The organism is Flavobacteriales bacterium (assembly GCA_016124845.1).
Classification (GTDB): Bacteria; Bacteroidota; Bacteroidia; order UBA10329; family UBA10329; genus UBA10329.
Map to the genome: position 1 here is coordinate 57,672 of WGMW01000049.1, position 42,857 is coordinate 100,528.

The window sequence follows — 42,857 nt, forward strand, 5'->3', positions numbered from 1 at the left end:
TCGGCATAGAATTCCTTCAGCCCACCCAAGCGGTTCAGTTTGCTTGGTTTGATGGACTCTTCCTTTTGTTCGATGATGAGACGAACGCGACTCTGAGCTACGGCACTGGCCGTGTTCAGAAAGAACAGCGCAAGAAGCATTATGCGGTAAAGTCGCTTCACGATGGCTAAACGCGGAACGCGCGGATCATTGTGTGTTCAAGTTCCAATCGATGGGCGAGATGCCTTTCGATTCAAGAAACTGGTTGGTTTTTGAGAAATGTCTGCACCCGAAAAAACCACCATGTGCAGAAAGGGGAGAAGGATGTACGGATTTCAGAATAAGGTGGCCGTTCTCCATATTGATGAGCGATTCCTTGTTCTGGGCATAACGTCCCCAAAGCAGAAAAACCAGATTCTCTCGTTTGTCAGATAGCTTTTTGATGGCGGCATCCGTGAACTGCTCCCAACCTCGCTTTTGGTGCGAGCCTGCCTGACCCGCGCGCACCGTCAGTGTTGCGTTAAGCAACAACACTCCTTGGTCTGCCCATTTGGTCAGATTACCAGAGCGAGGCGTTTCCATTCCAACATCTGTTTTCAACTCCTTGAAAATGTTCTGTAGTGAAGGTGGAAACTGCACGCCATCGTTCACCGAAAAGCAAAGTCCGTGTGCCTGATTTGGACCATGATAAGGATCTTGCCCCAAAATGACAGCTTTCACCTTATCAACTGGTGTGTGATCGAAAGCGTTGAAAATGAGTGAACCTGGCGGAAAGACCGTTTGCGTTTGTTTTTCCTTCACCAGAAAATCGCGCAACTGCGAAAAATACTCCGCGTTGAATTCATCCTGTAACAACTTCAACCAGCTTGGTTCTATCTTGGGTTTCATCTTTTTCTTAACAATTATGTCCGCTTTTCCATCATTTGTGTTGAAAACTAATCGCAAACCTTTTCAGGCAATCTGCGTAATCGGTTTTCAAAGAATAAATTTGCAACTCATTCGAGCAACAAAACGATTCATAGTCGCGTTTTAAGTTCACGTTCAACAAATAAACCAATAGAAATTTTGAAAAAGTCAGCCATCTTCTTTGCAGTTGTTGCGGTTACTGTGATGATCTTTTCTTCATGCAGAACAACGGAGCACTGCCCAGCTTACGGTAAGGCAGACGTCCCTGTTGAAAAGGGCGTGAACAGCTGATCGGACTTTCAAACGCTGTATGTGAATGAAACGGTCTGTTTGAGCGCTTCGCTCAGACTCAAGGCCACAGGACAAGTGGAAGCCGCTTTTTCGAGCACGGTCTTCTGAGCAGCGGTCAGGCCGCGGTCCTTGATCTCAATTACAACTTGAATTTCTGAAACCCTGCGTGGGTTCGAGGCCATTATTTTGGTCACGGTTGCGTTGGTGCCCTCAATATTCATTTTTCCTTCGTTCGCCCTTATTCCCATGATGGTGAGCATGCAGCTTGCCAATGATGTTGCCAATAAATCAGTTGGCGAGAACGTTCTGCCCAAACCGTTGTTGTCTGTTGGAGCATCGGTTGTGATCTTGGTGGAACTTTTCAGATGCGTTGCCTCGGTACTCAGTTCGCCAAGATAGATAACGTGTGATGTGGCCATGATGCAAGTGGTAGCGTTGACTTAATTGTAACTTTGCACGAATGTACAGGAAGCTTGTTTATGCTGTATTCTGCGTTGGCCTGATGGTGTGCTCCATCAGACCTGCTCAGGCACAGGATGATGATGAATTGAAGCTTCCCACCGTTCCAAAAGGATCGGTTGCAGACAAGATAAAAGACCGCAGTTTTGATGACACGGAAGTGTTGATGAAGCAGGAATTCACAGGCGGTGCCATGATTCATACCCAAGGTTGGGGTCTGCTGCTAAGGCGCGCCAAGAACAAGACCTTTCTACACAAACGTTTGTTCGAGTTGGAAGCTGTGAGCATGGAGCATCCGAAGGAAATAAAGACCGTGAACCAAGGAGTGAACAATGCAAGCGGCTACGTGTATGGTGAACTGAACCAATTGGCGGTAACCCGTTTGGGCTACGGAAGGCATAATGTGTTGTATGCCAAGTTTGACAAGGGCGTGGAAATCCGTTATCTCTACATCGGTGGTTTTTCCATGGCGTGGGCAAAGCCTATCTATTTGGATATCGCCCATTGGTCCAACGGAACGTTGCAATATGTCAGCACCGAACGGTACGACCCGAAGAATCCGGATCACAATCAGAACAATATCCTCGGAAGATCGTCTCCATTCAGGGGAATTGATAAGATGCAGTTTTACCCTGGGATCTATGGAAAGGCTGGGTTCAGTTTTGAATATGGAAGAAGACAAAAAGCGGTCAGAAGTTTGGAAGCAGGCGTGATCATCGACTATTACATCAGAGATGTGCCAATGATGGCAAACATCCAAAACGCCCCCTATTTTCTGACGTTCTATTTAGGTTTCAATTTTGGTGCGAAGTGGTATAGATAATGAGTGAGGTTCAGACAGAGCAACAAGAAGAAAAGAGAACTCCCAAGCCGAAATGGTTGCGGGTAAAATTGCCAACAGGCAAAGAATACCAGAAGGTGCGCGGATTGGTGGAGGAGCATCAACTCCACACCATCTGCCAAAGTGGTAATTGCCCCAATATGGGTGAATGTTGGGGAGCGGGAACAGCCACGTTCATGATCCTGGGAAACGTGTGCACGCGTTCGTGCGGGTTCTGTTCGGTGAGCACGGGTCGCCCCGAGGATGTGGACATTACCGAACCATACAAAGTTGCACAGAGCATCAAACTGATGGAGGTGAAACATGCGGTCATCACCTCTGTTGACCGCGATGATCTTGCAGATGGTGGTTCTGAGATCTGGGCTGCAACGGTTCGTGCAGTTCGCAAGCACAGCCCAGGAACGACCATGGAGACACTGATTCCCGATTTCCGTGGGGAATGGCAGAATCTCCAACGCATTATTGATGTGGCACCAGAAATCGTTTCGCACAATCTTGAAACGGTGAGAAGACTCACCAAGCAAGTTCGTATTCAAGCAAAATATGATCGAAGTTTGGAAGTATTGAAACGCTTAAAAGACGCAGGGCTGAAAACCAAATCGGGCGTCATGCTCGGATTGGGTGAGTCGCGCGATGAGGTGATCGAGACCATGGAAGACCTCCGTAGCGTGGGAGTGGACATACTAACGCTTGGGCAATATCTTCAACCAACCAAAAAGCATCTGCCTGTTGTGGAATTCATAACTCCAGAACAGTTCAAAGAGTACGAAACCGTTGGTTTGGAGATGGGATTCCGCTTTGTGGAAAGTGGTCCGTTGGTACGTTCCTCGTATCACGCGGAAAAGCACATTTTTTGAATCACTTGAATTTCAACTCGTTAGAACTGTAATTTATTGCCTCATTTTTGGCTCAATTAAGCACGGAAAAGGCACGTTCGCCCCTTGTTCTTTTTCTATATTTGCCCACCGATGGTTTAACAAAACTTAACGTTGAGACCATTCATTCAATACATTATGATGATGAAAAAATATCTACTGATCACCACACTTCTTTTTTCCGCAATCGGTGTTTTTGCACAGAGCTATGAAAAGTGTGGTTCAAATATCGTTTTGCAAAAGCAGTTGCAAGACCCTGAGGTGCGCGCTCGCTACGAGGCTTTCAATGAAGCAGTGAACAGATACGTGGCCGACCCTAATGTCCGAGTTGAAAGAAATGAGCAGGGCGTACGGATCATTCCGGTGGTGTTTCACATCCTTCACGGAGGAGGTCCTGAGAACATCAGTCTCACCAAGGTTCAACAGCAGATGGACGTGTTGAATGAGGATTACAGAAGATTGAATCCTGATACGGTGAACACGCCAGAACGTTTTTACGGTGATACCGAGTACACGCATTTTACCTTCAATTCCGACTCCATTGCCGCGTTCGTTACCGATTCATCTTACATCAGACTATATAATAGGTACGATGAGGATTTCGTCTTCCATTTTAATGATGGTTCTGGAGGTCTTTCAGATTCGTTGGCCCAGGATTTTGCTAACGTTATCGAGGTGAACATTTCGAGTAATGCAGATACTGCTGCTTTGGCAACAGCATTGGCAAATGCAGTGAACGCGCAGAATGGACTCAGCGCGGTTTATTCACGAGACAGCACCTTTATCCAAGCACCTAACTTTACGGTTGATGGAAGTGAGGTTGCATCGTTGGATTATACCTCAGAGCATACTTTCACTACTTCATGGAATGGTACTGACACAGATACTACATGGTCTGATACATTGGTTGTGGTGCTGTTTGAAAATTCTCAGGATCCGTTATTGGCCACAGATACGCTCTATGTTTTTCCAGCAAATGTTACATACGATGTGTTTGACGGAAGCGGCAATGTGGTAAGTACGCAAGGCTTTACAGCTGAAGGGTCACTTACCCTGACTCACACGGAGATCGTGATGGTGAGCGGGCCTCACCGAGTTGATGTTTGGACAGATGGTCTTGGATATGTCACCGATGTTTTCACATCTCGTCTGCTCGAAATGAGCCCAGGAATAGACCAGCAGGGTAGTTACATTCCGGCTGATTGTAATATCGAATTCCGATTGGCCACCAAAGACCCCTTGGGAAACTGTACTGACGGGGTTGTGAGAGTGTTCACATCAAAGACGAATGATGCCAATGACGGAACAGGTTTCAAGAGTGTAAGCTATTGGAATGCGTACAGCTACTTGAACATTTGGGTTGTAACGAATATTGATATGGATTTGCAAGGGGGGTACGTACTCGGTTATGCTCAATTTCCGAATTCAGGTCTTCTGTCAACAGATGGTATTACTGTCATTGCATCAAACATAAATACGCGTAATAATGGTGGTCGTACAGCTACACACGAAGCTGGGCACTGGTTCAACCTCAAGCATGTTTGGGGAGATGCAGATTGTGGTTCTGATGATGTTCTCGATACTCCGACCGCTCAGAATCCAAACTTTGGTATTTGTGGCAACAATCCTGCTTACATCGGGCAGTTCGGTGGTTCTTCAACCTATTATAGTACCCCTTATAACGTAGGGGTTTGTGATCCCGATAATCCTGATGGAGAGATGTTCGACAATTACATGGATTATTCTGATGATGTATGCATGAATATTTTTACACTTGGGCAGAAAGCGCGAATGGATTACACACTGGAAGGTGATGCAACGAACGCAGGGTTTCGCTCATACTTGATTTCTCAGGAGAATTTGGTGAATACTGGGGTTGCAGACCCATATACACAGCCCGATTGCGCACCAATAAGCTTGTTTTACTTCCAGCAGTCAAATGATTTTACAACTCAAAAGATGATCTGTGAAGGCGAGAACGTTCGGTTCTTTGAAGGTGCCTACAATGGAAATGTCGACAATTATGATTGGACCTTTGATGGTGGTACACCAGCCACATCTACAGATGATAACCCGATAATCGATTATAACACACCTGGTGTTTACGATGTTTCTTTGACGGTTTCAAATGCGGTTGGTTCTGACACAAGAACGGAACAGGATATGGTCATCGTAAGTTCAGCGACTGCTCAATACCAAAACTCTTGGGGTTATGTTGATAGCTATTGGTCTGAGCAGGGATTCTTGGATAACTATGTTGTGTTCAACCAAGATGGTTCGGACAATAAATGGGAATGGTTTGAAGGGCCGAAAGGAGGATTCAATAGTGATCAATCGGTTAGAATGTTCAATGTGGATAATCTTGTGGGAGAGATAGACGAATTGATATCGCCTTCTTATGATCTTTCTACGTTGGATAATCCAACGTTGCAGTTCCGATATTCAGGAGCGGCCATTGATAATACTCCGAATGATGAGTTGCGCATCATGGCCTCAGACAACTGTGGTGCAACTTGGTCCACAAGACAGTCGTTCTCTGGGTTTGAACTTACAAACGCGGGTCTTGTGTCTCAAAGTTACCGTCCCAATACAGCAAGTACTTGGTCAGATGTAAGCGTTGGACTTGGTTCATTTGCCAACAAGTCAAATGTTCGTATCAAGTTCCGCTGGATCTCTGGAGGAAGAAGCAATAACTTCTACATTGATGACCTGACACTCTCAGGAAGTCCGTTGGGAATGGAAGACCTTGAACGTCAGATTGATCTGAGTTTGGCTCCAAATCCAACTACAGATATGACAACTGTTACCATGAGTTTGCCAGAGGCAGCCACGATTAACTTGGAGATCATGGACGTTCTTGGTCGTGATGCAAAGACAATTTTCACACGTGAAATGTCGAACGGAACACACCGTTTCGATGTCAATCTTTCCGGTTATGCGGTAGGTGTTTACTACCTGCGCATCATGGTTGATAATGACATGGTGGTGAAAAAAATAGTTAAGAATTGATATTGAACGGTCTCAGTTGACCGAAGCCTCCCGATATTCGGGAGGCTTTTTTATTTAAAGGAAATGGATATGATTCGAGTAGCCATAAATGGATTTGGGAGAATAGGCCGCGTGACCATGCGAGCATTACTTGCTAAGAAGAATGTGGAGGTGGTTGCCATCAACGACCTTACTGATGTTCGCACGCTGACACATTTGTTCAAGTACGACTCGGTCCATCGCCAATTTTTAGGAACGGTAGAAGCTTTGGAAAACGGGATTCGCTTCAATGGAAGCGAAGTAAAGGTGTTCGCGGAACGTGACCCGTCCAAGCTTCCTTGGAAAGAGATGGAAGTGGATGTGGTGATCGAGTCAACAGGCTTGTTCCGTTCGCGTGATACAGCTTCAGCTCATCTGAAGGCAGGGGCGAAGCAAGTGGTCATTTCGGCACCTGCAAAGGACAAAGACATCCCTTTTGTGGTGCTTGGTGTGAATGATGCGGATGTGGATCTGAAAGCGGAGATCATCAGCAATGCGTCATGTACGACCAATTGTGCGGCACCAATGGTCAAGGTTTTGGAGGATGCCGTACACGTTGAAAGCATTTTCGTGTCAACGGTGCATTCCTATACGGGAGACCAGCGTTTGCACGATTCACCGCATTCGGATCTGAGAAGAGCACGAGCAGCGGCCAATTCCATCATTCCAACATCAACGGGAGCAGCAAAAGCCCTCGGACGCATATTCCCACACTTGGAAGGACATCTGGGTGGTGCCGGAATCCGAGTTCCTGTCATCAACGGTTCGTTGACCGACCTTACGTGCATCGTGCGTTCGGACATTGATGCTGAAGGCGTGAATGAACTTTTCAGGAATGCGGCAACTTCGGGATTGAAAGGAATTCTTCAGTACAACGAAGACCCGATCGTGTCATGCGATATCATCGGCAACCCGCACAGTTGCATCTTTGATGCGGAGCTTACCTCCGTGATCGGTAAAATGGTGAAAGTGGTAGGCTGGTACGATAATGAGGCAGGTTACAGCAACCGCTTGGCCGACCTTATTGAACGAATAGGTCAATGAACGGCTACATTGCCGATCACTTTCTCGTATAGGTTTTCGTAAATTGGAATGATGGCGGATTTTCGGAATGTTTTCGCCTTTTCGAACGCACCTTTTTTCAGGTTCTTCATGCGCGTTTCATCTTGAAGCAGTTTCAACGTGTTTCGGGTCATGTCGGCTACATCTCCGACATTGCTCAAGAAGCCAGTTTCTCCATGAACGTTGATCTCTGGAATTCCTCCCGTATTTGAGGAAATGACAGGAACTCGCGAAGCCATTGCTTCCAATGCGGCCAGTCCGAAACTTTCCGTTTCTGAGGGAAGCAAGAATACATCGGCCACGGAATACACTTCTTCTATGTTCTTGAGCTTGCCGAGGAAATGAACGTCTTTACACGTTCCGAGTTCTCTGCAAAGTGCTTCAATTTTGGGGCGGTCAGGGCCATCGCCAGCTAAGAGAAGTTTACTCGGAATCTCCTTTCGAACAGCTGAGAATACTCGGATTACATCTTCCACTCGCTTGACCGGACGGAAATTGGAAGCATGCATCAATATCCGCTCACCGTTGGGTGCAAAGGCCTTTTTCACGCCATCCGCCACGCAGCCCTCATACCTCGAAATATCGATGAAGTTGGGAATGACCTCGATCTCGCGGTTCACACCAAAGTGTCGATACGTGTCTTGTTTCAGGCTTTCAGAAACAGCAGTAACCGCATCCGATTGGTTGATGGCAAACGTAATGACGGGTTCGAAGGAAGCATCTTTTCCGACCAACGTGATATCGGTTCCATGCAATGTGGTAACGAACGGAATGTGAATGCCCTGCGACCGAAGGATCTCTCGTGCCATGTAAGCGGCCGAGGCATGCGGAATGGCGTAATGCACATGCAGCAGATCGAGACCTTCGTGCTTGACCACATCCACCATTCTGCTGGCAAGTACCAATTCGTAAGGCTGGTAATCGAACAGCGGATAATCGCTTACGCGAACTTCATGGTAGTGCAGATTGGAAATGAAATGATCGAACCGAACGGGAAGGTCGTACGTGATGAAATGCACTTCGTGCCCTTCGAGCGCGAGCTCTTTTCCCAGTTCTGTGGCAACTACGCCACTTCCACCGAAGGTGGGATAACAGACAATTCCTATTCGCATCGCTTATGTCAATCTTTCAACCAGAAATCCGATGAGTTGTTCAACCGATAGGTCGTGATTCTTACTGTACTCTTTTCGGAACCGATTGGCAATGATGGCGCATACCGTGGCACATTCGTGGCCGAGTGCTTTTCCCAGACCGAACAGGGCAGAGGTCTCCATTTCGAAATTGGTGATGCGGTTTCCCTGAAATTCGAATTGGTTCAGCCGCTCATTCAGGTCAGGTACGGTCGGTTTTAACCGAAGCTGTCTGCCTTGTGGGCCGTAAAATCCGTTGGCGGTTGCGGTCATTCCATGGTAAGTTCCATCTCTTAAAAGCTCGAACAGTTTGCTGGATCCCGAAACGATATATGGCCGAGGGAACTTCGGATGCCAATCGGTCTGACGGATGAATTCATCGGTCAGTTCCGTTTCTTCCACCGCATCACTTTTTGCGTAGTAGTTGAACACGCCATCAAAACCGATTCCGTGTGTGGAGAGTAGGAAACTATCGACTGGAATATCCTCCTGAAGTGAACCGCTGGTTCCCAGCCGTATCAGGTTCAGGCTTTTCTGTTCAGGTCGGATGGTTCGGGAATCGAGGTCGATATTGACCAGCGCGTCCAGTTCATTCACCACAATATCGATGTTATCGGTTCCAATTCCAGTTGAAAGTACGGTCAGCCGTTTGGAACCGATTCTTCCTGTGTGCGTCACAAATTCGCGTTTCTGACCACTGAATTCCAATGCATCGAAATACTTGGAGATCTTACCGACACGGCCTTGGTCGCCAACAAGAATAATGGTGTCTGCAATGTTTTCGGGATGCAGATCGAGATGGTAAATGGTTCCACTTTCGTTCAAAACCAATTCAGAATCTGCAATACGTTCCATACCCTCTTATTTTTACCTTTGCGGCCGCAAACTCAAAACTATGAATAATCAAGACAAACCTGGGACTATCCTTGTTCCGATAGATTACTCGGAACAGTCCATTATCGCGCTTGAACAAGCAGTAAACCTGTCGCGGGTTTTTGTGAGTGAGATTCATGTGTTGAACGTGGTGAGTGAGGAATTTTCGCTCAGCAAACTGTTTGATGATAGCGACAAGGCTGAGTTTGAAAAGCGTGCGAAAGCCAAATTGGACGCGTTCATCAAAGAAAAAAGCGCACATTTTGGTGTTGAATTGCATCCGATTCAGGTTCATGGGAAGATCTATGAGCAGATCGTGAATTCGGCTGATGTCATTGATGCACAGTTCATTGTAATGGGAACTTCGGGTTCATCAACCCTGAAGAAACGATTCATCGGTTCCAACGCGTTGCGGGTGGTGCGCGAGTCGCACAAACCTGTTATCACCATCAAGGGAAAGCATCATCGAAAAGGTTGTCAGAATATTGTACTGCCTCTTGATCTTACGAAAGAAACGAAGGAGAAAGTGGCCAAGGCCATTGAGTTCGCCAAGCGCTTCGGTGCCATTATCCGTGTAGTTTCTGTGCTGATGACCAATGACGAGTTTGTGGTGAACCGATTGACACGGCAGTTGGATCAGGTGAAAAAATACATTTCTGAACAAGGGGTGGATTGCACAGCCGAGATCGTGCGCGATACAAAAGGTGCCAATTCACTTGACGAGAGCATTATCGATTACGCCAATAAGTGCAAAGGCGATATTATTATGATAATGACCCAGCAGGAGCAGGATTTTACCGATTATTTCATCGGTTCCTCTGCCCAAGGAATTATCAATAACTCAGATATTCCCGTGCTGAGTATCATTCCTTCACTTAAAAAGGACACTTCTGTGTTCACGCCCTACTGATTCTAACCATTTAACCTTAAAATTCCAGATATGGAAACTGAATTCAAGATCTCTAAAATTGCTGTACCTGTTGACTTTTCAGACACGTCAAACGTGGCGGTGAATCACGCTATCGACATTGCGAAACGCTTTGAAGCAGAATTGATTTTGATCCATGTGCTGGAAGAAGGTGCCTATCAGGGGATTTTTGCACCAAGCAAGAAAACAGAGTACGGTGAGTTGGAATCCGCACAGTTGAAACTTCAGGATGACAGTCGCGAACTGGAGCAGAAAACGGGTCTCCGCGTGGCGCATTTTGTAATGAGTGGTCGAATCTATGAAGAGATCGTGAACGTTGCAAAGAACCAGGGAGCAGACCTGATCGTAATGGGAACGCACGGAACCTCTGGGTGGGAAGAGTTCTTTGTAGGAAGCAATGCGTTCCGTGTGGTCACGCAGGCTTCGTGTCCTGTGCTTACCATTCAGGAAAATGCATCCAAAGAAGAATTGAAGAACATCATTCTCCCGATCGATAGCACGCCAGAATCTCGCCAAAAGGTGAAGCATGCTGTGGCGTTGGCCAAGAAGTTCAGTTCAACTATTCACATCGTAAGTCTACTTACTGAAGACACTCCAGAGTGGCGTTTTGATTTTGAGAAGAAGGTGAAGCAGGTGACCGATTATTTGGAGCGTGAAGGGATTCCGCATACCGAAACGGTGGAAACGGGAAGTAACCTGGCCACAATGACAATGAATTTTGCAGAGGCCAAGGAAGGCAACCTGATCGTGATGATGACAGAGCAGGAACCGAACGTAACAGGTTTCTTGGTCGGTCCGTTCGCGCAGCAGATCGTCAACCATTCAAAGATTCCCGTTCTGAGCGTTTCTCCCGAAAATCTTTACGACACCGATGATTCGTTTCACGCCCTTGGGTGAAACTGAATGATATTGGACCGTAGATAATCGCGGTCCAAATGCGTGTAAATTTCTGTGGTGGTTATGGATTCGTGTCCGAGCATGTCCTGCACGGCACGTAGGTCGGCTCCGCGCTGGATCAGTTCTGTGGCAAAGCTGTGTCGTAGCGTGTGCGGACTGATGTTTTTCTTGATGCCTGCATTTCGTGCTGCTTCCTTCACAATATTGAACACCATGACACGCGAAAGCGGTGCGCCTCTTCGGTTGAGAAAAACATGATCCTCAGCTCCTTTTTTTATCAGTAGGTGAATACGCACTTCGTTCAAGTAGGTTGAGATACGTTTGCTTGCCATTCCGCCAAGCGGCACCAGTCGTTCTTTGCTTCCCTTCCCGAAGATTCGCATAAAACCCTCATTGAAGTAGATGTTGCTGATCTTCAGGTCGGTGAGCTCGGAAACGCGCAGTCCAGAGCCGTAAAGGGTTTCGAGAATGGCACGGTTGCGTTCTCCTTCGGGTTTGCTCAGGTCGATGCTGTCGATCATGCCGATCACTTCCTCGTTGGAAAGTGTATCGGGCAATTTCCGACCGATCTTCGGTGTTTCCAGCAGTTCGCTTGGGTCGGCCTCAATTTTATCTTCAAGCAAAAGATATTTGTAGAAGGATCGTATTCCGCTCACCATGCGGCTTTGTGTGGTGGCGCTCAATCCGATCTCAGAGATCTGCTGAATGAATTTTCGAAGCGATTCGGTACTCAGCCCCACGGGGGAATCGGCTGCCAGTTCGGCTTCGGCAAATGCTTGCAGGTGATGAATGTCGCGTAAGTATGCTTCCACCGTATTGGCCGAAAGTGACCGTTCCAGTTGCAGATAAGTTTTGAATCCTTGAATTGCCCGTTGCCAAAGCATATCCGAAGTTATATCTTGCCCAAGCATTTGCTTGTCTATGAGAATCTTAGTTATCAACGGTCCGAATTTGAATCTATTGGGAAAGCGTGAGCCTTCGGTTTATGGTTCGCAGACGCTTGCGGATATTCTGCTGGGATTGCGGGACACTTTTCCCGAAGTGGAAATAGCTGATTACCAGAGCAATGTGGAAGGAGAACTCATTGACCGACTACAGCAAGCTGATGGTTCGGTGGATGGAATTGTATTCAACGCGGGAGGCTACACGCACACATCGGTGGCTATTCGCGATGCGATCAATGCCATTTCAACTCCTGTGGTGGAAGTACACATGTCGAATATTGCGGCCAGAGAGGAATTCAGGCATATTTCCCTGATCGCAGGTGTCTGTGTAGGAACCATCAGTGGTTTTGGAGCCGATTCTTATCGACTTGCAGTAGATGCGCTTAGAACTTATCTGAAAGCTCGCTGAATTTCTTTTTCCCTTTCAGGAAGTGTTCTACAACAATACTTCCGTGGTAGATTCCCGTCAATGTTTCATACTTGCCAGAACGTTTTCCAAGCGTCTTCCTCAAACGAGAATACACGGCCATGTGAGCCCGGAAAATCGCCCAGAAATCCTTTGGGTTGCCTGAAACGAGGAACTTAAAAGCCGCTGCGCCATCCAGTACCATCCGAACAAGAACAACAGGCAGCAATTGGCCTTTCGGTAGATTTTTCAGTAGAAGTTCCAGTCCATTTCTGAAATTGAGGAATGTCTTGAACGGGTTGGATTTTTGAAGCGTTCCGCCACCAACATGGTAAACCACGGATTGAGGTTCTACCATCACCTTGTACCCAGCACGTTTGATGCGCCAGCAAAGGTCTATTTCTTCCATGTGTGCGAAGAAATCGTCATCCAACCCGCCTAATTCTTTGTAGACCGAGCCACGCACAAACATGCAGGCGCCCGTTGCCCAAAAAACTTCGCGGGCGTCATTGTATTGGCCATGATCTTCCTCTGTGGTTTCGAATATCCTGCCTCGGCAGAACGGATATCCGAAACGATCAATAAATCCGCCAGCGGCACCTGCGTATTCAAAGTAGGTTTTGTGGTCGTACTGTAGAATCTTGGGTTGACACGCGGCAATGTTCCGATCTTTATCCATCAGGTCAATGATGGGTTGAAGCCAGTTTTCAGTCACTTCAACATCCGAATTTAGAAGCACGAAATACGCTTCGTTGAGGTTTTCCAACGCTTTATTGTAGCCTCCGGCAAATCCGAGATTGCCTCCCGTTTCAATGAGTTTTACTTCGGGATGATGTTCTTGGATAAATGAGACAGAATCATCCGTGCTTGCGTTATCGGCCACATAAACCGTTGCCTGCTGTGAGTATTTCACAACAATTGGAAGGAACTTCTCAAGAAATGACTTCCCGTTCCAATTGAGGATGACGACCGCGATTCGCATGGGCGACTAAAGTCAACAAACGGTTGCGAATTGCAAAATCAATACGGGTTGTCGAAAAACTGACGCGAGCGGTTGCCGTAGCTCGCTGGTGCATCCTCCACATCCAAGTTGATGGTCTGCGAACTTCGCTTATGCAGATCGTAATTCCAGCGCACATTGGTGATCTCATTCTTAGCATCGGAATGGATCAAAATGAAATCATTGGTCCCTTCATTTATCTGCGCAAAAATGAACTTCTTGTTGCTTTGGTTGGCGTATAGATGATCGCGCAGCACATAGTAATGCCAGATCTCATAAGGATAGGTGTCAGGCTCAAAGTAATTGGGCGAAATTGTATTGGGCGGCCCGTACTGTAGATAAACACGACCGCGGTCCGTATCGTAGCCTTTCTTTTGGTTGGTGGAGTAATTGGCATTCACCTTCTCCACCTGTTCCCAATATTTCATCCAAGCACCTTCCGGATCGGCCTGATTTCTTTTCAGCCAGAAATAGTAAAGGTATTTTCTCATCATCGTCAGATCATTGTAATTGATCCGCTGATCGATGTATGTTTTCTCTTCCTGGTTGGAAATGGGGTGGAGGCATCGTATGTATTCCTTCAGTTCTTCGGGACGGTTGTACTTGCCAACAAACGTCAGCTCGATATTGTCAAGATTCACAACTCCAGAATCAAGGTTCACATAGTCGGGTTCCATTATGGGGTTGGTGCGCTGGAACCCCATGATCTGACGTTGCAGAAGCTCGTTTTCCGAGTCTTTCAGTTCTATCACCAGATTGTAGCTGCCAGTAGGAACTTTTTCGAGCGAGAAGGAGTGAAGCACGGGAATCACTTCGGTTCCATCGTGCTTAATGAAACTTCTGAGTCCTTCCATCACCTTACCGGTTTCCTGATTCTCAACGAACATGTCGATCAGATACTTGTCTATGTTCGCTTTATCTTTGAAAAGGCTGCCGAGCGCACGCTTTTTCTGAGTGGTACGCAGATCTGTATTGTAAATCTCTGCATAGAAGGAGATGCTGTTTCTTGATTGTGGAAAATAGTTGGATGTATACGGAACGAGGTCATATCCATTTTTGGAAAGAATGTTCTCCGTAGTTGTTTTACCATAAGAGTCCACCAATTCCACATCGGAGATGAAGAAGTTGATGGCTTCGGTCAGACCTCCAGATGCCTTATCGATGGTTGCTGAAAAATCGATCGGCTTCTCCATTTTCACATCCTGTTTCACTTCCACCGTAAGTTCTTCCGGGTCTTGTGCGTCACGCAATTTCACCACCAATTGGTAATCACCTTTTTCCAGTGGTATTCGCTGCACGGAGATAAAGTCTTGCAAAAGTGAATCGGATTTTTGCATTGGACCTTCCATTTTGAAGAGGTCATCATATACAGACCGTCCTTCTTTCAGTACTTGGTAATGCAAAACAACTTCCGAATGAAAACCATTTTCGGTTTCATAGACTTTCAGTGTATTGCCGCTGAACTTGAGGTAGGTTTCGAGATAAGGGCCGTCTGCAGGCGAATTGAAACGCGCCATGGCCAACTCTGCTCTCAATTGCTGTGCATGTGACCGTGTGGTTGCAAAAACGATTAGAAGCAGGAATAGAATCCTTGTTTTCATACTTGCAAAGTTACCAATACGTGTGTTCGAATGGAAATTCCACCTGCACGATCTTGCCGATAAATAACGGTTCTAACGGAAGAAAATTCTATTACTTTTGCGCTCGGAGAGATGGCAGAGTGGTCGATTGCGGTGGTCTTGAAAACCATTGAGGGTAACACCTCCGGGGGTTCGAATCCCTCTCTCTCCGCAAACCAAGCAGATTCCTCAGCCTTTTAGGCTGGGGAATTTTTGTTTTGGGATGTTTTCTATCACTAAACAGGAAAATGAAAAAGAAAACCCTCGTTGTTGGAGCCAGTCCTAATTCAGCCAGATACGGCTACAAGGCGGTCAGTCGCTTACGGCAATATGGGCACCCTGTTTATGCCTTCGGTATCCGAAAAGGAGTAATTGGCGACACGGAAATCACCGATCAATGGCCGAATGAAGCGTTCGATACTGTGACGCTTTATCTCAATCCTCAAATTCAAAAGGAATATTACGATCGTATTTTAAGCTTAAAACCCAAGCGCGTCATCTTCAACCCGGGAACGGAGAATCCTGAGTTCTACAAGAAACTGGAAGCGGCAGGCATTGAAGTGGAAGTGGCCTGTACACTCGTGCTTTTGAGTGTTGGGAGTTACTGAATTGTTCAACTTGATATGTCAACAGACCTTATCTTCGGGTATGACCAAAAGCGGTATTCTTGTTCTTACGGTCATCTGCGTTGTCTGGCTTCCCTTGAACAGGGCCTCAAAGAATCCTGCCTTATGCGAGACCATTACAAGGAGATCGGCCGGAAATCGCTTCAGACCTTGAATAATACCATCATCAACCCTTGGGCTGCTGACGTACTGGTAGGAGTGTTCCACATTTTTAAGGATCTTTTCCATTAACAACTCCAGTTTTTCTTTGCTCTCTTTTTCCCTCTCATTTGTCAAAACATGTAGAAGTTGCAATTCGGCATTGAATGCAGATACGAATTCCTTGAGAACTCCTAACCCGCAGTCTTCTCTGAGATAAGACGACTCGCAGGCATACATGATTCTTTGGATACCCTGGAAAGTGATGTCGTTGGGAACTACCAACAGAGGAAATTGCATAAGTTGAATGGCAGCAGTGGTGGTGTTTCCGAACCATTTATATTCCACCAAGTTACTCTCAATGCCCATCACAACCAGATTCACCGCGTGTGTTTTGATGTATTTACTGAGACTTTCAACCGTGTCATCCTTTCCAAGTTCGTAATCGACCTTGATTTTAAAGCGACCCTCGGTTTCCAAGGCCAGTTCAATCAACTTGGTTTCGCTTCGTTTCACCAGATGGTCTATGTCGGAGGCGGAAGCAAGCGAGTTGCTGGAATGAATGTTCAGTTTATAAACGTTAAGCAATATGAGTCTTGCATTGGTCTTCTGAGCCAATTGAGCAGCATACTCCAAAGCGTTATTTGCCGGGACAGAATAATCGGTAGCAACAAGAATTGTCTTCATGGTTAGGACTGTTGAAGCGTCAAATTTCCGTCAAAGATGAATGCAAGTCCCATGATGAAGATCAGAAGCGCGAATGATGATGGCCAAGTTTAGAAATAGACTGGTTTGAATCCTATTCAACTGGGTTCCCAAAGTTCTATCTTATTTCCCTCAGGATCCATTACATGTATAAACTTGCCATATTCATAATGCTCTAAGCTATCTACTATGGTCACACCGTTTTGTAAAAGTCTGTCAATTAGGGTTTCAATGTTCTGAACTCTGTAGTTGATCATGAACGCTTTTTCAGAAGGTGCGAAGTAGAGATTTCCACTTTTGAAAGGGGTCCACTGCAATGAATTTATCACTTCTGGATTACTCATATCCCTTGATTCAAAACTTGAACTTCCCCAATCGTTCATCTGCATACCCAGATTCTTAGCATACCACTCTCTGGTCTGCTTCGGGTTGTCACAAAAGAAGAAGATACCACCGATGCCTGTGACCTTTGGTGTGGTGTCAGCCACTACCACGGCTTTCGATGCCGCTTCATTGTTTCGAACTGATGGTTCAGTAGGAGTATTGCATGCTACCACAAGCATCAGGAAGAGTACAGGTGTCAAACGGTACATTGAGTTCATTTTCAGGTCGGATTTCGTAGTTTGGAACAGGCTGTGCCAGCCTTGAAAATTGGCTTCAAGGTAGGAAGAACATCTATGTTCTGGCAACTAATTTTGGGGCGATCCAATCATCAATTGACCAAATCGTACTCAGGTCATTTCCAGCCTCATAACACTTGCCTTATGCAATTGGAAGAGGTCCGCACAATTGAACAGGAAAACGCTTGGTTGGTATTTTCATCTGTACTTTACGGTAGCGATCCGATGTAAATCCGCCCCCCATCGATCAAGAGATACGCGATGAGTTCGATCCGGGTGTCAACCGTGTATTCAACGAACAGGCGGTTATGGCTGCTCGATCGCATAGATGATCAAATTGCTGCCAACATGCTTTTAGATACCGCTAAGTATTGGCTGGCAGCATGCGGCAAGGAGGCCATGGACGGTCCCGTGAATTTTGGCTAACGCGATAAGTTCTGAGTCGTGCTCATCAAGACCCACGCCACCTACCGTTACCTGTTCGATAGGAAAAAACCATTTGAAAGGTGTCCCATCATTGGGGAGTATTGATGTAATGTCTACGTTGGAAAAGCTTAGGACGCCTGACGCAACGGTTATTTTTAAAACAAGTTACTCCCAGATCCTCTTCCAAGGTTTAGCTGCCTCCAACTGGTAGGCAATGTCCAATAGGATGGCCTCCTGCCCGAGATTGGCAGAGAGCATCATGCCCATGGGTATGTCCTCTTGATTGTAATGTTGTACAGGTAGCGAAATGGAAGGGCCACCTGTGGCATTATGGTAAGGCGTAAAGCAGGCCCATTTTTGGATGCGCTCGAACAGTTCTTCGTATGGTAGCGACATGCTCAGGTAGCCGATGGCAGGCGGAACATGCGCAGTAGTAGGAGTGAGGATCATATCCAACTGAGAGCGCTTGAACATTCTGCGGTACTGGCGGAATGAGTTGCGAAGCCTTACGATAGAAGCAGCGGTCTTGGCCTTGTTCTGACGAAAGTGTTCGGCCAATCCAAGCGTGAGACCTGAAAGCTCGCTGGGTTCATATTCCTCACCGAAGACCTTTTTTCCGTAGCGTTCGAAGTAGAAGCCACCAACACTCCACAGGTTGGCAAAATCGTCAATGAAACGGTCTTTCAACGGTAGTTCGAACGGAACCACTTCATGTCCCAACGATTCCAACAGCTTGGCCGTTTCCTGCAGGCCTTTCATGGTATCGGCATCCGCACCCAAACCTTTCAGAGAATCTCCTGTAAAACCAATGCGATACTTACGGTTGGATGGACCTTCTATCAGACCGATCTCGGGCAACCGCCTGTTCTTGTAATACTTTTCTGCTTCCGCATAGAAGTAGGCGGTATCACGAACCGATCGGGAAACAACGCCATCAATGGCAATTTCCACAGGCTGTCGCTTGAACTTGCTTGCCTTGAGCAGTCGTCCACGGCTTGCTTTGAGACCGACAAGTCCGCACGCTCCCGCAGGAATACGGATGGAACCGCCACCATCTGCCGCATGGGCAATGGGCACAACTCCTGCAGCCACCAATGCGGCCGAACCACCAGAAGAACCTCCTGCTGAATGATCGGTGTTCCACGGGTTGCGGGTGGCCTCACCATTGGTGAATTCTGTGGAGGCCGTAAACCCGAATTCAGGCATGGTGCTCATACCCAGATTCACAAAACCCTGTGCAAAGATCTGCTTGACGATCGGGTCGGTATCTGTAGCTGCTTTGGGAGGACTTGAATAGGCTGAAGTTCCGTGATGCACGGCAACGCCTTTTAAATGCACCATGTCTTTGAAGAACATAGGCACACCCGCAAACGGGCCTTGTACGTTCTTGGCCTCTTGCTTTGCGCGGTCATACAGTTCCGTTACAATGGCATTGATCTGCGGGTTTACCGACTGTGCACGTGCAATGGCCGCTGCCACACTTTCTTCGGCACTTATCTCTTTTTTCTTGATGCGATCTGCGAGTGCTGTCGCATCGTCTTTTCCGAGGGCATCGTCCGTAAAGGCGTGCACCTTCTTTCCTTCTTCACTCATCTCTCAAATCGGGGTTGGGAGCGCTATGATAGCACAACGCAGACTTAATAGCAATAGGCTCAAAAGAACCTTAAAGAATTTGAAACAATTGCGTACGAAAATCTACAGGCTGCTCAGTCTTTCACCACTTTTTTACGAATGACCTTCTCGCCATCGGTGATGGAAATGAAATAGATGCCGCTGTCCCAATTACTCATATCAAGCGTTTGTCGGGTGGAAGTGATGGCTGATGAATACAGCCGCTGCCCTGCCACGTTATGGATCTCGCAGAAACCGTTGCCGTCAGTTGTTTCCAAGGTGATGGTTCCAACGGTCGGATTCGGATAGAGGTTGATGTCGGTTTCGTTCAATTCTTGCACCACATCTGTCGGTGTTTGCGCCCACACATCGGTGATGGGAGTGACATTGGCGCTGTTTCCGCAGTACGAAAGTCCGTACACGTCCTGCATGGTTCGGAGGATATTGTAATGCGTGATGTTCTCATCGTAATCTCCACCGATCACATTCTCGCCAATAAAAAGCGTCATGATGCGGTTTGAGTGGAGCAGGTCGTCTTCATCGAATGTAAGGATGAAAAGGCTGTTATGCGTCTTTGCCCATTGGATGTACGCATCCAGGTGATCCTGAAGCCACGTGTCGCCATTGCTGATGGCGTTCGGAAGCAGCACAGGATTGTGCATGTCGTGTGCCAGGTTGGGCATCACAAAACTCACGGTCGGGAGGTTATTGAAATCGGTCGGGAAACTGGTCAACGGCTGATTGAGCGCAGCAGGAATACCATTGCCTGGAGAATCCTGCCAATTGACCCACGGGTTATGCTTTCTGGCGTAATCTCCGCTTGTCTCTACATCCGATCCAACCGCAGGAAGATCTTCCGAATAGCCGATGAACGTATAGTTGCTGTCGAGCAACTCAGCACCGAGATTGGGCGTGGTGAATGGAAGACCGCTCGGAAGATTGTCGTCCGTTACGCCTTGGTCGGCTCCAGAAAAAAGCATGATGTAATTGGGCTGACTTGGATGCGCCAATCCGTGTGAAGAAGTGAAATTGGCCGTGTGTGGGTCTGAAAGCAATGAGTTGACATACGGAGCGAAGAATGAACCTTCGATATTCGTGTAGGCGTGATTTTCCATCACCACAATGACCACATGGTCGTGTTGCGGAATGGTTTGGGCATGGACCGCGTAGTGGGTGCCAAGTCCCATGGCGAGATAAAGAACAGCGGAAAGATGTTTCATGGCCGAAGTTTTAACAGATGTAACAAATGTAAGGGCATTCGAGCAATCCGTTCATTGCTTCAGCATGCCTTAGGATTGTGTCCGTGTGCCAAACAAGAAATACAGGGTAACGCACGCAGTGGCAATGCCCGTCACCAGCATGGTGGTCGAAGCTCCGAATTGATACCAGAGCAGACCGGCCATGGAACTGGCCGCCATGGTACAAAGGCTTTGAAAAGCGGTGAAGGTGCCAATGGCCGTAGCCACATCCTTCTTAGCCGAAATGTTGCTGATCCATGCTTTGGAGACGCCCTCCGTGGCAGCCGCATAGATACCGTATAAAAAGAACAGCAAGCCGATGAGGTAGTTGTTGGCGGCCACGCTCATACCAACATATACTGCTGTAAAACACATCAGTCCAAAAACCACCATGCGTTTAAGACCGATGCGATCGGCCACCATGCCGAGCGGAAAGGAGGCCAAGGCGTAGATGAGGTTGTAGAATATGTAGGTACCAATGACCCACGTGTCGGTCAGTCCTGCTTCTTTCGCTTTCAGCAGCAGAAAAACATCCGAGCTGTTGAAGAGCGTGAAGATCAGAAAGCCGGTCACCACCTTCCGATAGTCCGAAGGACTTGTTCGCCAGTAGGCCAGAAAACTGAAAAAGGACGGTCGGGCCAAGTTTACTGCTTTGGGCTGCTTCCTTTCTTGTAGGAGGAAGGATGCCAGCACGGCCAATAGCCCGGGAAAAAAGGCCAGAAAGAACAGCATGGCGTAGTGCTGCGGGTAGAAGTGCAGATACACCAGCGCAAGGATCGGACCGATGACAGCCCCTAAGGTGTCCATGGAACGGTGGAACCCGAAAACACGGCCCTTGGTCTGTTGTGTGGCCTCTTCAGAAAGGATGGCATCGCGTGCTCCTGTTCGGATGCCTTTTCCAAAGCGGTCGGTGGTGCGTGCAAAAAAGATCCATAGTGGGTGCGCCAACGCGGCCATCAAGGGTTTGGAAATGGCACTCAATGCGTAGCCCAGTTGCACAAAAGGCACGCGTTTGCCCATGTTGTCTGATAGCTTTCCGAAATACCCTTTGCTCAGCCCTGCCGTGGCCTCGGCCATTCCTTCAAGCACTCCGATAAGCACCACCGAGAATCCGATCGACTGCAGGTAGATGGGCATGATGGGATAGAGCATTTCGCTGGCCATGTCGGTAAAAAGGCTCACCAGCGAGAGAATCCAAACGGTTCGGGTAATGTGTTTCAAACTACGTGATCGTTGGCGGCATCATTTTCTCCAAAATACAGCTGGCGTGCCGATAGGTGCATAAACCTCGTTCCATCTGCCGCCCATAAATTCGGTTCCAGTAAGATAATGCACCCATGTTCCTTCGGGGAAATAGCCGCGGACCTTGGTCTGTCCGCGTTCCGTGATGGGAAGCACCAATAGGTCATCGCCTACAAAGAATTGCTTGTCCGTGTTGAGGCAATTCGTGTCTTCGGGGCATACCAACCACGGATGTCGGATAACGGGAATTCCCGTTTCGGATGCTTCTTTGATGAGTTTCTTGAAGTACGGTTCCAGTTCCTTATGGATCTTGCCGAAGCGGGCAAAGAACTCCTGCGTTTCATCATCGGTGTAATACTGAACCATGTCGTTGGGAAGCAACCCTTCGTGCGTTCGGAAAATGGGGGTGAAGGCTTCAAACTCGATCCAGCGGAACAGCACTTCCTTATCACGCAGATAGTTTTTAAAGAATGGGAACTTGAGCGCGGTGTAACCGCCAACATCCGAATGGTTGATGGCCATGCCGCTCAAACCCGATGAGATCATGGCATTGACGGCCGATCCCAATCCATCGTTCTCGCCAAAATCGACCATCTGATCGCCAGCCCAAAAGAGCGTGGAACTACCTGAGGAACCTGTAAACCCCGAACGGGAGAAGAAAACCACTTCGCCCAGTTTACCCGCCTCTTCAATGGCTTCTCGGTTCACTTTGGCCCAATCGGCTGCAAAACGGTTGTGGTAATCTTTCGGGTCTTGGCCAGAATGGAGTTTGCAGTCAAACGGCAGCCACTCGGCAAAATCGGCCATCCAACCGCTCAAACCGTTTCCGATCATGTTGGTTTTGATGATGTCTTTGATCCACTCACGCGTAGCGGAATTGCTCAGGTCGATGATGTAGCCTTTGAAACCTCCGAACGGAATCAGGTAGGGCGAACCGTCTGTGCGGTGAACGATGTAGCCGTTCTTCAAGGCGTCATCGGTCATGTCGGTTCCTTCCAATAGAAACGGATTGATGTAACCCAAAACCTTCACATTCTGCGCATCCATATCCGCGCAGAACTGCTTAAAATCGGGATAGGTGATGGTGTCAGGTTTCCATTCCCAGCGCAAGCGCGAACCAATGTTGGTCTTTTTCTTTCCCACCCAATCCTGAATCCAAATGGCAGAAACGGGATTGCCGTAACTCTTGGCATCCTTTACCAATTGTTTTACACGTTCCGCGCCTCCTTGAATGCCCAGAATTGTTCCATACGTCCAATCGGGCAATTCGGGCATACGGCCCAAATGGGCGGTCACTTTTTGAATGAGTTCCTTCGGTGAATTCGCCTCCCAGCTTCGAATTTTTATTTCATCATCATGCACACGGAAGGTGATCTTTCCATTTTCTGTCAGATCGATCTCTGAGTAGCAATCGTTCTCAATGAGAAAAGCGGAATTGTTTGAAGAAAGAACTAACGGGACAGGGCAATAGGTGCTCCATTCATGGCCGCCAGCGCCAATCAAATTGGCGGTTCTGGTTGCGGGTTGGTCACCACGACCAATGCCATTCTCTTCTACAATAAACGGAACGTTCTTGCCTGTCAGTTCCACGTGGCTGAACTGCTCGCCACCCCCGAAAAAATGCGCGGAACTATCTACGGAAAGGGTCAGTTCCGTGATATTGGTCAGAACGAAAGTGTTTTTCGTAAACACATGGATCCGACCATTATTCTGCTCAATAATCGGCTCAGCGGTCAATGCCTCAAGATGTTTCTCTTTTACCTTGTACGACCCGAGTTTTCCTTCGTAAAGGAGCTCACCACGGTAGAAAACCGCCTTGGCAGATCGGTCTGTGGCTTGCTGCGCCCAGACAGCAATCGGCAAAAGCGTCAGTAGCAAGAATGTCAGCCGCATGTAAACAGCTTGGTCAATCGAGTTCCTCGATTGGCGAATTGGCTGCAACCTTCTTAATGGCCTCAATGCCTGTAATGCAACTTTGCTTGGTGGTGTAGCCTTGGCTGGCGCAGATGATCTCGCCATTGGCAGCTTTCAGTCTGAAATAATAGTGGTCGTCATGACCTTTGAATACTTGAAATTTTGGGTTTTCCATGATGAAATGATTTTTGGATTGTGTTTTCCCGCTGACCAAAAATTATATTGCCGTATTGCGAAGTGGCACGAGCTGCGTTTAATCGGTTTATTGTTTAAGCACTTTCATATTACGGATAGTACCATTTGAACTGACCCACTGGAGAAGGTACAGTCCATTACTCTTCGGTAGCTCAAGGTCGAGAAATTTACCTCGGCCTTTTCGGGCGACCAGTAAAAGGGATCCGAGAGGGTTGTACACATTTACCTGTCCTGTTTCGTTAAGTGTTTCAAAGGCAATACGCACGTGGCCATTAGTTGGATTTGGGAACACCGACAGCATTTTGTCCATCTTTTTCGTTTCCTGTATTCCGCTGATGGTGTTGTGGTCTAATCTCTGCAAGAATATGTCCTCTATGGTTCCAGCAGTAAGATTGAATATGGCCTGACCAGGGTCGAAGTCACCCGTTCCTTGGAAATAACCTGAGGAAAGCACATTTCCCATTGGATCTACATTCATCGAAATGCCTTGGGTGGTGGAACTGGAATCATTTGAAAAATTCAATGCCCATTGAAGTGCCCCATCTCCGCTGTACTTGACGATGAAAACATTTCCATCTACTACCGAAAGGCTGTCGGTTCCGATGTTAGGATTGAAATCTCCAGAAGTGATAATGCTTCCAGCCACATAGATGTTGCCTTCCGTATATAGTTCCATATCTCTGTAATTCCCATTTCCAGGGTCACCAAATTGGTCGACCCACACGAAATTGCCTAAAGCATCCAACTTCAGCAAATAAGTAGCTCCTCCTGCGGTGAGGGTGTTCTCAAGCTCATGCACACCCGCATTGGGGTCGAAGTCTACCGTATTGTTGAACCAACCGATGGTGTAACAACTGCCTGCGTCATCAACTTGTATGGCTCTATCGCCTCCGGTCTGTTGAATGCTCCCATTGATCACTTTGGCCCATTCAAAACTACCCGATGGGTTCAATTTAAGTATGAATTGGCCACCGAAGATAGATGGTGCGGTCAGTTCTTCGAGTCCGCTTCCAGGGTCAAAATCCACCGTTCCCAAAAGCAGTCCGGTCAGATAGATATTGTCATCGGCATCGGTGGCTATTGAGTAGCTTCGGGTTGATGTAGTGGTTACATCGATTCGTTCGGCCCAAACGAAACCACCTGAAGTATCAAGCTTGGTGATGTATATGTCGTCCGAGCCACCTGTGATTACTGAGCTGTTTGAACTTGGGTCAAAATCTACAGTACCACCAAAGACTCCAGTTATTAGGAGGTTACTCGATGCATCCAAAGTAAGAGAGCTAGGGCTATTGTTGCTTGGACCGAATTCCTTTGCCCAAATGAATTGACCGTCTGCGTTCAATTTCAGTATAAACGTCAACGCTCCTCCAGAAGTATTGAGAAGATAAGCGGTTCCATTTCCAGGGTCGAAATCAGTTGAATCCATGCTGAAGAAGCCCGTAACATATACATTTCCTGAACCATCGGTTACAATGGAGGAGCCTTGGTCATACGAGTCGCGTCCAATTCGGCCAGCCCAAGCAAAATTACCAGCAGAGTCAATCTTGGAAATGAACATATCACCGAACCCGCTATCAGTAAAAGGGGAAGTGTTTGGTCCTGGATCCAGGTCGACCGTTCCGGTAATGGCTCCTGTCAAGTAAAGGTTACCCAGCGCGTCCGTTGTAGAGGATAGGATGAAAATGTTGCCGTTCTCATTGCTCAATTGCTCTGCCCAGCTCAGTACGGGAGTTTGGGCAATGGTTGATACGGTAGTAAGCAGCCAAATTGATACGAGGAGGCATCTTGTGGTCATCAATAGATTCGTTTGCAATTGGTAAGAAACACGGCTTTAAGATTAAAACAATACAGTTGAGGCATCTGTATTCATTGTCTAAAGTTATGGATGTCTCCTCACTTTTCTCAGCTTTGCCGTTGAAGATCTGATATGCTGCGCCTCGTTTTCTCATTTTTCCTTTTCTCCTTTTTTCTGACATCTCAGGCGCAGGACATGCCTGAAATTGAAAACTTCGGCAAGAATCCCGGTAAACTTCGGCTGTTCGTCCATGTTCCAGAGAAACTTCCCGAAGGGGATGTTCCGCTGGTGGTGGTGCTGCATGGCTGCAACCAGGATGCGCACGGCATGATGCGACTGAGCGGTTGGAACAAACTGGCGGACGAGAACGGTTTCATCATCGCGTATCCCGAACAGAAAGGCACCAATAACATGAATCGCTGTTTCAACTGGTTCCATGGAAAAGACACCGAACTGGGCAAAGGCGAGGTGGCCTCGATTCATCAGATTGTGGACTACATGAAAGCCAATTATCCGATCAATGCGAAGCATGTTTGTATTACGGGTGTTTCGGCAGGCGCGGCCATGGCGGTGACGGCTGCGGCTCTGTATCCTGGTGATTATTCGGCCGTGGCTTCGTATGCTGGCGGGCCTTACGGTTCGGGAAATATCGTTTCAGGTGTTGGAAGCATGTTCGGTTGGGTGGACCGCAAACCGTGGGAATGGGCAAGAAGGGTTCGGCTGGCCAATGACGGCTACCGTGGCGAATATCCGAAAATGATCATCCTGCAAGGAACGGATGATCCTGTGGTGAACCCGATGAACGCCACGGAGATCATGGAACAATGGACCGGACTGCATCAGATCGACCGCGATTCGGTCACCGTTAAAGAGAATTTTCAGAATAACCCGAAGGTGATACGGAGTTCATGGTCGGAAGGAGAGAAGGTGGAATCCGTGGTGCTTTACGAATTCAAAGGTTTGGGTCATGTGTTGGCCGTGGATGTCGGAAATGAAAAAGACCAAGGCGGTAGCGATGGTCTTTTCTCTGTGGATATTGGTTTTCATTCCACGTATTGGGTCGCGAAGGAATTTGACCTTATCGCTCATTGAGCTACCGCGTAACAACCACGGTGGCAGTTTTGACAAACGCTCCGTTGCTGAAACGAACCGTGTAAGTGCCTGCATTCCAATCGCTGCATTTGTAAAGCAGGTTGGCAGATTTATCTTGTTGCAGATTCAGGTTTTCAGAAAGCACCAGACGGCCAGCGCTGTCCACAACCTCCAATGTTGCTTTGGTGCGGTATGCTGCGCGAACGCCAACGGTCAGCACATCTTTGGTCGGGTTCGGATACACCACCACGTGAAGCGCAGCTTCGTTTGACATGGTTGTGCCTTCAACGCCCGTTGTTCCGGTACGGTTAATGAACACTTTGAAGAGGCGACCACTTGCCCAACTCTGCGTGCCATCGTTAATGAAGAAAATGTTCTCTGCCGAACTTTCAATGCCACCGTAAACGTAACCTACCAGCGTAGGCTGATTCATGGGCAAAGCATTCAACTCCAAAATTTCACCGTTTAAAAAGTTTACATTTTCTGATGGAATGAACTCCGCCCCAGAGCCAAGGAAACCGGGCATTTGCAGCTCCAATTGTGTTTCGTCCATGCTGCCATCGCCATGGCGCGTTACCAAACTGATGGTTTTGACAAACGGAACCGCATCATCATCGATCAGGTTACCGGTAGTGGTATCGTAGCGATAACGGCTCATTCCACCGAAGAAAAGCGTATGCATTTCATTGGCGGCCTGATCGTAGATCGGCAGATTGGCCGAATGATATTGATTCAATAGTTGATCGAAGTTGTTGTTGACCGAATATCCGCTTGCGGTCACATCAACCGTGTTGTGCCACGGCAGGTCCACATCGTGCTGAAAAACACCCGAAAAGGCCGTGAATCCTTCTTCGCCATTGGGAAATATCTGGCTGACCAGATTGTAATCCCTTCGGTGAAAATCGGCCGCATCCACCGTTTCGGTGTAATTGGTAATGTTCAAGGTTGTTCCATCATCTTCAATATTGAACTTGCGAATGGCCTCCGTGTAGTTCTGGATAAATCCGGGACCTTGGTTCGGCCCCATGGGGTTGTAACGTCCTTCAAAATACTGACCGCAAACGAGGTAGAAGGTGTTGTCAAGCAATCCAAGGTAGCTTCCGGTAACTGCCATGTTTGCATTGTTCACGTATCTGAACTGATCGGCCATTCCGTTTCCGCTGATGATGCGGTCCATCACGGTCGGAATGTTCACTGCAGTGAGATAGGCGTGTGTAATATGGTCTCCGGCCGTTGGACTGTAGCCGTATCCACCAATAATGTAAAGCACCGTATCGCGTTGGGTAAACGCCATGTTTGTGCTCTGCAACTGTTCGAATATGGGGGTTGGAAGCGCTGAAATGGAAGCTGACCAGTGTTGCAGGTTCACGGGGTCGACCACATAGGCCACCAGGTTATTGTCTTCTGCCAAAAATGTGGCCCACGGTTGCCTGCGGTGCAGTCCATCGGTCCGGCCACCGATAAGAAGCCATTTGCCATTGTGCTGCCCCACCACAAACGACTGAAGCCCCGGAGCATTCGGCAAGGTGGCTTCTTCAATACTCAGTTCGAAATTCGGTTGAGCGAGGACACTTGTAGAAACAAGCATCCGCACGTAAAAAAATAGCTTCATAGTTCAGAGGTTTGAAGCGAAATTACCTCGCACCCAAACCGCAGAACGTGACGGTTATCACCTATTGTGGCCGGAGGCTTTGAAACTCGCCCGTTACCTGAACGAAATTGGCCGTGAAGGAGTAGTTTCCGGTCAGACAGCCGTTGCTAAGGTCCATATCGGTGATGGTCACCGTACCTGTTTCACCCGGACCGGTGAAAAGCGCATTATTGTTCGAGTTCGGCCCCATATACATGGCGCGGTGCGGGTCAAGTTGTCCTTTCAAAGGATAAGTTCCGATGGAATCTCCCTCGAAAATAATGGTGACGATATGTTGTCCGCCTCCGGCCAGATCGTGTCGGAAACCAAGCGATTGGTAGATGCCGCTGCTGGTCCAAACAGGCGTATGGGTAACGGTCAATGCCGTTCCATCCACCACAAAAGAGGCGGTCGTATCCAGTTCCAAGCAGTCCTTGTCTTCGTTCTTTTTGCACGCGGTCATTGCCAAGGAGACAGCCAATGCACAGAGTAAGATGATGTTGAGGTTTCTCATGGTCGGTAGGTTTTGAATACAAATATGTCGGTTCGGAATTGGAACGACATCCGTTGATCCACGTAACTTCGGCAACAAGTTTTTGAAGATGGAAAACAAGCGAATAGCAATTATCGGATGTGGCAATCTGGGATTGACCATTGCCCACGGACTGTTGGATGATGGATTCGAGGCGGCCGCATTGACCGCCACGAGAAGGAACGTGAACCAACTTCGCGATCTGGCCGCAAAAGGCGTGAACGTCACTGCTGACAACATCAGTGCTGTCAATGGTTCGGATGTGGTGGTGCTGGGAGTGAAGCCGTATAACGTGAAACCGATCCTGAAGGAGATCGGTCCTGCGTTGGATGAGGGCAAACACATTTTGGTCTGTTTGGCCACGGGCATTACGTTGGCGGAACTGACCGAATGGAGAGGGAAAACACTTCCTACCTTCCGTGCCATGCCCAACACCGCTGCAGATGTCAACGAAAGCATGACCATGATCTGTGATACGGGAGCAACTTCAGCTCATCGTGAGGTTATCACGGGATTGTTCGATAAGATCGGCAGCACGCTCTACATCGATGAAAGCCTGATGGAGGCGGCCACCATTTTGGGTGCTTGCGGCATTGCTTACGTTTTAAGGTTCATGCGCGCCATGATACAGGGTGGGATAGAGGTCGGGTTCGATGCCAAGACCGCCACGGCCATTGTGAGCCAAACGATGAAAGGCGCTTCAGAACTGATCATTCAGAACGGTTCGCATCCTGAAAGTGAAATTGATAAAGTGACAACCCCCAAAGGTTGCACGATTACTGGACTGAACGAGATGGAACACGCTGGGTTCAGTTCGGCACTGATCAAAGGGATCGTGGCGAGTTATAAGAAGATTGAAAAGAATTAGCGAATTAGCGAATTCGGGCAATTAGCGAATGAGCTACAGACCTGTTAGGTTTTGAAAACCTAACAGGTCTTTTTCATTTCCACCCACAACTCCCGTCCCAAACGCGGTGCAATGGAATTCTCGCAGGGTTTCATACTGGCAATCTCAAACAGCCCACCGAAATAACCTTCGTATTCTTCCACGCTGCCACCGAAGGGAGGGCCTTCTTCCGTCAGTTCAAAGCAGAACATGACGCCTGCCAGTTTCCCGTTTGGAGCCAGTAGTTCGTGCATCTTTTTGGCATAGTCTGAACGCCATTTCGGGTCGAGGGCGCAGAAGAAGGTCTGTTCCAGAATGAGGTCGTATTGGCCTTCATGTTCAAAGAAATTGCCCAGTAGCAAATGGTCTTGTGGAAACTCTTGGACACGCTTCTTGAATCCTTCCAATGCCAATGGCGCAATATCGATCACAAATACATTCTCAAAACCTTGCTCATGCAGGTATTCCGCTTCATACGCATTTCCGCAACCGGGAATCAGAATACGGATGCTTTTGTCCGTCAACGTATCAATGAATTCCTTCAGTGGAGTAGTAGGCGCACCCACATCCCAACCGATTTGATTTCCTGCGTAGCGGTTGTTCCAAAAGTCTTTGTCAAGTTCCATGTTCAGTTATTTCACAGAGGTTCCATGTTCGGTTATTTCACAGAGAAAGAATTGAGTTTATTGAGTTGCACGGAGAAAAATCCGCGTTAATCAGTTCAATCCGTGTCATCTGTGTTCTATTTCTTTCTCACCAGCAGCACCACACTCTCCACATGATGCGTATGCGGGAACATATCCACCGGCCGTGCCTTCTTCACCTCGTAGTTTTCGCTCAGCAACTGCACATCACGCGCTTGCGTGGCAGGGTTGCAACTCACATACACAATGCGGTCGGGTAGGAGTTCATTCAACCGCGCCACCACATCGGCATGCATGCCTGCACGGGGCGGATCGGTTATCACCACATCGGGTTTGCCTTCCTTGGCAATGAGTTCCTGTGTGAACACATCCTTCATGTCGCCTGCGTAGAACGTGCAGTTGTCGATGCCGTTCAGTTCCGCGTTCGCCTTCGCGTCATCAATGGCCGCTTCCACGTATTCGATTCCTACCACCTTCTTGGCCTTTTTCGCCACGAACTGCGCAATGGTTCCTGTTCCCGTGTAGAGGTCATACACCACCTCATCGCCCTTCAGGTCGGCAAAATCGCGGGCCACTTTGTAGAGTTCATACGCCTGCGGACCGTTGGTCTGGTAGAACGATTTCGGCCCCACGCGGAACTTCAACCCTTCCATTTCCTCCAGAATGTGATCCTTGCCATGGTGCACCTGTATGTCGAGGTCGTGAATGGTGTCATTCTGCTTCGTGTTCACCACATACAGCACCGAGGTGAGTTGCGGGAATTCCTCCACCAGCGTGTCCAGTATCAGCTTCACGTCTTTCGGGCGGTCTTCCGCCACGCTCAGTATCACCATCCATTCGCCCGTCATGGTGCTGCGTACAATAAGATTGCGCAGAAAACCCTTCTGCTCGTTCAGATTGTAGTACGAGAACTCGTTTGCCAGGGCCATTTCCCGCACGCGGTTTCGGATGGCATTGCTCGGCTCGGCCATCAGGTGGCATTGCTTGATGTCGAGCACCTTGTCCCAACGACCGGGCACGTGAAAGCCCAACGAAGGCACGTCATCGAACACCTGTCCGCTGTCAATTTCCTCCTGCGTCAGCCATCGCTTGTGCGAAAAACTGAACTCCAACTTGTTGCGGTACTCGAACACGTTGGCGGACCCAAGAATGGGCTCAAACGCCTCCACTTGCACCTTCCCGATGCGTTGCAGCGCATCGCGCACCTGTTTGTTCTTGAATTCCAGCTGCTTCTCGTACGTCAGATGCTGCCACTTGCAGCCGCCACACACCCCGAAATACCCACACTTGGGGTCAATGCGCAGCTTCGAAAACTCCTTCACCCTCAATACGTGCCCCTCCGCGTAGTTCTTGCGCTTGCGCTTGATCATGATGTCGCATACATCGCCCGGAATGACAGCCGTCACGAACACCACCATTTCATCCACCCGCGCCAGCGCCTGCCCCTTGTCTGCAATGTCAAGGATGGTCACATTCTCCAGCACTTGTTTCCGTCTTCTGCCCATGGCGCAAATATAGAGTTGGTGCGGTTCAAAGTTCAGGGTGAATGGTAACCGTGTGTTACAAACAAGTGACCAGTAAGTATTCGCTAAGAGTTTGTTGATTTAATAGGTATGTTTGGAATTTAGGGTTAAGGCCGTTTCTAATTGCCAAGCCGGTTATTTAAATTGACTTAACCAAATTAGATATGATCACATTAATAACACACGGATTTTTTTAGCCCCCTTAAACATGACGATGAAACCAGATATATCAAGAAAATTAAATCCAAAGAATAGAAATAAGGTAACTCACTTGCCTCTTGAAAACGGCAGGTTGGAAACCATTCCGTTCGAAGTTCGCTCATTTAGAAAGCTGCAACATTTGAGTATGTATAACAATCGGCTTTCATCACTTCCTGACTATATAGGGGAATTAGATAGGTTGCAGCAAATCAATTTGTCGAACAATAAATTTGACAGTTTGCCCAACCAATTAATTGATGTTAAATCTCTGACCATCCTAAATCTTAAAGGAAATAGTATTCAGAGTTTGGATGGAATAAATCAATTAAGTTCAAACTTGCTCAAACTGAACCTTGCGTCAAATAAAATTGATGAAAGCCAAATTGATCTTAAACCATATAGTAAACTATCGGATCTTGACCTAAGTGACAACTTAATGAAGGCCATTCCTGATGCGCTTCTTCAAGAAAGTTTGATTTCTCTGAATTTATCGAATAACGAGATAGTAAAAATCCCAGAGTCTATAGGAAGGCTTAGTAAAATCCGAGAGCTTAACTTGAGTTTCAATAATATAACGGAAATTCCAGAAAGTATTGGTTTGCTCACCAATCTCAGAAAGCTCGACTTGTCTGGCAATCAAATAGTTGACTTGCCCAAAGGGATAAGCAAGCTCGATAAGCTCACACACCTAAATCTAAATGGTAATCCAATTGGTGACGTTCCACCGGAAATTGCGAATCAGGGCTTGAATGGAGTTCTAAACTACTACATCAATTTAGGTGAATCTGTCCCACTAAATGAAGCTAAGATGTTGATTGTTGGACAAGGTGGTGTCGGCAAAACGTTTCTTATGAATAAGCTCATTTTTGGACAAAGTCCAGAAACTGTTACTACTGAAGGTATCGATATCCAAAAATGGAACATGAGTATTAGAAAAGAGGAATCAGATTCTGGGAATGTTGAAAGGGTTCGGTTAAATGCGTGGGATTTTGGTGGCCAGGAAATTTATCATTCGACACATCAGTTTTTTCTGACAAAAAGATCAGTTTATCTGTTCGTTTGGGAGGCAAGAAATGACGACTCACTACTTACGTTTGATTATTGGCTAAATATTATTCGTGTTCTGAGCAATAATTCTCCCGTAATAGTTGTGCTCAATAAAATTGATGAGAGACTTAAGGAAATTGATCAGAAGTCTATTGTTGAAAAGTTCCCGAATGTGATTGGATTTCATTCTGTTAGCGCCAAGATAGGTACCAATTTGGAAGAACTGACCGACCGTATTCAAAGGACGGTTATTAAACTGCCCCATTTGGGAGATAAACTACCTAAGGTTTGGAGCGACATACGGGCTGAACTGGAAGGGCTTAGTGACAATTATATAACGTATGAAAACTACCTAAGCATATGTAATAGACACGGTCTTTCAAAGAAGGATTCAAAGTTTCTAAGTCAGTACTTTCATGACTTAGGGGTATTCCTGCATTTTGTTGATAATCCAATTTTGCGTCCAATCGTATTCCTGAAGCCTGAATGGGCCACAAATTGCGTTTACCAAATTCTTGATTTGAAGCAAGTCATTTCAAATTTTGGAGAGTTTGACAGCGAAGTTCTGGACAATCTTTTAAGTGAGTACGATTCACAACAGATTAGCTACATCATTGAATTGATGAAAAAGTTTGAATTGTGTTTTCAACTTGGGGAAAAGAAGTATGTAATTCCTGAGCTGTTACGCGTTTCTGAACCTAAGGTCAAAAACTTTTCCAATAATGGAATAGGCTTGGTTTATCAATATGACTTTATGCCAGCCGGTATAATCTCTAGATTAATTGTAAGACTTAAGGATAATTTGGTTAGCGGTAAATACTGGAAATATGGCTTGTTTGTGCGGCATCAAAACACCATTGGCAAGGTCACGAGTAATCAGTTTTCAAGGTCCATTAATATTCAAGTATTCGGTGAGAATGAAGCTTTGCTTTTGGGAATTATTAAGCGTGATTTGGATCACATTAATGAGTCTTTGAATTATCCATCTCATTCAATAGCAATACAGTGTAACTGCCCAAACTGTAGCAGGGCCGAAAGTCCATTCATGTTTAACTATGAGTTTTTAGAGAAGGCGAAAAGGGCTGGGGTTCGGACAGTTCACTGCCAGCATCATATTGTCGAGGTTAATCTAGAACAACTAATTGGACCTTATCAAATCAAAACTGCAAATAAGGGAGAGGATTTTGGCTTTAATTCTACGGACTTAACAGTTGATATTATTGAGATATCAACTCGGATTTTGGAACGAAAGTATAGAGTTGAATGGGAAGACCATGTGAATGATTTATTTACCGATCATCTCAGAACAAAAGGATATGGTGTGACGGATCAAACCAGGAGCGGTCGGTCTAACACTCAAAGTGGTGAATTGGATTTGATGATTAGAAACTTACGAGGCATGCCCGTAGCTATCGTAGAGGCATTGCGACTTAAGTCATTAGGAAAGGGAAATCAACAACTAATTCTTCACTTAAACAAGATGCTGGTTGATTACGATACTAATGGACTCAGCAGAAATTTCTTACTAGTCTATTCATTAGCGGATGACTTTAGCGATTTTTGGAAAAAGTATCAGGAGTATATCGCGGACTTGCATCATCACCACTTGTATAATCCGTTGGCAAAAATGACATCCTATAATATCAACAGGGATTTGAGTCAGCGAGCCAACTTAAAGGTGATTGTCTCTCAACATGAAATCGGAGCAGGTATCTGCGATGTTTATCATATTGTGCTGAATATGAAATAAGTCTGTTAACGAGGCAAGGTTAGCGTGCTTCTAAAGTAAACACATTGGATGTGCCAGATAGCGCACCTTTGCAACACATGCTTTCTTCAACCCCTCCGAACAAACCCATGAAACCCATCCTCCTCGTCCTTCTAACTTCGGTCATCACCGTCCAAGTTTCCCTTGCGCAGATCACCCGAAACGATGTGTTGCCATTGTTCGCCAAGTTGGGGGCGGAGGATTTTAAGGGTGCGCAACAGCTTTCGGCTGAATTGCTGAAGGAATTCAAAAAGGACACCACCTCGCTGGTCGGTATTGTGCGCTATGCGTACCTCTATTCAAGTGCGGCCTTGGTATCGAAAGGGGAGATGAGCTACAAGGAATTGAAGTCAAGATCGAAGGCGGTGCGTGGCAAGTTTCTGCTCATGCCCGGTCATCCGGCAACCACCGATACGGTGAAATTGAAATACGATTCGAATGAGTTGAAAATGCAGGGCGACCAAGCCAAATGTTCCGTGATCACCCCGAACAGCAACCAAAGCTCCATCTACTTCTTCGAGTATTACGACCTTGTTCCCGGCACGGACATCCACCAGTTTGATGGAAAGGACACGCGCATCGGTGGAACCTTGGACAGCATCGAATTCAACCCGAACGGTTCCACCATTTGGATCATGCGGCTCCATTTCAAAGATGCCATCCTACGGGAGATGTAGCGGAGTGGTGATCGCCTATATTTACTGATTGCCCTTTCATGCATTGATGGACATTTTCATAACTGTCTCTCAGAAAAAGATAGTTCTGTTTTCCAATACCAATACATTGTCACCCAGTTCCAAAGCATTGGTTTCCGAAACAATAGTTATGTTTTCCAAATCCAATGCATTGCTTTACACTTCTAAAGCATTGTTTTCTGAATCCAATGCATTGTTTTATGAATCCAATGCATTCTTTTCCGAAACAATAGTTATGTTTTTCAGATCCAATGCATTGCTTTCCAATTCCAATGTTATTTGGTGGAAAAGCAATGCAATGCTTTCGAGCGCAGCAGGGATGGCGAACTAATTTATAAAGGCGGAAATCCCTATCTGTCCCCCAACTTGTGCCCGCACTATTGCCGCAGATAAAACACGCTTCGTTCCCTTCGCAATCTGTACTGCGATGTGTTGGGTTCCATGTACGAAACAGAGGAAGTGGATGCGCTGCGGAAGTATCTCCGGTTCAAAGCTGCTGTTGCGGTCTCTGGGCGTGTTCACATCTATGCTGCCAAAGCCCCTCTTCACCTTCTTGCCCATCCTGCTGTTGCGCCTGTTGGGGGTGTCCGTATCCTTCAGATGGGCGTCCATCTCGCCCTCCATCGCTGCTTCAAGCAACCGCTTGAGCATCGGAGCAAGAACTCCGTCCTTGCCGCCCAGTTCCTTACCGTTCTTCAGGGCCTCTATCGCATCCCGCTCAAAGTTGGCATAGTCAATCCTGTCTTTCTCTTGGTCTTCCATTTTTTCTGTGTCTTTCTGGTTATCAAATCCATCTATCTGACATCTGACACAGTTTATTGAACAGACTCTTTTGTCATTACCTCAACATCATGTTTTGAGTTCAAATTGTATTTGAAGGCTAAAGCGCATTTCGGGTCTTGAAACGAGCCGACCGTTTCCATTAACGGTCTGTTTCGTGCTTTTTCATTTCGGATTTAGTGCTTTCCAACCGATACATTTGCCGCATGAGCGCCCTTGCCGTGTTTGTGGAAGTGATATTGCCGTTGCCCTTGGCCGGCACGTTCACCTATCGCGTGCCGCAGGTGATGGAGGCGTACGTGGCCGTGGGCAAGCGCGTGGTGGTGCAGTTCGGCCGCAGAAAACTCTACACGGGCATCATCAGCGAGGTGCACCACACGCCCCCGCAGCACTATCAGGCCAAATACCTCGAAGACCTGCTGGACGATGCGCCCGTGGTGCTGCCCGGCCAGATGGCCTTCTGGAACTGGATGGCCGAGTATTACCTCTGCCATGTGGGCGATGCGATGAATGCCGCCATCCCCTCCGGGCTGAAACTCTCGAGCGAGAGCCGCCTGGCCATCCACCCCGATTATGCAGGCGAGCTGGAAGGATTGAATGAGGAGGAACTGGACGTGCTGGAGGCGCTGCAGCACAACACCTTTCTTACCATGGACGACCTGGCACAGCTGGTGCGCAAAACGCATGTGCACCGCATTGTGCGTTCGCTTACCGAGCAGGGCGTGGTGGTGCAGTATGAGGAGTTGCAGCAGAAGTTCAAACCCAAGAAGGAGACCGTGTACCGCTTGGCCGAATGGCTGGGTGACAAGGAGAAGCTACAGGAGGTGTTCGAGGCGCTGAACAGGGCACCGAAGCAACTGGAGGCACTCATGCAGTTCATCCAGCTATCAAGAACAGGCAAGGAGCAGGGCGTGGTAAAACGGCAGATGCTCATTGGCGACACTGGTGTTTCGGCTGCTGCCATCGACCAGCTCATCAAAAAAGAGATACTCATAAAGGAAGAGGTGGAAACTTCGCGCCTACAGGATGAAGGGCCTTGGGCCGAAGGCGAAGTGCAGCTGACCGAGCTGCAACAGCAGGCGTTCGATGCGTTGCACGCGCATCTTGCCGAAAAGGACGCGGCCTTGCTGCATGGCGTTACCGGCAGTGGCAAGACGGAGATCTACATCCGCCTCATCCATGAGTTCCTGAACCAAGGCAAACAGGTGCTGTACATGCTACCAGAGATCGCGCTGACCGCGCAGATGATCCAGCGCCTGCAGAAACATTTTGGCGAACGCGTGGGAATCTATCACTCCAAAATATCCGACAACGAGCGGGTGGAAGTGTGGAAGAAACAACTGAGCGCGGAACCTTACGGGGTGGTGCTGGGCGCGCGTTCGTCCATGTTCCTACCGTTCCACAATTTGGGCATGGTGATACTGGACGAGGAGCACGAGCACACCTTCAAACAATACGACCCGGCACCGCGCTACCATGCACGCGATGCGGTGGCGTATCTCTGCAAGCGTTCCAACGCCAAGTTGCTGCTGGGTTCGGCCACACCCAGTTTGGAGGCTTATTACAACGCCAAGCGCGGCAAGATCGGCATGGTGGAACTCACCGAACGTTTCGGTGGGCTGCAACTGCCGCACATCGAGGTGTGCGACCTTGCCAAGGAACGGCAGGCCGATGCCATGAAGGGGCCGTTCAGTTCGCATCTGCTCAACCGCGTGGCGGAGACGCTGCACCGCAGGCAGCAGGTCATCATCTTCCAGAACAGGCGCGGGTATTCCAGCTTTGTGCAATGCAACAATTGCGGCTGGGTGCCCGATTGCATCAACTGCGACATCTCGCTCACCTACCACAAATACAGCAACGACCTGCGCTGCCATTACTGCGGCCATGCGGATAAGGTGCCGCACGTATGTCCGCAATGCCAGTCCACGTACATCAAGACCAAAGGATTCGGTACCGAACAGATAGAGGAGGAGCTGGCTCTGCATTTCCCCGAGGCCATCGTGGCGCGCATGGACATGGACACCACGCGCGGCAAGCATGCCTACACACGCATCATCTCCGACTTTGAGGAGCAGCGCATCGATATTCTGGTGGGCACGCAGATGGTGACCAAAGGACTCGACTTCGATCACGTGGGGCTGGTGGGCATCCTCAATGCCGACCAACTGCTCAATTACCCTGATTTCCGTTCGTACGAGCGGGCGTATCAACTGATGGCACAGGTCAGCGGCCGTGCCGGAAGAAAAGGCAGGAGGGGACTGGTGGTCATCCAGACCACACAGCCCACGCATTTCATCATCGAGAAGGTGGTGCAGAACGACTATGAGGGCATGTACGAGGCCGAACTGGTGCAGCGCAAGCAGTTCCGTTATCCACCGTTCATCCGCATGATCACCATTACCATCAAGCACCGCGACCGCGATGTGGCGGACAAAGCAGCAGACGCCTTAGCCATGGAACTGGAACCGATACCTGATAAACTGCTCTTGGGCCCGGAATACCCGCTGGTGCAACGCATCCGCAACAAGTACAACAAGCAGATCATCCTCAAGATGGGAGGCTCCAACATCAAGGAACGCAAGCAGGAGATCTTCAAAAAAATCACAGAGGTCAACGCCCGCAAAGAGTTCCGCTCGGTGTACTTCCAACCGGATGTGGACCCTGTTTAGCCTTGATGTCTATCCGTTTGTGATGCTGACGAAGGAACCGACCGCAGGGAGCTCACGACCGAAGGACGTAACTCTGCATCTCAAAGATTAGCTGCGCTGAACTGACGGTTCCTGATTTCTCGGAATAACAAATTGGACGAACGAATGGATAATGTGAAGTTGCCAAATGCTATCCGCTAAAAGCTAACGGCTTATATATCTTTGCGCGCTTCAAACACAACGCAATGGAAAGCATTAAGGAATTACTGGTAACGGAACAGTTGGACCGAGAAGTGACCGTAAGAGGTTGGGTACGCACCAAGAGAGGCAACGCGTATGTCAATTTCGTGGCCATGAACGATGGCTCCTCTGTCAATAATATCCAGTGCGTGTTCGACCTGGAGGGAAGCTTTAAAGAGGCTGACCTTGTAAAGGTGACCACAGGCGCGTGTGTTTCCATTAAAGGACAATTGGTTGCCAGCGAAGGCAAGGGTCAACGGGTAGAGGTGAAGGCCACATCGTTTGAAGTGCATGGTGAGGCCGACCCAGAGAAATTCCCGATACAGCCGAAGAAGCACAGCTTGGAGTTCTTGCGCGAGAACGCGCATCTGCGTATGCGCACCAGCACCTTCAGTTCGGTGTTCCGTGTGCGCCATGCGCTCACATTCGCCATACATAAGTACTTCAACGACCGTGGTTTCTACAATATTCATTCTCCGATACTTACGGCCACCGATGGCGAAGGAGCAGGAGAGATGTTCCGCGTTTCTACGTTGGATGCAAAGAACCCACCGTTGAACGAAGACGGTTCAGTTGATTATTCAGAGGATTTCTTCGGAAAGCAGACCAACCTGTGCGTTACAGGCCAGTTGGAAGCGGAATTGGCCGCCATGGCGCTTTCTAAGGTGTACACCTTCGGACCAACGTTCCGTGCGGAGAACAGCAACACTTCGCGCCACTTGGCGGAGTTCTGGATGATAGAACCCGAAGTAGCCTTCTACGACATTCACGACAACATGGATCTTGCAGAGGATTTCCTTAAAGAGGTGATCAAGTACGTGATGGAAACCTGCGCGGACGACCTGCAGTTCCTTTCGGATAGAATTGTGCAGGAAGAGAAAGGCTTGCCGCAGGATAAACGCCAACCGATGGAGTTGTTGGAGAAGCTCAACTTCGTGATGAACAACGATTTTGCCCGCATCACTTACACCGAGGCCGTGGACATTCTCCGCAACAGTCAACCGAACAAAAAGAAGAAGTTCCAATACTTGGTGGATGAGTGGGGCGTAGACCTACAGAGCGAGCACGAGCGCTACTTGGTGGAGAAGCATTTCCAGAAGCCAGTGATCATTACAGGTTACCCTGCCAAGATCAAAGCATTTTACATGAAGCTGAACGAGGACGGTAAGACCGTTGCCGCTATGGACATTCTCTTTCCGGGCATTGGTGAAATCGTAGGTGGTTCGCAGCGTGAGGAGCGCTACGATGTGCTATTGCAGAAAGTGAAGGATTTCCACATCCCAGAAGAAAGTGTGTGGTGGTACCTCGATACCCGTAAGTTCGGAACAGTGACCCACAGCGGCTTTGGACTTGGCTTTGAGCGCCTGATGATGTTTATCACCGGCATGACCAACGTACGTGATGTGATACCATTCCCACGTACTCCGAAGAATTGTGAGTTTTAAAACGGGCTTAAACACCCTATCTGCCCAAGGCGGATGAGCCTCAAATTTGCGCTGGCCGCAACGGTTTGGCTAAAGCCAAACTTCAGTTGGCATTAGTTTTTGTTGGGGTTAGTTTTTCTTTAATTTCTTGGATTTCTATTAGCCTCTCTTTGGGGCCAATAAGGACAGGACAGCTTTCTAGTGACACTTTATAGAAATATGATGCCTCATCATATTGCCCATGTTCGAACAAGAAATCGGCCTTCTCAGCTGCCACCTTACATAAGTCAGCATCTGCTCTACAGATCGGTTCACGACCTCTCTCAAGGTTTTCGAGTTTTTCCTTCAGATATTTTCTTTTTGGAAAAAGACCAGAAGCCAACTCATATTCAATTTTAGCACCATCAAATTCAGCAATTATATACAAAGAATCTCCCAACTCAACGTGTCGATTGTATTGGCGTTCACGCTCATTTTTACCGTCTTGAGCATACAGGGCAAAACTCAGCAAGCACAACAATAAAACTGAAAGAGATAGCTTCATTTTTCAATTGCGCACAACGGTGCGCCTAAAAGTATTGCGTTTTGAAACTACTGAGTTTTCGAGATGCGGCAACGGTGCAGAACGAAACTGAGACTGACTGATGTACCGTCACAAGTAATTATATTGTGCGCTGTCGTATTCTTGTTGTAATTCAGTATGTCGTTGGTAAACAGTTCGCGATATAGTGTTGGTTAAGAGGTTTGGTTTACACCGTCTCGAATTGCATCTTCAAGTATACCAATACTTATGTCTTTAAGTGTTTTGAACTTAACACAATAGCCAGTTACGCTCGCCTTACCTATTGTCTTTCCGTAGGTGTCGGGTAAATACTTTTTGTCTCGAATGCCCAATATATAAACAGATATTCCTGTCGTGTTTGCACTGATGCCAATCTGATAAAACTCTTTGCTCTTACCGTCAGCATATTTTATGGTTTGAAGTCCATATCCAATGTTTGGATTAGAAACGATTTTGCCATTATCGTCTTTGCCGTCTAAGAACCATAGTTTACATTTTGGCATAACTTTAAGTATGCGTTGATGTAAAGTTTCAATGTCTGAACGTTTTGGGTCAGGATGTGAAGCAATGTAATCTTTGATTTGTTCTTGAATGTTCATTTTCGCCCTGTTTACTGTGTGGCCCTACAATGTGCGCCAACATTTCTCAACTATGAAAATAGTCCGCCTTATGCGGATTCGACCTTTCAGCCGAAACCGAACTTGGCAGAAACAACTGAGGTTTGCGTACCTATCGTCACTCTCTGCTTTGATAGTAGATGTTGTAAGTAGTTTCTTTCGCGTTTCAATTCAATCTACTTGACTAATTGTCACATCTACATTTTCGTTTTGGTAGAAATGAAAAGTTATTGATGAGCCTTTGCAAACTTTTGTCCGTTCAACATCATTAGAAAGGTTCGCTTCCAGATCTAAACAGTAAGTTAGATCTACGACCTCTTCAACTGATATCCAACCGTCCTTTTTGTGAACTGGAGAATTCATTCGAACCCTTCTTTCGAAGGGCTGTCCGAGTAAAGAAGTCAACTCAGCCTCTGTTCTATGGTTAAGAAGAGGTGCAATAACCTCATATGATCTCAGTATCAAATCATACCGATAAGTTGAGGATATAAGCCATTTTTCTTTGTCGAAAGGCTCAGAGATAAACGATTGTCCAAACAGTACAATCGAGTGGAAGAACATGTATAGGGTAAATCCTATTGTTTTCATTTCAAATTACCGCCAACGGGTACCGCCAAAGATAATGCGTTAGAAACTTCCGTCCTTTCGCCATGCACAAACAGCGTAGAACGAAAATGAGACTGACTGACGCACCGTCCTAAGCATTAGATTTTAGCGGGTGTGCCCGTTGCACAACCCAAATATACCTGTTGAAAACTCAGTTTTCCATGATCTTGACTTTTTGCGCGGTCGGTCCGACCTTCGGTAGATGCAAGGCAAGA

Annotated in this window: 38 protein-coding genes and 1 tRNA gene (1 of these 39 only partly in view); 15 read left to right on the forward strand and 24 right to left on the reverse strand. The window is 47.6% G+C overall.

Features of this window, described 5'->3' with window-relative positions; all coding sequences use genetic code 11:
* The 3 genes from GC178_16185 to GC178_16195 form a co-directional block, all read right to left on the reverse strand.
* Window positions 1-161, reverse strand: the start of a protein-coding gene (locus tag GC178_16185) for a BamA/TamA family outer membrane protein (protein ID MBI1289106.1). Its footprint begins 1,597 nt before the window's first position; 161 of the gene's 1,758 nt are visible here — the first part of the coding sequence; its start codon is at window positions 159-161; its stop codon lies off the left edge, out of view.
* A 25-nt stretch (window positions 162-186) separates the two neighbouring features.
* Window positions 187-867: a uracil-DNA glycosylase gene (locus GC178_16190; GenBank protein ID MBI1289107.1), complete on the reverse strand. Its 681-nt coding sequence runs from the start codon at window positions 865-867 to the stop codon at window positions 187-189.
* Window positions 868-1,184: 317 nt separating this feature from the next.
* Entirely contained in the window at window positions 1,185-1,595 is a 411-nt protein-coding gene (locus tag GC178_16195; protein MBI1289108.1) for an OsmC family peroxiredoxin, read from the reverse strand.
* 41 nt (window positions 1,596-1,636) lie between these two features.
* On the opposite strand from GC178_16195, the gene GC178_16200 reads away from it, so the two are divergent.
* The 4 genes from GC178_16200 (at window position 1,637) to gap (ending at window position 7,422) form a co-directional block, all read left to right on the forward strand.
* Window positions 1,637-2,458 (forward strand): hypothetical protein, encoded by an 822-nt coding sequence (locus GC178_16200; GenBank protein MBI1289109.1) that lies wholly within the window; start codon window positions 1,637-1,639, stop codon window positions 2,456-2,458.
* Window positions 2,458-3,333, forward strand: coding sequence for a lipoyl synthase (lipA, locus tag GC178_16205; GenBank protein MBI1289110.1), 876 nt, complete (start codon window positions 2,458-2,460; stop codon window positions 3,331-3,333). The genes GC178_16200 and lipA overlap by 1 nt, the downstream gene beginning before the upstream one ends.
* 132 nt (window positions 3,334-3,465) lie before the next feature.
* Complete coding sequence (locus tag GC178_16210; GenBank protein MBI1289111.1) at window positions 3,466-6,360, forward strand: T9SS type A sorting domain-containing protein; 2,895 nt, start codon at window positions 3,466-3,468, stop codon at window positions 6,358-6,360.
* A 63-nt stretch (window positions 6,361-6,423) separates the two neighbouring features.
* A complete protein-coding gene (gap, locus tag GC178_16215; protein ID MBI1289112.1) occupies window positions 6,424-7,422 on the forward strand; it encodes a type I glyceraldehyde-3-phosphate dehydrogenase in 999 nt (332 codons plus the stop codon).
* Here gap and bshA read toward each other — a convergent pair.
* Window positions 7,416-8,552 carry an N-acetyl-alpha-D-glucosaminyl L-malate synthase BshA gene (bshA, locus tag GC178_16220; protein ID MBI1289113.1) on the reverse strand — a complete coding sequence of 379 codons (1,137 nt, stop codon included), beginning with the start codon at window positions 8,550-8,552 and terminating at the stop codon, window positions 7,416-7,418. The genes gap and bshA overlap by 7 nt on opposite strands.
* Window positions 8,553-8,555: 3 nt before the next feature.
* Window positions 8,556-9,425: a phosphorylase gene (locus GC178_16225; GenBank protein MBI1289114.1), complete on the reverse strand. Its 870-nt coding sequence runs from the start codon at window positions 9,423-9,425 to the stop codon at window positions 8,556-8,558.
* Here GC178_16225 and GC178_16230 point away from each other — a divergent pair.
* Together GC178_16230 and GC178_16235 are read left to right on the forward strand one after the other, a co-directional pair.
* Complete coding sequence (locus tag GC178_16230; GenBank protein MBI1289115.1) at window positions 9,376-10,353, forward strand: hypothetical protein; 978 nt, start codon at window positions 9,376-9,378, stop codon at window positions 10,351-10,353. The genes GC178_16225 and GC178_16230 overlap by 50 nt on opposite strands.
* 30 nt (window positions 10,354-10,383) lie before the next feature.
* A complete protein-coding gene (locus GC178_16235) occupies window positions 10,384-11,268 on the forward strand; it encodes a hypothetical protein (protein ID MBI1289116.1) in 885 nt (294 codons plus the stop codon).
* On the opposite strand, the gene xerD is transcribed toward GC178_16235, so the two are convergent.
* Window positions 11,253-12,152, reverse strand: coding sequence for a site-specific tyrosine recombinase XerD (xerD, locus tag GC178_16240; protein ID MBI1289117.1), 900 nt, complete (start codon window positions 12,150-12,152; stop codon window positions 11,253-11,255). The two genes, GC178_16235 and xerD, sit on opposite strands and share 16 nt — an antisense overlap.
* Before the next feature lie 37 nt (window positions 12,153-12,189).
* Between xerD and aroQ the strand changes: the two genes are divergently transcribed.
* Window positions 12,190-12,621 carry a type II 3-dehydroquinate dehydratase gene (gene aroQ / locus GC178_16245; protein ID MBI1289118.1) on the forward strand — a complete coding sequence of 144 codons (432 nt, stop codon included), beginning with the start codon at window positions 12,190-12,192 and terminating at the stop codon, window positions 12,619-12,621.
* Here aroQ and GC178_16250 read toward each other — a convergent pair.
* Complete coding sequence (locus GC178_16250) at window positions 12,596-13,600, reverse strand: glycosyltransferase (protein ID MBI1289119.1); 1,005 nt, start codon at window positions 13,598-13,600, stop codon at window positions 12,596-12,598. The two genes, aroQ and GC178_16250, sit on opposite strands and share 26 nt — an antisense overlap.
* A gap of 38 nt (window positions 13,601-13,638) precedes the next feature.
* Window positions 13,639-15,219, reverse strand: coding sequence for a GWxTD domain-containing protein (locus GC178_16255; GenBank protein ID MBI1289120.1), 1,581 nt, complete (start codon window positions 15,217-15,219; stop codon window positions 13,639-13,641).
* Window positions 15,220-15,324: 105 nt separating this feature from the next.
* Here GC178_16255 and GC178_16260 point away from each other — a divergent pair.
* Together GC178_16260 and GC178_16265 are read left to right on the forward strand one after the other, a co-directional pair.
* Window positions 15,325-15,409 (forward strand) — tRNA-Ser (locus GC178_16260).
* Between the two features lie 76 nt (window positions 15,410-15,485).
* Complete coding sequence (locus GC178_16265; GenBank protein ID MBI1289121.1) at window positions 15,486-15,845, forward strand: CoA-binding protein; 360 nt, start codon at window positions 15,486-15,488, stop codon at window positions 15,843-15,845.
* Window positions 15,846-15,863: 18 nt separating this feature from the next.
* Here GC178_16265 and GC178_16270 read toward each other — a convergent pair whose 3' ends face one another.
* The 8 genes from GC178_16270 to GC178_16305 all read right to left on the reverse strand — a co-directional run bounded on the left by GC178_16270 (window position 15,864) and on the right by GC178_16305 (window position 25,747).
* The gene (locus GC178_16270) at window positions 15,864-16,688 is read right to left on the reverse strand and encodes a hypothetical protein (GenBank protein MBI1289122.1); all 825 of its coding nucleotides are present in this window, start codon (window positions 16,686-16,688) and stop codon (window positions 15,864-15,866) included.
* Between the two features lie 116 nt (window positions 16,689-16,804).
* Complete coding sequence (locus GC178_16275) at window positions 16,805-17,308, reverse strand: VOC family protein (protein ID MBI1289123.1); 504 nt, start codon at window positions 17,306-17,308, stop codon at window positions 16,805-16,807.
* Window positions 17,309-17,917: 609 nt separating this feature from the next.
* Entirely contained in the window at window positions 17,918-19,345 is a 1,428-nt protein-coding gene (locus tag GC178_16280; GenBank protein MBI1289124.1) for an amidase, read from the reverse strand.
* 113 nt (window positions 19,346-19,458) lie between these two features.
* Window positions 19,459-20,583 carry a T9SS type A sorting domain-containing protein gene (locus GC178_16285; GenBank protein ID MBI1289125.1) on the reverse strand — a complete coding sequence of 375 codons (1,125 nt, stop codon included), beginning with the start codon at window positions 20,581-20,583 and terminating at the stop codon, window positions 19,459-19,461.
* A 69-nt stretch (window positions 20,584-20,652) separates the two neighbouring features.
* On the reverse strand, window positions 20,653-21,822 hold the full coding sequence (locus GC178_16290) for an MFS transporter (protein MBI1289126.1): 1,170 nt from the start codon (window positions 21,820-21,822) through the stop codon (window positions 20,653-20,655).
* Between the two features lie 21 nt (window positions 21,823-21,843).
* Complete coding sequence (locus GC178_16295) at window positions 21,844-23,862, reverse strand: alpha-glucosidase (GenBank protein MBI1289127.1); 2,019 nt, start codon at window positions 23,860-23,862, stop codon at window positions 21,844-21,846.
* Window positions 23,750-23,932: a DUF1508 domain-containing protein gene (locus GC178_16300; GenBank protein ID MBI1289128.1), complete on the reverse strand. Its 183-nt coding sequence runs from the start codon at window positions 23,930-23,932 to the stop codon at window positions 23,750-23,752. The genes GC178_16295 and GC178_16300 overlap by 113 nt, the downstream gene beginning before the upstream one ends.
* 87 nt (window positions 23,933-24,019) lie before the next feature.
* A complete protein-coding gene (locus GC178_16305; protein ID MBI1289129.1) occupies window positions 24,020-25,747 on the reverse strand; it encodes a T9SS type A sorting domain-containing protein in 1,728 nt (575 codons plus the stop codon).
* A 132-nt stretch (window positions 25,748-25,879) separates the two neighbouring features.
* On the opposite strand from GC178_16305, the gene GC178_16310 reads away from it, so the two are divergent.
* Window positions 25,880-26,839 (forward strand): PHB depolymerase family esterase, encoded by a 960-nt coding sequence (locus GC178_16310; protein ID MBI1289130.1) that lies wholly within the window; start codon window positions 25,880-25,882, stop codon window positions 26,837-26,839.
* A gap of 1 nt (window position 26,840) precedes the next feature.
* Here GC178_16310 and GC178_16315 read toward each other — a convergent pair whose 3' ends face one another.
* Together GC178_16315 and GC178_16320 are read right to left on the reverse strand one after the other, a co-directional pair.
* Complete coding sequence (locus tag GC178_16315) at window positions 26,841-28,451, reverse strand: T9SS type A sorting domain-containing protein (GenBank protein ID MBI1289131.1); 1,611 nt, start codon at window positions 28,449-28,451, stop codon at window positions 26,841-26,843.
* A 61-nt stretch (window positions 28,452-28,512) separates the two neighbouring features.
* Window positions 28,513-28,983 carry a hypothetical protein gene (locus tag GC178_16320; GenBank protein MBI1289132.1) on the reverse strand — a complete coding sequence of 157 codons (471 nt, stop codon included), beginning with the start codon at window positions 28,981-28,983 and terminating at the stop codon, window positions 28,513-28,515.
* Between the two features lie 88 nt (window positions 28,984-29,071).
* Here GC178_16320 and proC point away from each other — a divergent pair, with 88 nt between their 5' ends.
* A complete protein-coding gene (gene proC / locus GC178_16325) occupies window positions 29,072-29,869 on the forward strand; it encodes a pyrroline-5-carboxylate reductase (protein ID MBI1289133.1) in 798 nt (265 codons plus the stop codon).
* A 59-nt stretch (window positions 29,870-29,928) separates the two neighbouring features.
* Here the strand turns inward: proC and GC178_16330 are convergent, their stop codons facing one another.
* Both GC178_16330 and rlmD read right to left on the reverse strand, forming a co-directional pair.
* Entirely contained in the window at window positions 29,929-30,513 is a 585-nt protein-coding gene (locus GC178_16330) for a methyltransferase domain-containing protein (GenBank protein MBI1289134.1), read from the reverse strand.
* Between the two features lie 116 nt (window positions 30,514-30,629).
* On the reverse strand, window positions 30,630-32,036 hold the full coding sequence (rlmD, locus tag GC178_16335) for a 23S rRNA (uracil(1939)-C(5))-methyltransferase RlmD (protein MBI1289135.1): 1,407 nt from the start codon (window positions 32,034-32,036) through the stop codon (window positions 30,630-30,632).
* Window positions 32,037-32,262: 226 nt separating this feature from the next.
* Between rlmD and GC178_16340 the strand changes: the two genes are divergently transcribed.
* Window positions 32,263-35,052 carry a GTP-binding protein gene (locus GC178_16340; GenBank protein ID MBI1289136.1) on the forward strand — a complete coding sequence of 930 codons (2,790 nt, stop codon included), beginning with the start codon at window positions 32,263-32,265 and terminating at the stop codon, window positions 35,050-35,052.
* A 107-nt stretch (window positions 35,053-35,159) separates the two neighbouring features.
* Window positions 35,160-35,747 (forward strand): hypothetical protein, encoded by a 588-nt coding sequence (locus GC178_16345; GenBank protein ID MBI1289137.1) that lies wholly within the window; start codon window positions 35,160-35,162, stop codon window positions 35,745-35,747.
* A 345-nt stretch (window positions 35,748-36,092) separates the two neighbouring features.
* Here the strand turns inward: GC178_16345 and GC178_16350 are convergent, their stop codons facing one another.
* The gene (locus tag GC178_16350) at window positions 36,093-36,527 is read right to left on the reverse strand and encodes a hypothetical protein (GenBank protein ID MBI1289138.1); all 435 of its coding nucleotides are present in this window, start codon (window positions 36,525-36,527) and stop codon (window positions 36,093-36,095) included.
* Window positions 36,528-36,751: 224 nt separating this feature from the next.
* Between GC178_16350 and priA the strand changes: the two genes are divergently transcribed.
* Both priA and asnS read left to right on the forward strand, forming a co-directional pair.
* A complete protein-coding gene (priA, locus tag GC178_16355; protein ID MBI1289139.1) occupies window positions 36,752-39,214 on the forward strand; it encodes a primosomal protein N' in 2,463 nt (820 codons plus the stop codon).
* 224 nt (window positions 39,215-39,438) lie between these two features.
* The gene (asnS, locus tag GC178_16360; protein MBI1289140.1) at window positions 39,439-40,878 is read left to right on the forward strand and encodes an asparagine--tRNA ligase; all 1,440 of its coding nucleotides are present in this window, start codon (window positions 39,439-39,441) and stop codon (window positions 40,876-40,878) included.
* Window positions 40,879-40,960: 82 nt separating this feature from the next.
* Here asnS and GC178_16365 read toward each other — a convergent pair whose 3' ends face one another.
* From GC178_16365 to GC178_16375, 3 genes are all read right to left on the reverse strand, one after another.
* Window positions 40,961-41,401, reverse strand: coding sequence for a hypothetical protein (locus GC178_16365; protein MBI1289141.1), 441 nt, complete (start codon window positions 41,399-41,401; stop codon window positions 40,961-40,963).
* 191 nt (window positions 41,402-41,592) lie between these two features.
* Window positions 41,593-42,018 carry a DUF1801 domain-containing protein gene (locus GC178_16370; GenBank protein ID MBI1289142.1) on the reverse strand — a complete coding sequence of 142 codons (426 nt, stop codon included), beginning with the start codon at window positions 42,016-42,018 and terminating at the stop codon, window positions 41,593-41,595.
* 189 nt (window positions 42,019-42,207) lie between these two features.
* Window positions 42,208-42,624: a hypothetical protein gene (locus GC178_16375; GenBank protein MBI1289143.1), complete on the reverse strand. Its 417-nt coding sequence runs from the start codon at window positions 42,622-42,624 to the stop codon at window positions 42,208-42,210.
* Between the last annotated feature and the right edge of the window lie 233 nt (window positions 42,625-42,857).

Excerpts from the sequence above, each read along its gene's own strand:
- GC178_16340 (MBI1289136.1), top strand. The coding sequence starts at position 32,263 with ATGACGATGAAACCAGATATATCAAGAAAATTAAATCCAAAGAATAGA.
- GC178_16365 (MBI1289141.1), bottom strand. The coding sequence starts at position 41,401 with ATGAAGCTATCTCTTTCAGTTTTATTGTTGTGCTTGCTGAGTTTTGCC.
- GC178_16310 (MBI1289130.1), top strand. The coding sequence starts at position 25,880 with ATGCTGCGCCTCGTTTTCTCATTTTTCCTTTTCTCCTTTTTTCTGACA.
- GC178_16375 (MBI1289143.1), bottom strand. The coding sequence starts at position 42,624 with ATGAAAACAATAGGATTTACCCTATACATGTTCTTCCACTCGATTGTA.
- GC178_16285 (MBI1289125.1), bottom strand. The coding sequence starts at position 20,583 with ATGAAACATCTTTCCGCTGTTCTTTATCTCGCCATGGGACTTGGCACC.
- xerD (MBI1289117.1), bottom strand. The coding sequence starts at position 12,152 with ATGCTTTGGCAACGGGCAATTCAAGGATTCAAAACTTATCTGCAACTG.
- GC178_16330 (MBI1289134.1), bottom strand. The coding sequence starts at position 30,513 with ATGGAACTTGACAAAGACTTTTGGAACAACCGCTACGCAGGAAATCAA.
- GC178_16265 (MBI1289121.1), top strand. The coding sequence starts at position 15,486 with ATGAAAAAGAAAACCCTCGTTGTTGGAGCCAGTCCTAATTCAGCCAGA.
- aroQ (MBI1289118.1), top strand. The coding sequence starts at position 12,190 with ATGAGAATCTTAGTTATCAACGGTCCGAATTTGAATCTATTGGGAAAG.
- GC178_16295 (MBI1289127.1), bottom strand. The coding sequence starts at position 23,862 with ATGGCGAGATCATCTGCGCCAGCCAAGGCTACACCACCAAGCAAAGTT.
- bshA (MBI1289113.1), bottom strand. The coding sequence starts at position 8,552 with ATGCGAATAGGAATTGTCTGTTATCCCACCTTCGGTGGAAGTGGCGTA.
- rlmD (MBI1289135.1), bottom strand. The coding sequence starts at position 32,036 with ATGGGCAGAAGACGGAAACAAGTGCTGGAGAATGTGACCATCCTTGAC.
- asnS (MBI1289140.1), top strand. The coding sequence starts at position 39,439 with ATGGAAAGCATTAAGGAATTACTGGTAACGGAACAGTTGGACCGAGAA.
- GC178_16300 (MBI1289128.1), bottom strand. The coding sequence starts at position 23,932 with ATGGAAAACCCAAAATTTCAAGTATTCAAAGGTCATGACGACCACTAT.
- GC178_16230 (MBI1289115.1), top strand. The coding sequence starts at position 9,376 with ATGGTTCCACTTTCGTTCAAAACCAATTCAGAATCTGCAATACGTTCC.
- GC178_16345 (MBI1289137.1), top strand. The coding sequence starts at position 35,160 with ATGAAACCCATCCTCCTCGTCCTTCTAACTTCGGTCATCACCGTCCAA.
- GC178_16225 (MBI1289114.1), bottom strand. The coding sequence starts at position 9,425 with ATGGAACGTATTGCAGATTCTGAATTGGTTTTGAACGAAAGTGGAACC.
- GC178_16195 (MBI1289108.1), bottom strand. The coding sequence starts at position 1,595 with ATGGCCACATCACACGTTATCTATCTTGGCGAACTGAGTACCGAGGCA.
- GC178_16280 (MBI1289124.1), bottom strand. The coding sequence starts at position 19,345 with ATGAGTGAAGAAGGAAAGAAGGTGCACGCCTTTACGGACGATGCCCTC.
- GC178_16305 (MBI1289129.1), bottom strand. The coding sequence starts at position 25,747 with ATGACCACAAGATGCCTCCTCGTATCAATTTGGCTGCTTACTACCGTA.
- GC178_16320 (MBI1289132.1), bottom strand. The coding sequence starts at position 28,983 with ATGAGAAACCTCAACATCATCTTACTCTGTGCATTGGCTGTCTCCTTG.
- GC178_16255 (MBI1289120.1), bottom strand. The coding sequence starts at position 15,219 with ATGAAAACAAGGATTCTATTCCTGCTTCTAATCGTTTTTGCAACCACA.
- proC (MBI1289133.1), top strand. The coding sequence starts at position 29,072 with ATGGAAAACAAGCGAATAGCAATTATCGGATGTGGCAATCTGGGATTG.
- lipA (MBI1289110.1), top strand. The coding sequence starts at position 2,458 with ATGAGTGAGGTTCAGACAGAGCAACAAGAAGAAAAGAGAACTCCCAAG.
- GC178_16190 (MBI1289107.1), bottom strand. The coding sequence starts at position 867 with ATGAAACCCAAGATAGAACCAAGCTGGTTGAAGTTGTTACAGGATGAA.
- GC178_16275 (MBI1289123.1), bottom strand. The coding sequence starts at position 17,308 with ATGAACTCAATGTACCGTTTGACACCTGTACTCTTCCTGATGCTTGTG.
- GC178_16370 (MBI1289142.1), bottom strand. The coding sequence starts at position 42,018 with ATGAACATTCAAGAACAAATCAAAGATTACATTGCTTCACATCCTGAC.
- GC178_16235 (MBI1289116.1), top strand. The coding sequence starts at position 10,384 with ATGGAAACTGAATTCAAGATCTCTAAAATTGCTGTACCTGTTGACTTT.
- priA (MBI1289139.1), top strand. The coding sequence starts at position 36,752 with ATGAGCGCCCTTGCCGTGTTTGTGGAAGTGATATTGCCGTTGCCCTTG.
- GC178_16315 (MBI1289131.1), bottom strand. The coding sequence starts at position 28,451 with ATGAAGCTATTTTTTTACGTGCGGATGCTTGTTTCTACAAGTGTCCTC.
- GC178_16270 (MBI1289122.1), bottom strand. The coding sequence starts at position 16,688 with ATGAAGACAATTCTTGTTGCTACCGATTATTCTGTCCCGGCAAATAAC.
- GC178_16250 (MBI1289119.1), bottom strand. The coding sequence starts at position 13,600 with ATGCGAATCGCGGTCGTCATCCTCAATTGGAACGGGAAGTCATTTCTT.
- GC178_16350 (MBI1289138.1), bottom strand. The coding sequence starts at position 36,527 with ATGGAAGACCAAGAGAAAGACAGGATTGACTATGCCAACTTTGAGCGG.
- gap (MBI1289112.1), top strand. The coding sequence starts at position 6,424 with ATGGATATGATTCGAGTAGCCATAAATGGATTTGGGAGAATAGGCCGC.
- GC178_16200 (MBI1289109.1), top strand. The coding sequence starts at position 1,637 with ATGTACAGGAAGCTTGTTTATGCTGTATTCTGCGTTGGCCTGATGGTG.